The organism is Parviterribacter multiflagellatus (assembly GCF_056863265.1).
The window spans coordinates 552,486-605,248 of sequence record NZ_JBXPIZ010000002.1 but is presented as its reverse complement, the minus strand read 5'-3'; the positions used below and the strand labels follow the sequence as shown (position 1 = coordinate 605,248).

The window sequence follows — 52,763 nt, the reverse complement described above, 5'->3', positions numbered from 1 at the left end:
CCGCCGGCCAGGCGCAGGCCCGCGCGGTGGGGGAGCGCCTCGCGCACGAGCCGCTGACGAAGCTCTTCGTCACCCCGCTGCAGCGCACCCACGAGACCGCCGCGCCGCTGGCGTCGGCCACCGGCCTGCGGCCGAGCGTCGTCGACGACCTCATCGAGGTCTCACTGGGCGAGTGGGAGGGCGGCGAGTTCCGCATCCGCGCCGCGCAGGGCGACCCGATCGTCTGGGAGGCGCTCAAGGAGGAGCGCTGGGACGTCATCCCGGGCGCCGAGAAGCCGGACGCGATCGAGGCCCGCGTGCGCGCCGGCGTCGACCGCATCGTCCGCGAGGCCGGCCCGGACGCGTCGGTCGCGGCGGTGCTCCACGGCGGCATCATCGGCGAGATCTGCCGCATCGCCACGCAGAGCCGCCCGTTCGCGTTCATCCATGCCGACAACGGCTCTATCACGCGGCTGGTGGTGCTGGAGAGCGGCCACTGGCTGCTGCGCTCGTTCAACGACATCAGCCACCTGCCGGTCCCGACCGGCCCGGCCGGGTAGAACGCCTCGCGGGGGCCCGTCGCGGCCGCGTCCGCTCCTTGCAGTGACTGCGACTTTGCACCGAGTGCCTACAATCAGGTCATGACGGAGGGTCTTCGCGAGCGCAAGAAGCAGCGCACGCGAGAGGCGATCATCGACGCAGCGATGCGGCTGTTCGCCGACAGGGGCTTCGACCACACGACGATCGCGGACATCGCGGCCGAGGCCGACATCGCGCCGCGCACGTTCTTCGCCTACTTCCCGGCGAAGGAGGACGTCGTGTTCGCGGACATCACGGAGCGGTTCGAGGACTTCCGCACCGCGCTGCTCGCCGACCGGCCCGCGGGCGTGACGGCGATGGACGCGGTGCGCGGCTTCATCGCCGAGGTCGTCGCCAGCGGCGCGATGGACCAGAAGTGGAAGGAGTGCCGGCGGGATCTGATCGCGAACACGCCGACGATCGCGGCCCGCGACAGCCACCACCACGCGCAGTTCACCGCGGTGCTCGCGGAGGCCGTCGCCGCCGACCTCGGGTCGGCGCCGGACGACCTGCGCGCGCAGATGGTCGCGGCCGCCGCGGCCGCCGCGCTCCACACGATCGGCAACAACCACGCCGACACCGACGACCCGCTCACGATCCTCGACGAGGCGCTGGTCTTCCTCCGCGGCGGCGTCGAGGCGCTCCAGGCCGCCGACCAGGCCGCCGGCCGGGCGGCCGACGCGGCCTAGCCCGGCGCCCGCTCGCGCGTCTTCGCCAGGCCGGCGCGCCACGTGCCCTCGGTCTGGTGGAGCGGGCGCCCGTGGAACGCCGCGCGCAGCGCCTGGCTCGGCCGCTTCTCGTCGACCGCGGCGCGCCGGACGAGGTCGATCACGGCCTCGAACCCCTCTTCCCGTGCGAGAAGGTCGACGACCGTCCCGCCGAGCAGGAGCGCGTCGGCGGGCGCGGGCGGGAAGCTGGGCGGCTCGCCCTCGTGCAGCCGCCGGCCGATCGCCCCGCGCGCGTGGCGGGTGCGGCCGGCGAGCCACTCCGCGGTTCCTACCCCGAGCCAGGTCCAGCGGCGCCCGCGCCACCCGGCGATGCGCGGGTTGAGCGTCGTCACCACGATCCGCCCGTACAGCGCGGCGGGGACGAGCCGCAGCAGCTCGTGGGAGCCGTCCACGCCGGTCGCGCGCGTGCGCAGCAGGCGCGGCGTGAGCATGTGGATCGTGTCGCCGCCGACCGTCCGGCCGCCGACGTAGCGCCGCCCGGCCGGGGCCGTCCGGTGCACCGCGAGCGGCATCGTCGGCTGGGCGAAGTGCAGCTGCGCGGGGGAGCCGTGGAGGACGACCGACACCTCGTGCCCCGGCAGCGCGTCCGCCGGGAGGAAGTCCTCCAGCCGGGCGCGCATGTCCTCCAGCACGCCGAGCACCGCGCGCGCGTCGCGCAGGTCGTCCTCCGCGTGGCGGGCGGCGAAGTGGTCCGAGAGGGTCTCCTCCCAGCCCATCGCCGCTCAGCCTCGCGCCGCCTCCAGCTCATAGTCGAGCTCGCTGCGCACCCCGAGCCGGTGCAGGATCGCGTTGGCGTCGCGCAGGCTGGGCGCGTCGACCACCGCGTCCGCCAGATGCGCCGCCGTCGCCATCGCGACCAGAGGATCGAGGTAGAACGTCAGCGCCGCAACCGGCGACAGCTCGACGGCGCGGCGGCCGCGGCGGATCGTCGTCGTGCCGGTGTGGCCGCGCGCGCAGCGCAGCGCCATCGCGCTCGCCTCGGTCGGAACCTGCGCCACCGCCTCCTCGAGCTTGGTCACCGCGCGCGGCGTCAGCCCGTGCGTGCCGATCCAGCCGCCGCGGCCGGCGACCTCGGACAGCCGCTCCAGCACCTCGGCGACCGTCAGCTCCCCGTCGCACCCGGCGCCGAAGACGCCGAGCACCACGCGCAGGTTCGTGTCGCGCACCAGGTGCTTGGCGGCGGCGAGCAGGATCGCATCGGCCAGCGGGCTCGCCAGCCCCGGCTCGTCGCCGTGGGCGAGCACGTCGCCCCCGACGTCCACGAGCGCGATCGTGTCGCACTCGAGCTTCGCCGCCGCGTCCGCGAGGCCCGCGGCCACGACCCGCGGGCCGGGCGTGGGGTCGACGAGCACCGTCCGCTCGCCCAGATGCGCGGCCATGTGGGTCTCGGCGAACTGCAGCCCGCCAGGGCCGCGCGTGTCGCCGTCGGCCAGCGCGACCGCGTCGTTCAGCCGCTCCGCCCCGGTGATCTCGGCCAGCGTGCGCGGGCCGGGGAGGGGGTCGATCGGCCGGCGCTCCCATGAGAGCCCGCCGACGACCGCGTCGACGTCGAAGGTCCGGGCGTGCTCGGCCGTCGCGAGGGCGCCGACGACGTCACCGCCCCCGCCGATCCCGACGGAGAGCACGCGGCCGGCGCCCGCGAAGGGCAAGGTGTGCCGCGCTCCCTCTAGGCGAACGCGGGCTCGCGCACGAGCTCGCCGCCGCCGATGATCGCGAGGATCTCCTCGGAGGCGCGCTCGAACTCGTCGTCCGACAGCACCGGGGTGCCCTCGAACGGCAGGTCGCGCGTGATGTCGCACCACGACCGGCAGCCCAGGTACTCGTCCTTGACCTTGACGGTCACCGGACGCGGGATGCGGTACGTGCGGAGCAGGAGCACGTTCAGCGGATGACGGCGCTTCCAGGCGAGGCGCTTCTCCGCGTAGTCCGGCGTCCAGACGTAGTACGGGGAGAGCGCGTCGACGACCCGCGGATCCGTGATCGTGACGTGGGCGGTGACCTCCGCCCACGCGCGGATGCGGACCCGGTCGGGCTGGGCGATGCCGCCGTCGCGGGTGAGCGCCTCGACCGGCGGCTCCCCATCAGCCCATACGCCTTCCTCCAGGGCTCGACGCAGCTCCGGGCGGTGCGACTCGCGTACGAGGTCGTTCCGCTGGTGGTCGAACGTGGGGTAGAGGAAGAACCGGTCGTGATCGAGCTTGAACATCCGCTCGTTCTCACGGACTCCACCCTTGCGGAGCGTGACCAGCTGCTCACCTTCGGCGAGCGCGCGGACGGTGACCGCCCACTCCTTGAATGCGATTGGCATGAGAGTCAGGGCCTACTTGTTCCGTGCAACAAAGAATCCCGGCGTCCGGACGGGAACCAGGACGCGACGGGACTACCCCGACCCTTGCACACCTAGACGCTGATTCCAAACGAAAACCCTTAGATCCGAACGCCAGTGAGACCTTGTATGACCTCGATCACACTTGCGAAGTCGTCGTCGGCGTGTCCGCGGCCCACCGCGCCGCTCAGGATCTCGCGGGCGAACGCCGCCGCGGGGAAGGGCACGCCGGCCGCCTGACCCTCCTCGAGGACGTACCGGACGTCCTTCAGCATGTGCGCCGTCTTGAAGAGCGTCGCGTAGTCATGGGCGATCATGGGGCCCGCCTTCAGGTCGAGCATCTTCGACCCGCCGGAACCCGCGGCCATGACCTGGACGAGCGCGTCGAGGTCGACGCCGGTGCCCTTGGCGACGGTCAGCGCCTGCGCGAGCGTCACCGCGTTGATGGCCGCGACCGCGTTGTTCACCAACTTCAGCATCTGGCCCTGGCCCGTCGCGCCGACGTGGAGCCACAGCTGGCCCATCGCCTCGAACAGCGGCTCGGCGCGCGCGAACTCCTCGTGGGAGCCTCCTGCCATGATCGTCAGCGTCCCGGCCTCCGCCGCGGGGGAGGAGCCGGTGACCGGCGCGTCGAGGAAGCCGAAGCCGCCCTCCGCGAGCCGCGCGGCGATCGCGCGCGCCGTCTGGGGCGAGATCGTCGACATGTCGACGAACAGCGTCCCGGGCCGCGCGCCCGCTGCCGCGCCGGTGGCCTCGTCGAGCAGCACCTGCTCGACCTGCGGCCCGTCGACGACCATCGAGATGACGACCTCCGCGTCCCGCGCGGCCTCGCGCGGCGTGTCGGCGATCGGGACGCCGAGCGGCTCGGCCTTGGCACGCGTCCGGTTCCAGACCACGAGCTCGTGGCCGGCGTCTCGCAGGTTCGCGGCCATGCGGGACCCCATGATCCCCAGGCCGAGGAAGGCGACGTTCATCGCCCGCCACAGTACGGCGGGTGCGTCACGCGGCCAGGCCGAGCCGCAGCGCCACGGCCGCCGCCTCGGTCCGCGTGCGGACCTCGAGCTTGGCGAGGATGCGCGAGACGTGGACGGACGCGGTCTTCTCGGCCATGTAGAGCGTCTCGCCGATCTCGCGGTTCGTGCGGCCCTGCGCGAGCAGCTCGAGGACCTCGCGTTCGCGCGGGGTGAGGCCCAGCTCCTCCGCCGCGTCCTGCTCCGTGTCGGCCTCCGCCTCGGTGTCGGCCTCGACGCCCTCGGCGATCGGCAGCCGCGCGCGGCGGGCGAGCACGTCGAGCTCCTCGACCAGCCAGCGCGCGCCCACGCGCTCGGCCCCGGCACGTGCGGCGGCGCAGGCGGCGGCCGCGCCCTCGCGGTCGCCGGCGTCGGCGAGCGTCAGGGCCTGCCGGCGACGGGCGAGCGCCGCGGTGTACGGGCGCTCCAGCGCGTCCCACTGCGCGGCCGCCGCGGCGTAGGCCTCCGGGTCGGGCCGGCCCTCGGCGCGCAGCGCGTTCGCCTCGGCGTCGGCCAGGTGCGCGGCCGCGGCGGGGCGCGTCTCGGCGGTCGTCTCGCTCACCGCCTGGCGGCCGACCTGCAGCAGCTCGCGCGCGAGCGCGACCGCCTCCTCGGCCTCCACCGACCGGCCCAGGTCGCGCGAGTGCTCGGCCCGGTCGGCCTCGACGGCCACGCCCGCGGACGCGATCCGCGCGATGCGCAGCCGGTCCAGGTTGCGGCCGGGCGGCACCCGGCGCAGCCCCTCCTCGACCGCGGCGCGCGCGTCGTCGTAGCGGCGCTCGCGCCGGTAGGCCTGGGCGAGCAGCGCGGCGATCGGCCCGTGCCACTGCGGCTCGATCGACCGCTGCGCCAGCTCCTTCGCCTCTTCCAGCAGCGCGATCGCGGCGTGGTGGTCGCCGCGGCCGAGCACGATCGGCGCCTTGCCGAGCAGGTAGAGCACGCGGATCAGCCCGCCGCGCGAGGGCGCGTTGTCGTCCGCGAGCCGCTCCGCGACGTCCCAGTTGCCCAGGTGGAACTCCATGTCGACGAGCTGGAGCGCCAGCCAGCGGCACTCGGTCTTGTCGTCGACCGCCCGCAGGCCCTCGTACGACAGGTCGCGCGCCTTGCGGGCGTGGCCGGACAGGTAGAGGACGTCCGCGAGGTTCGTGTACGCGCGCACCACCGCCTCGCGCCGGCCGTTCTCCTTCGCGAGCGCCAGCGCCCCGCGCAGCGCCTCCTCGCCGCCGGTGACGTCGCCCATCGACGCCAGGCAGACGCCGAGCGTGTTGAGCGCGTGCGCCTCGGCGCCCCGCGCGCCCACCGCCCGGGCGACGACGATCGCCTCGCGGCACCGCTCCGCGCCCTCGTCGTAGCGCCCGGCGAGCATGAACGCGCCGCCGAGCGACGCGAGCACGGTCGCGCGCTCCTCGCACGGCTCGCTCTCGGGCAGCAGCGCGAGCGCCTTGCTGTAGGCGTCGAGCGCCTCGTCGCTCTTGCCCAGCTGCCACTGCGCCTTGCCCATGCGCTCCAGCAGGATCGCGGCGCGGCGCGGGTCGGCGTCCCGGTCGATCTCGTCCAGCGCGCGGCGCAGCAGCGTCCGCGCCCGGTTGTGGTCCTCCGCGCGCCCGTGCGCGACGGCGGTCCGGTGCAGCAGGTCGACGTGGTCGGCGCAGGCGATCGACTCGGGATCGGGCAGGCGCTCCCACAGCTCCAGCGCGCGCTCGAGCATCGAGGCGGCCTCGCCGTTCGCGTGCACCTGCTCGGCGGCCTTGGCCGCGCGGACGCACGCGCCCATCGCGCGCTCGCGGTCGCCCGCCGCGATCCAGTGGTGGGCGATCTCGGTCCGCGTCGCCACCGACGTGCTCTCGCCCGCGAGCCGCTCCAGCTCCTCGGCGAGGTCGGCGTGCAGCTCGGCGTGCTCGCCGGGGAGGAGGTCGTCGTGGACGGCCTCGCGCAGCAGGGCGTGGCGGAACGTGTAGCGCCCTTCCTCGTCGACCTCGAGCAGCTGCTGCCCGACCGCCTCGCGGAGCGCGTCGCGCAGCGGCCGGCCGTCGAGCCCGCTCACCGCGCGCAGCAGCCCGTGGTCGACGCGCTGGCCGGCGGCGACGACCTGCAGCAGCTCCTGCGCGTCCTGCGACAGCGCCTCGACGCGCAGCATCAGCGCGTCGCGCAGCGTCGGCGGGATCTCGCCGCGGCCCTCGCGCCCGGCGGCGACGAGCTCCTCGACGTACAGCGGGTTGCCCTGGCTGCGGGCGAGCAGCCGGTCGACCAGCGCGGGGTCCGGGGCGGCACCGACGATGTCCTCCAGCTGCGCGACGAGCTCCGCGCGCGTGAACGGCTCCAGCCGGATCGGGACCGCGCGCTCGGTGCGCTCCAGCTCGGCCATCACGGGCCGCATGGGGTGGCGGCGGTGCAGCTCGTCGCTGCGGTAGGTGACGACGACGAGGACGCGCTCGCGGCACAGCGCGCGGGAGAGGAAGACGAGGAAGTCGCGGGTGGAGCGGTCGGCCCAGTGCGCGTCCTCGAGGATCAGCACGACCGGCTGCTCGCTGCTGAGCCGGTCGAGGAGGGAGAGCAGCGCCTCGAAGAGCCGCGCCTGGGGGGAGGGCGTCCCCGCGCCGGACGCGGCCAGATCGGACATCGGGACGGCGGTGTCGCCCAGCTCGGGGACGAGCTGCGCCAGCTCAGCCCGGGCGGAGCCGAGCTGGTCGAGCACCGGGTCGCGCGAGCGCACGAGCGGGCGCAGCGCGCTGACGATCGGGGCGTACGGCAGCTCGCTCTCGCCGAGCTCGACGCACTCGCCGCTCATCACGCGCGCGCCCGCCTGGCGCGCGCGGACGGCGAGCTCGTCGACGAGCCGGGTCTTGCCGAGGCCCGACTCGCCGGTGACGAACGCGAGGTGCGATTTGCCCTCACGGGCGCTGTCGAGCAGCGAGAGGAGGTCGTTCAGCTCGCTCTCGCGGCCGACGAAACGGGTGCTGGTGACGCGCTGAGCCACGCCACCAGTATCCCGTCTCGTCACCGCCTGGGAAGGAGACGGCGGTGACGAAGGCGAGAGAAGCGCTGGCTGGCGAGGCGCAGCTCGTCCTGGCGGGCGAGCTCGGTCATGTGGGGGAGGAGCGGGTTCATGGCCAGCATGCTGCGCCTAAGGGGTGGGGTCGCACATCGGGCAGTCGGAGCGCGTAAGGGGTTCCGACCCCTTACTCTGGCCCGCGCGGCCCTCGTACCCTGACGTCATGAGCCTCTCGGAGACCGCGAAGAAGGCCGCACACGCCGTCGGCGCGCACCGCATCAGCGTCGCCCCGTCGTCGAGGACCGTCCGGGTGACGGGCCCCGACGGCACGCTCCTGGCGGAGTCCAGCCGCCCGCTGGCGCTGGAGGAGACAGGCCTGCCGACCCGCTACTACCTGCCCCGTGAGGACGTGCGGCTGGAGCTCCTGGAGCCCTCGCAGACCACGTCCTACTGCCCGTTCAAGGGGGACGCGACGTACTTCAGCGCCCCCGGGGCCGACGACGCGTTCTGGGTCTACGAGGCGCCGTCCGAGGAGGACGCGAAGCCCATCGCCGGGTACCTCGCACCCTGGCCGGGACGCGTGACGGTCGACGTCAGCGGCGAGTAAGGCCCCGCCCGCCGGTCGACCCCTTACCCCTTACGCGGCGGCGTGCCGTGGCCGCCGCCGCCCGGCGTCTCGATCCGCAGCCGCTGGCCGGGCCGCAGGTCGCCGGTGGCCTTGGGCGGCAGCTCGGCGCCGTCGAGGAGGTTGCGGCCGCGCGCGCCGTCGCCTCCGCCGTCCGCACCGGGCGGGGTGTGGCGGCGGCGCTCGGTGATGAGCGAGTAGGTCATCGGGGCGAGCGCCTCGAGCTCGCGCACGATCCCGTCGCCGCCGCGGAAGCGCCCGTCGCCGCCGCTCCCGCGCCGCAGCCCGTACTCGACGACGCGGACCGGGAACTCGAGCTCCAGCGCCTCGACCGGCGTGTTGAGCGTGTTGCTCATCGCCACGTGGACGCCGCTCGGGCCGTCGGCGTTCGGGCACGCGCCCTGGCCGCCGCCGAGCGTCTCGTAGTAGGTGAACGCGTCGGAGCCGAGCGTCAGGTTGTTCATCGTGCCCTGCCCGAGCGCGCGGCCGAACGCCTGCAGCACGAGGTCGGCGACCCGCGACGACGTCTCGACGTTGCCGCCGACGACCGCGGCGGGGGAGCGCGCGTTGAGGATCGAACCCTCCGGCGCGATCACCGTCAAGGGCCGCTCGGCGCCCGCGCTCGCCGGGATGTCGGGGTCGGTGAGGACGCGCAGGGCGAACAGGCAGGCGCTGCGCGTGACCGCGAGCGGCGCGTTGAGGTTGCCGCCGTGCTGGGCGGCGCTGCCGGTGAAGTCGAGGAGCAGCTCGTCGCCGCGGACCTCCGCGCGCAGCCGCAGCTGCAGGTCCCCCTCGCGCGCCTCCAGCGCGTCGACGGCCTCCCGCACGCCGTCGTCCATCGCCGCGAGCTGCGCGCGCGTGCGGCGCTCGGCGTAGTCGAGCACCTCGGCCGTCGCCGCCGCCAGCGCGTCCGGCCCCATGCGCGCCGCCAGCTCCTCCAGCCGGCGCGCGCCGATCCGGTTCGCGGCCAGCTGCGCCCGCAGGTCCGCCCGGCGCTGCGCGGGCTGGCGCATCTGCGCGACCAGCTCCTCGACCAGCTCGGGCGTCATCCGCGACGGCGCGATCACGACGCCCTCCTCCTCCAGCGTCGTCGAGTCCGCCGGCATCGAGCCCGGCACGCGCCCGCCGACGTCGGCGTGGTGCGCGCGCGACGCGGCGAAGCCGATCAGACGCTCCTCCACGAACACCGGCGTGACCACCGTGATGTCGGGGAGGTGCGTGCCGCCCGCGAACGGGTCGTTGAGGATCCAGGACACGCCGTCCTCGTGCGGGCCGTCGAGCACCGCCGCGACCGCCGCCGGCATCGCGCCGAGGTGGACCGGGATGTGCTCGGCCTGCATGACCATCTGCCCGGCCGGGTCGAACAGCGCGGTCGAGCAGTCGCGCCGCTCCTTGATGTTCGCCGAGTGCGCCGCCCGCACGAGCACGGCGCCCATCTCCTCGCACGCGGCGCGCAGCGCCCCGGTCGCGACCTGCAGCTCAACCGCGTCGATGGAGCACCACCGTCCCGTCGTCGTCGACCGCGCCCGCCCAGCCGCGCGGGACCGCCAGCGTCGCCTCGGGCAGCGCGCACACCGCGGGCCCCTCGACGCGCGCCCCCGGCGGCAGCTCGCCGCGCAGGATCGACGTCTCCTCGTCGAGCACCGTCGCGCGCGTCTCGCGCCGTGGGGCCGCCGTGTCCTCGGCCGCCAGGTCGACCGGGGGAGCGGGCACGCGTGCCGTCACGCGCACGGTCACGACCTCCACCTCGCCGTCCTCGGGCCGGAAGCCGTAGCGCTCCTCGTGCACGCGCGGGAAGTCCTCCGGCGCGTCGACCGTCAGCTCGAACGACTGGCCCCGGTAGCGGCAGTCGTACCGGACGCCGACCTCGACCTCGTCGCCACCCCCGAGCCGCTCACGCGCCTCGCGCTCCAGCCCCGCCGCGTCGAAGTCGTCCGTGCCGAGGACCGTCCGCTGCACGTCCACGCGCCGGTCGGCCGCCGCGAGCCCGAGCGCCGAGAGCACCCCGCTCGCCCGCGGGCAGACGATCGTCGTGATGCCCAGCTCCTCCGCGATCGCCGCCGCGTGCAGGCCGCCCGCGCCGCCGAACGCGAGCAGCGCGAAGTCGCGCGGGTCGAGGCCGCGCTCGACCGTCATCACCCGCAGCGCGCGCACCATCTCGGCGTTCGCGACCCGGATCACCCCGGCGGCCGCGTCCTCGCCGAGCCCGAGCCCGTCCAGCGCCCGCCGCGCCGCATCCGCGTCGAGCTCCACGCCGCTCAGCGCGCCGTCGAGCAGGCCGAGGACGAGGTTCGCGTCGGTCACCGTGGGCTCCGTCCCGCCGCGGCCGTAGCAGGCAGGGCCGGGGTCGGCGCCGGCGCTCCGCGGGCCCACGCGCAGCGCGCCGCCCGGGTCGCGCCAGGCGATCGAGCCGCCGCCCGCGCCGACCGTGTGGATGTCGACCATCGGCAGCGCGAGCGGGCGCCCGCCCACGCGCCGGCCGGCGGCCTCGCGCACCGTGCCGTCCTCCACGACGCACACGTCGCACGACGTGCCGCCCATGTCGAAGCACAGGAGGTTCGGCGTGCCCGTGCGCTCGGCGATCAGCGCCGCGGCCGCCGCGCCGCCCGCGGGCCCGCTCAACACGGTCAGCGCCGCGTGCGAGGCCGCCAGCTCGAGCTCCGCCAGCCCGCCGCTGGACTGCATGATCGCCGGCGCGGGCAGCCCGGCCTCCGCGCACCGCTCGCGCAGCCGCCGCAGGTAGCGCCGCAGGAGGGGGGAGAGCGCCGCGTCGACCTCGGTGGTGGCCGCGCGCTCGTACTCGCGGAACGTCCCGACGACGTCGTGCGAGAGCGAGACGTGCACGTCGGGCAGCTCCCGCGCCAGCGCCTCGCCGACGCGCCGCTCGTGCGCGGGGAACCGGTCGGCGTGCAGCAGGCAGACCGCGACGGCCTCGGGCTCCAGCGCGGCGACCTCCCGCGCGACCGCCGCGGCGGCCGCGTCCGTCAGCTCCCGCACGACGCCCTCCGGCCCCATCCGCTCGTCCACGCCGACCCGGCGCGAGGGCGGCGCGAGCGGCGCGGGATGCGCGGCGCACAGCCGGTAGAGGTCGCGCCGCGCCTGGCGGGCCAGCTCGACCACGTCGGTGAAGCCGGCGGTCGCGACGAACACCGTTCGTGCCGCGTCGCCCTCCAGCAGCGCGTTCGTCGCGACGGTCATCCCGTGCGCGAAGACGTCGACCTCGCCGGCGTCGCGGCCGGTACGCTCCAGCACGGCCCGCACCGCGTCGAGCACGCCGATCGACTGGTCGCGCGGGGTCGACGGCGCCTTGGCCGTGACGACGCGACCGTCCGCCACGAGCACGGCGTCGGTGAACGTTCCCCCGACGTCGACGCCGAGCAGCATGGCGTCAGGTTGTAGCGAAGCGGCGCGTCAGGCTCCCGGCGCGCCGCTTCGAACGACCCTGGGGTGTGGCTAGGCGGCGACCAGCTCAGCGACCTCGGCGACCGGGCCGATCTCGGCGTCCTCGGTCTCGGCGAGGTGCTGGTGCGACGGGCAGTACCCGTTGTGGGGGAGCGGGTCGCGCTGGCACGGCGTGCCCTTGCGCGTGGTCGCGCGGCACTGCAGCGGGTTCCCGTTCGCGTCGCAGCCGGCCTTCGGCAGGCTGTCGAGGTGCGCCTCTGCTGCGGCGACGTAGCGGCTGACGGTCTGCCAGACCTTCAGCTGCGCCGACATCGGGAAGCAGAAGCGGATGTCGTTGAAGAGCGTGCGCGCAGGGCGCGCGAAGTAGTGGCGGTCCGTGGCGAGACGCTCCATCGTCTGCTCACAGGCGCTCAGGACGTGCTCATGAGAACTGCGACCCGGCAGGCATGCCTCAGGCAAGATGTCGGTTGAGAGCTCTCGGTAGATCGCCCGGCTGAACTGGAACATGTGACCCTAGGTCCCTCCTGTAGGTCGTCAGGCGACAGTCCCCTTTCCCGCTGTCGCTTGACTTTGGAACGCCGGGTTTGTTGAGTTCGCGTTAAGACACGAACGGCGGCGTTCAGTCCCAGTTCTCCAGCACCACGGTTCCGTCCGGCCGGATGACGGAGTGATGCCCGTCCAGCGATGCACTCATTCCTGGAAAATCGCTGCGGCGATGGGCTCCACGCGACTCCTCGCGGGTGAGCGCCGCCGTCGCGATCAGCCGCGCGAGCGGGTGCGGATCGGCGGCCAGCGCCTCCAGACCGGCGCGTGTCCGCTCGAGGCCCGCGTGCCGCCAGAGCGCTTCGCGGGTGGATTCGGCGGGCGCGGGCGCGGGGTTCGCGGCGGGCGGAACGGTCGCGCCCACCGCCGGCTCGTCGAGGCCGGCGCGGGCGGCGCGGGCGCCGAACACGAAGCACTCGCTCAGCGAGTTCGAGGCCAGCCGGTTCGCCCCGTGCAGGCCCGTGCATGCCGACTCGCCGACGGCGTAGAGGCCCGGCAGCGTCGACCGCCCGTGCAGGTCGGTGACGATGCCGCCCATCATGTAGTGGGCGGCGGGGGACACCGGGATGAGCTCCGTCGCCGGGTCGAGGCCCGACTTGCGCAGCGTCTCGACGACGTTGGGGAACAGGTCGGGGTCGACGTGGCGCATGTCGAGCCCGACGCTCTTCGCGCCGGTCTCCTGGAGCTTGCGGAAGATCGCCAGCGCCACCTCGTCGCGCGGCGCCAGCTCCTCCACGAACCGCTCGCCGTCGGGCCCGTGCAGCGTCGCGCCCTCGCCGCGGATCGCCTCGGTGACCAGGAAGCCCTCGCGGCGGTGGACGCCGGTGACGGCGGTCGGGTGGAACTGGAGGAACTCGAGGTCCGCCAGCTGCGCGCCCGCGCGGTGCGCGAGGAGCATCCCGGCGCCGATCGATCCCGGCGGGTTGGTCGTGCGCGACCACAGGGCCGCGGCGCCGCCGGCGGTGATGATCGTCGCCTTGGCCCGGATCGCCCGCCCGTCCTCGAGCAGGACGCCGACGCACCGCTGCTCGTCGCGGTCGATCCACAGGTCCGCGGCGCGGGCGCCCTCCAGCACGGTGATGTTCGCGTGCTCGACGACCAGGGCGGACAGGTCGCGCACGACGCGGCGGCCGGTCGCGCTCCCACCCGCGTGGACGACGCGGCGCTTGGTGTGCCCGCCTTCGAGGCCGAGCGCGAGGTTGCCGCGGCGGTCCGCGTCGAAGCGGACGCCGAGCTCGACGAGGCGGCGCACGGCCTGCGGCGCCTCGTCGACCAGCACCTGCGCGGCGCTGCGGCGCGTCAGGCCGCGGCCGGCGTTCTCGGTGTCGGTCAGGTGCTCGGCGGGGGTGTCGTCGGCGGCGAGCGCGGCGGCGATGCCGCCCTGCGCCCAGTAGCTCGCGGTCTGCGCGAGGGGCGTCGCGGAGACCAGCGCGACCCGGCCGCCGAGCTCGGCGGCGGTCAGCGCGGTGAGGAGGCCGGCGCCGCCGGCGCCGACCACGGTGACGTCGGCGTCGACGTCGAAGTGGGTCATGGCGGGGTACCGTAGCCCTCGTGCCACCGGGCGTCCTGCTGTCCCACCCCTCATCGCTGGAGCACGACACGGGCGTGCACCCCGAGCGCGCCATGCGCCTGGTCGCCATCGAACGGGCGCTGGAGGAGCGCGGATGGCTCGGGTGGGAGCGCGAGTCGTCGCCCGCGGCCGACCGCTCGCTGCTCGAGTCCGTGCATCCCGCCGCCCACGTCACGGAGCTCGAGCGGTTCATGTGGGCTGGCGGCGGCGCGCTCGATCCCGACACGATCGCGTCGGAGGGCACCTGGCGCGCGGCCTGCCACGCGGCGGGCGGCGCGGCGCGGATGGTCGACCGGCTGTTCGGGGCCGCGGGTCTCTCCGATGGCACGTGGCCCGGCGGCGTCGTCACGCCGGCGCCGCGCGTGGCCGCCTCGCTCCACCGGCCACCGGGCCACCACGCCGAGGCGGGGCGGGCGATGGGCTTCTGCTTCTTCAACAACGTCGCGATCGCCGCGCAGCGGGCGCTGCGGGAGCACGGGTTGTCGCGGGTCCTGATCCTGGACTGGGACGTCCACCACGGCAACGGGACGAACGACATCTTCCACGCGCGCGACGACGTCCTGTTCGTCTCGATCCATGAGTCACCGCTGTACCCGGGGACCGGGCCGGCGTCGGACGTCGGGATCGGGCCGGGGACGGGCTACACGGTCAACGTCCCGGTGCCCGGGCGGTCGGGCGACGAGACGTGGTGCTCGCTGGTGGAGCACGTGGTCGTCTCGCTCGCGCGCGCGTACGCGCCGCAGCTCGTGCTGGTGAGCGCCGGCTTCGACGGGCATCTCGACGACCCGCTCGCGACCTGCCGCGTAACCGACGACGGCTTCGCGGCGATGGCGGGGTCGATGCGGCGGTTGGCGGAGTCGCTCGACGTGCCGTTGGGGCTGGTGCTGGAGGGCGGCTACGACGTGGACGCGCTGGCGCGGTCGGTCGTGCGGGTGCTGGAGGTGCTCGGCGCGGACGAGGCGCCGGAGGCGGATCCCCGGCTGGAGGTCCACCCGCTGGCGGTGCAGGCGGCGCAGCGGCTCGCGGACCGCTGGCCGACCGTCGCGTCGCTCTCCTAGCGCCCTACGGCGTCGTGGTGCCCGCGCCAGGCGTCGTGGCGCCGGCGCCCGGCGTGCTGCCCGGCGTCGTCGTGCCGCCCGCGCCCGGAGTCGTCGCCGCGCCCGGCGTCGTCGCTGCGCCATCCGCGGGAGCCTCCGCGCCGCCCGGCGTGGTCGCCGCGCCCGCGCCCGGAGTTGCCGCGCCCCCAGGCGTGGTCGCTGCGCCATCCGCGGGAGCCTCCGCGCCGGCCGGCGGCGTGGTCGTCTGCGGCGTCGGGCCGGACAGGCCGGGCGCGGCGTTCGACGGGTTCGGGGGAACGGTCGGCGTGGTCTGCGTGGGCGGCGGCTTCGGGTCGTCCTTCGTCAGGTCGACGAACGCGACCGCGAGCGCCGCGAGGGCCAGCACGGCGACGATCGCGGCCCCGTAGAGCGGGACCTTCCACCGCGGCGTGGGGGCGACCCGCGTGCGCGCCGCGAGGCCGCACTCCAGGCACCAGTCGCGGTCGGGCGGCACGTCCGCGCCGCAGCGGGCGCAGCGGATCGTGCCCTCCGGCGGGGCCGGCGGCGGCTGCTCGGGCGGGGCGGTCCCGCTCACGTCGTCGGAGGCTCGCTCGTGGTCGTCGTGCTCGTGCCCGGCGTGTCCGGCGTCGCAGCGGTGGGCGTCGCGCCCGGCTTCGCGGCCTCGGCGGGGGTGACGCTCGCCTCGTCGGCGGCGATCACGGTGACCGGGCTCGCATCCCGCACGATCGCGCTGCGCAGGCTCGTGCCGCAGCCGGGGCAGAAGTTCGCGTCCGTGTCGTGGAGCGTTCCGCAGCGCGGGCAGGCGGCGATGCCGGCCTCGCGGACGTCGGTGAAGTCGGTGCGCTCGCGCAGCGCGGTCTCGAGCGTGCGCAGCTCGTGGTCGATCCCGGCCAGCGCCTGGAGCTTGCCGGCCACGAGGTCGGGCCGCTGACGTCCGAACTTGTGGAGGTCGAACACGAGGCCGCCGAGGTCGCGGAACGCGAGCTCGCGCAGGCGCTTGAGGTAGCGCAGGCGGCGCCGCATGCGCGTGCGGTCGCGGAACCCGGGCCGCGCGTCCTCTGGTGCCTGCTCCTGCGCGGCGGCCTCCTGCGCCTCGGCCTCCGCCTCCGGCGTGGGAGCCGAGCCCGCGGCGGGAGGAGCGACCGCCCCGGCCACCGCCGCGCCCGTCGCCCCCTCGACCACCGGCTGCGGCGCCTGACCCTCGGCACCCGGCTGCACGACCGTCGGCGCCTCGCCGCCGACCGCGATCTGCTGCACCGGCCCGGGCGCCTCCTGCGGCACGATCGGCATCGGCGCGGTCGCCTGGTCGCCGCCCGCGCCCGGCGTCGTCGTGTCGCCGCCTGCGCTGGTCGCGCTGGCGTCGCCGGCCGCGCCCGTCGGGTCGCCGCCCACGGTCGGCGCGTCTCCCTCGCGCGCGCGGCTCTCCGCCGCGGCGACGGGGTCGGTCTGCACGGTGTCGTCGCCGGCTGCCGGCGCATCTCCGCCAGGGGCGGCCGCGGCGAGCGGGTCGCCGGTCGAGAGCTGCGTGGTCGTCTGGTCCGCGGAACCGGGCTGCGGCAGGGCAGCCGAGTCGGCCTGCTCCGCAGCCGGCGGCTCCTCCCAGACCTGCTTCCGCCGTCGGGGGATGCGTGGCATCGCGACGAGTCTAGTCGTGCCAGCGGACCACCCTCTCGGTCCCGCCACCGCGCGAATTCCGCCGCAAAGCCGCGCATCTTCCGTCACGTTCGCGTGTCGATCCGGCACACCCTCCCGCGCAGCATCCCTCCCGCAACGTCACCTGCTGGAGGTTCCTCCCATGCCGTACCGCCTCTTCGGTCACATCCACGCGACCACCTACGCCGCCCTCGCGCGCCTCCGCTCGGAGCGCGGGCAGGGGACGGTGGAGTACGTCGCGCTCGTCCTGATGGTCGCCGCGCTGTTCGCGGCCGTGATCAGCGCCGCCGGCGACTTCGACCTCGGCACGACGATCTTCAACAAGATCAAGAACACCATCAACAACGTCAAGGCCAGCTAGCGGCGCGGCGCCCGCCGCCGCCACCGACCACCGCCCGCGCCGCGCACCCGCGCGCCGCGGGCGGTCGTCGTTCCGTGTCGCTAACGCGCGATCTCGTACAGGATCGCGTCAACCAAGAGCTTCCGGCTCGCGTCCCCGTTGATGTCGCGATCGTCGTCCTCACAGGCAGCGAGGATCTCTCGCCTAGCCTTGTCCCGCTCTTCTCGGGAGAGGTGCGGCAGGGTCTCGTGCACCGCAGCCAGGGCTTGGTACTGCTCGAACGCGGACTTTGACCTCGTGATTGCGTCGAGGAGCAGATCGAGCAGACGGCCGTCCGGCCGGTCCTGGATGATCGCGAGCGCGACGACGCGTTCTCCCACGCTTCCGTTGACGAGCATGTTGCGAAGGTCGGCGTTCGAGGGCGGTGTGAGCCGCGCAGCGGCTCGGGCCTCGGCGGTGAGCGTCGTCATCATCCGGGTTCGGCGGTCGCCCGGCGGCTCAGTCGCGCGCATCTGCTCGTAACGGCGAGCATGTTCAGCGAGGGTCTCGCGAATGCCGACATGCCGCGGCGTTACTGTGGCGAGACGCAGCTCGAGCTCGCGCTTCCATTGCCGCGACTGCTCGCGGACCTTGCGGTCGACCAGCACCTGCGGTGCCGACAACGCGCTGATGAGGGGCTGGATCGTCTCCCGTTGCTGGTCCGGCGGAAGGGGGTCCAGGAGCGTGCTGAGGCCGGTGATCGTGGCCTCGCCCGCCGGCGTCTTCACGACGCCACCGGCCAGAGCGAGGATGCGGAGCAGGGCGGGCAGCCACACGAGCGCCGCGAACACCGCGCTCAGCGACGAGAGGCCGAAGCTCGCTGACACGTCCCCCTCGGCGCTGAGCTTCACGTTGAAGGCGCTTAGCAGGGTCGCGCCGAGCATCAGCCCCGTCCACGGCCGGGAGATCCGCATCCCGAGACGCGCGAGTTGCTCCAGCCGTGCCAGCTGCATCTCGTCGAACAGGCCCTCGCGCCACGGAGCGTCCGCGTGTCGGTCTTCCTCCTTTCTGTCCCTCCACCGCATCCGCACGCTGGGACCCTCTTCGATACGCATGCGCGTTTGCAAGTTCGACCGACCGTCGCCGGGCCCGCGTCGCGCGGTGCGATCCGCACTACGGAGACTGAGCAAGCGCCCTGCTGGTGGCGGTCAGCCGGGCGCTCTGGCGCGCGGGTGCGAACATGGCTCGCCATGGCCCGCTCCTACGACCGGTCCCCCGCGGACCTGCGCCCGACGACCATCCAGACCGGCTTCGTTCCCACCGCCACGGGGAGCGCGCTCATCAGCCAGGGGGAGACGCGCGTGATCTGCACCGCGACGATCGAGGACAGCGTCCCGCGGTGGATGGAGGGGCGCGGCACGGGGTGGGTGACCGCCGAGTACGGGATGCTCCCCGCGTCCACCAACACGCGCAAGCAGCGCGACGCGACGCGCGGCAAGCAGGACGGCCGGACGGTCGAGATCCAGCGGCTGATCGGGCGCTCGCTCAGGCAGGCCGTCGACTTCAAGGCGCTCGGGGAGCGGACGGTGTGGATCGACTGCGACGTCCTCACCGCCGACGGCGGCACGCGGTGCGCGTCCATCACCGGTGGGTACGTCGCGCTCGCGACGGCGCTGCACGCGAAAGGCCTGCAAACGGCGCTCACCGGGCAGATCGCGGCGGTCTCGACCGGGATGGTCGACGGCACCGCGCTGCTCGACCTCGACTACCGCGAGGACTCGAGCGCCGAGGTCGACGCGAACGTCGTCATGACCGGCGACGGCGGCCTCGTCGAGGTGCAGGCGACGGGGGAGCGCACGCCGCTCCAGCGCGCGTCCCTCGACGACCTCCTCGAGCTCGCGGCCCACGGCATCGACGAGCTGCGCGCGCTGCAGGACGCGGCGGTGGCGGAGAGCAAGGCGCGATGAGCCTCGTCCTCGCCACCCGCAACGCCCACAAGGCGCGCGAGTTCGACCAGCTCCTCGCGCCGCACACCGTCATCGCGCTCCCGGACGACGTCACGCTCCCGCCCGAGACCGGCACGACGTTCGCCGAGAACGCCCTGGGCAAGGCGCGCGCCGCCGCGCAGCAGACCGGCACCCCCGCGATCGGCGACGACAGCGGCATCGCCGCCGAGGCGCTGAACGGCGCGCCGGGCGTCAGGAGCGCCCGCTTCGCAGGGGAGGACGCGACGGACGAGGAGAACCTCCAGAAGCTCCTCCGCGAGGCGCCGGAGGGCTCTCGCGTCGCGTACGTCTGCGCCATCGCGTACGCGACGCCGGAGGGCGAGAGCTGGGTCGTGGAGGGCCGCTGCGAGGGCACGCTCACGCACTCCCCCCGCGGCACGAACGGCTTCGGCTACGACCCCGCGTTCGTCCCCGACGAGTTCCCCACGCGGACCATGGCGGAGATCGAGCCGCGCCAGAAGGACGCGATCAGCCACCGCGGCAAGGCCGCCCGAGCCCTCCTGGAGCGCCTCGGGGGATGAGCGCCGGCGCGCACGAGAAGCCCGGCGCGGCCCAGCGCCGCATCGCGCTGATCAGCGTCGGCGCGGCGATCTTCCTCGTCGCGCTGAAGCTCGGCGCCGGCCTCGCCAGCGGCTCCCTCGCGCTCGTCGCCGAGGCCGCGCACAGCGGCACCGACCTCGTCGCCGCGCTCCTCACGCTGTTCGCCGTCCGCATCGCCGCGCGCCCCGCGGACGACACCCACAACTACGGCCACGGCAAGGCCGAGCACCTCGCCGCGCTGGGCGAGTCGACGTTCCTGATGCTCGTCTCGGGCTTCCTCGGCTACCAGGCCATCGACCGCCTCGCAACGGACGCCCATCACGAGGTCAGCGCCGAATGGTGGACGTTCGCCATCCTGGGGCTCGTGATCGTGGTCGACGCCGCCCGCACGATCGCCAGCTACCGCGGCGCCAAGCGCCACAACAGCCCTGCGCTCACCTCGAACGCCCTGCATTTCGGGTCAGATCTGCTCGGCAGCAGCGCCGTCGTCATCGGCCTGGTCTTCGTCGCGCTGGGGGAGCCGAAGGCCGACGCGATCGCCGCCATCGTCGTCGCGCTCGTCGTCCTCGTCGCGGCCACGCGGCTCGCCAGCCAGTCGGTCGACGTCCTCATGGACCGCAGCTCCGGCGAGGCCACCGAGGCGATCACGAAGGCGCTCGCCCACCAGCCCGTCGACGTCCGCCGCATCCGGCTCAGACACGCCGCTGGCCGCGACTTCGTCGACCTCGTCGTGCAGGTCGAGGCGGACGCCCAGCTCGCCCAGGCCCACACGACCGCCGACAACATCGAGGAGGCCGTCCGCCAGGAGCTGCCGAACGCCGACGTGCTCGTCCACGTCGAGCCGCGCCCGGCCCACGAGGCCGGCGACCTGCGCGAGCGCGCGACCATCGCCGCGCTGAGCGTCCCCGACGTCCGCGAGGTCCACAACGTCCGCGTCATGCAGGTCGAGGGCGAGCCCGAGCTCTCGCTCCACGTCAAGCTGCCCCGCGACCGCAGCCTCGGCGACGCCCACGCGGTGGTCGAGCAGCTGGAGGAGACGATCCGCCGCGACGTGCCGGAGCTGCGCACGATCCACACCCACATCGAGCCGCTGTCGCGCACGGACTGGGCGTCGAGCCCGTCCCACGACGACACCCGCGTCGAGGCGCAGGCGATCGAGGAGGTCGTCCGCCGCTACACCGGCCGCGACGCCCTGCAGGTGAGCTTCCGCGACGCCGAACGGGGCCGCGTGGCCCTCATCACGGTGCTCCTGCCGGCCGAGCAGCCGCTCCCAAGCGCCCACCGGAGGGCAGGGGAGATCGAGCACGCGGTGCGCGAGCGCTGCCCGGATCTGAGCGACGTGATCGTCCACACGGAGCCGGAATCCGCCGGTGGACGCGCCGAATCCGGCGGCCTCAACGGAGGTTGATCGCGGCCGAGCAGCCGATCGCCGCGGCGAGCGCGGCGTAGCCGTGGTAGTCCGACAGGAGCAGGAGGATCGCGGTCAGGACGCACACGGCGACGGTGACCGACCAGGCGATGCGAGAGAGCGGCACGGCCAGTATTCAAGCGGGCTTCGCGGCGTTCCGCCGCCTGAACGGGCTAAGGTGCCCTCCGTTTCCAAGAAGGGGAGGACCTCGTTATGAACAAGACCGAACTCGCCCAGCAGGTCGCCTCTCGTGCAGGGGTCGACAACTCGGCGGCCAAGAACGCCGTCGAGGCCGTCTTCGAGACGATCGCGGATGAGCTCGCCAACGGTGGCGAGGTGTCCGTCTCGGGCTTCGGCAAGTTCAGCGTCTCCGACCGGGCGGCCCGTCAGGGTGTGAACCCGGCGACCGGCGAGAAGATCCAGATCGCCGCGTCGAAGGCCGCGAAGTTCTCCGCCGCGAGCGCGCTCAAGGGCAAGCTCAACGGCTGAGCCGGCGACCGAGGCTTTGACCGGCGGCGCCGGGTCATCCGGCGCCGCTGGTAGCTTCGCCCGCCGCTTTCACCCGTCCCCTCTAAGGAAGGACCCCCAGTGACCAAGAACGAGTTCATCGACCAGGTGGCCCAGCGCTCCGGCCTCAGCCGCAAGGACGCCGCCGCCGCCGTCGACGCGTCGCTCGAGACCATCACCGACACGCTGTCGCGTGGTTCCGACGTCACCTTCTCCGGCTTCGGCAAGTTCTCGGTGTCCGAGCGCTCCGCCCGCCAGGGCGTCAACCCGGCGACGGGCGAGAAGATCCAGATCGCCGCCTCGAAGGTCCCGAAGTTCTCCGCCGGCGCGCAGCTGAAGTCGGCCGTCAAGGGCTGAGCCGCCCATGACCGAGGCGCGGCCGGCCCGCTTCGCGGATCGCCTGGCCGCGCTGGTCGCCCAGCGCGAGTCGCAGGTCGTCCTCGGGCTCGATCCCGATCCCAATCGGGTCTGGCCCGAGGTGCTCGCCGCGGCGCCGTCCCACGGGACGCCCGCGGAGAAGGCGGCGGCGGTCGTCGCCGCCCAGTGCCTCGCGCTGATCGAAGCCGCCGGTCCGGCGTGCGTCGCGATCAAGCCGCAGGTCGCCTGCTTCGAGCGGCTCGGCCCTCCCGGCTGGGCCGCCCTCGAGCGGGTGGCGCGCGCGGCGCGCCACGCCGGGCTGCTGGTGATCGCCGACGGCAAGCGCGGCGACATCGACGTCACCGCCGCCGCGTACGCCCAGGCGTTCCTGGGCTCAGCGCCGACGCCGTTCGGCGACGTCACCTCGGTGGACGCCGACGCGCTCACCGTCAACCCGTACATGGGCGGCGACGCGCTCGCCCCGTTCGTGGCCACCGGCCGCGGGCTGTTCGTCCTCGTCCGCACGTCGAACCCCGGCGCGGTGGACGTGGAGGACGTGGAGCTGGCGGACGGCGGCGCGCTGTGGGAGCACGTCGCGCGGCTCGTGGACCGCACGGGCGCCGGCGACGGCGACCTGAGCGACGTCGGGGCGGTCGTCGGCGCGACCGAGCCCGCGCATCTCGCGCGCGCACGCGAGCTGATGCCCCGCTCGGTGTTCCTCCTGCCGGGCATCGGCGCGCAGGGCGGCCGGGTCGAGGACCTCGCGCCCGCGTTCGCTCCCGGACGTGCGGCCGGCCTCGTCACCGCTTCCCGGTCCATCGCCCGCGCGCACGAGCAGCACGGCGGCGCGCCGGGCGCCGCGGCACGTGCCGAAGCGGAGCGTCTGCGCGAGCAGACCTGGACGCTCGGGTGAACGCCGCTCCCCAGCCCGTATCCTCTCGCCGCGATGAGACACCGGTCCCCCGGGCGCTTCCTGGCGCCCCTCGCGCTTCTCGCCGCCGTCCTGGCGGTCCTGCTCGTGGTGCAGGGCGCGACGGGCGGGGACGACGAGAGCGGCTCCAAGCAGCCGGCGGGCAGCACCTCGACCGCCGAGCGCAGCGCGTCGTCGAACACGTCCGGCTCGGAGGGCGGGTCGGAGACCGGCGCGACGACGAGCGGCGGCTCCGGACGCAAGACCTACCGCGTCAAGTCGGGCGACACGCTCGGCTCGATCGCGGAGGCGAACGGGCTGTCGATCGAGGAGCTGCAGGAGCTCAACCCGGACGTCGACCCGCAGAGCCTCACCGTCGGACAGCGCCTGCGCCTGCGGCGATGACGCGGCTGCTCGCACCCCTGCTGGCCGTCCTCGCGCTGACGGTCGCGGCCACGCCCGCGTCCGCGCAGACGCAGACGCGCCCGGACATCGCGGCGCCGTCGGCGATCCTGATCGAGGCGAGCACGGGCGACGTCGCGTTCTCCAAGAACCCGTCGGCGCAGCGCTCGGTCGCGTCGACCACGAAGCTGATGACGGCCCTGATCACGCTCGAGTCGGTCGCGCTCGACGACGTGCTCACCGTCGCCGATTACCACCCGGGCCCGGCGGAGTCGCTCGGCGGCCTGCGCGCGGGGGAGCGGATGACCGTCCGCGACCTGCTGCGCGCGCTGCTGCTCGCCTCGGCCAACGACGCCGCCTTCACGCTCGCGCAGCGCATCAGCGGCTCGGTCCCCGCGTTCGTGCGCGAGATGAACGCGCGAGCGGAGGAGCTGGGGCTCGAGGACACGCGCTACACGAACCCGATCGGGCTCGACGTCGGCACGCCGCGCTCGTCCGCGCGCGACCTCGTCACGCTCACCCGGGAGCTGCGCAAGAACGCGTTCTTCCGCAAGACGGTCGACATGCCGCGCGCGACGACGACGTCCGGCTCGCGCAAGCGGACGTACCTCAACCGCAACCTGCTCGTGCGCCGCGTCGACGAGGTCGACGGCGTCAAGACGGGGCGCACGAACCGCGCGGGCTACGTGCTCGTCGGCTCGGCCACGCGCAACGGCGTGACGGTGATCAGCGCGGTGCTCGGGACGCCGAGCGAGGCGGCGCGCGACGAGGAGTCGCTGGAGCTGCTGCGCTACGGCCTGTCGCGGTACCGCAAGACGACGCTGCTGAAGACCGGCCAGACGCTGGCGCGGGCCGACCTGAAGTACCGCGACGAGCAGGTGCGGCTGGTCGCCGGGCGCGGCGTCACCCGCGTGCTCAAGCGCGGCAAGAAGGCGCGGCTGCGGGTGATCGGCGCCCCGACCGAGGTCGACGGCCCGCTCACCGCGGGCACGCGCATGGGCCGCGTGCAGGTTGTCGTGGACGGCAAGGTCGTCGCGACGTCGCCGCTCGTGACCGCCGACGCGGTCGAGGAGGCGGGCCTGGCGACGCGCCTGAAGCACGTCGCTGGCCAGGGCCAGACGGTCCTGCTCGTGGTGGTGCTCGTTGTCTGTACTGTCCTGCTCGTGCTGCTGCGACGGCGGGTCGTGCGGAGAACGGGGTCGCGAGCATGATCATCACGGTCACGCTCAACGCGGCGATCGACAAGACGCTCTCGGTGCCGAACTTCCGGCTCGGGCGGCGCCACCGCACCGTCGAGCAGACGACGATGGCCGGCGGCAAGGGCGTCAACATCGCCCGCACGCTCAAGTCGCTCGACCAGCCCGTGATCGCCACCGGGTTCGCGGGCGGGCCGACGGGCACGCGCATCGTCGAGGCGCTCACCGACGAGTCGATCCTCAACGACTTCGTGCGCATCCGCGAGGAGTCGCGCACGAACACCGCGGTGCTCGACCCGACGTCGGGGGAGCAGACCGAGATCAACGAGCGCGGGCCGGAGGTCGGGCCCCGCGAGCTCGAGCTGTTCATGGACAAGCTCGTCTACCTGGCGCGCGGGGCGGAGATCGTCGTGTTCGCGGGGTCGCTGCCGCGCGGCGTCGAGCCGGACTACTACGCGACGCTCGTGCGCGAGGTCCGCAAGCTCGGCGTGACGACGATCGTGGACACCGACGGCGAGCCGCTGCGCCAGGCCGTGCGCGCGGAGCCGACGATCATCTCGCCGAACGTCAACGAGGCGGAGGAGCTCGTCGGGCACGAGTTCAACGACGAGGAGGACTCGATCTTCGCCATCAAGGAGCTGGGGCGCCTCGGGCCGCGCGAGTCGATCATGACGACGCCGGACGGGTGCTACGCGTGCCTGCAGACCGAGAGCGGGCCCCAGCTGATGCGCGCCAAGATCGAGCCGCGCGAGCCGGTGGCGACCGTCGGCAGCGGCGACGCGTTCCTCGCCGGCTACATCGCGGCGCGGTACGGCGGGCAGGCGCCCGACGAGTGCCTGCGCTTCGGCGTGGCCTGCGGGGCGGAGTCGACGCAGCGCCTCGGCGCGGGCCTGATCGACCCCCGGGAAGTGGAGCGGCTCGTACCGGAAGTGGACGTCGCGCGGCTGGTGGAGACCTCGCCCGCCTGACTGTGCGCAACGCCCGAAACTGCGAGTTTCGCCGTTGCTACGCTCGATCCTCCGTCCGCCCCGAAACTTAGGATCGCGCCATGGAAGTTGAGATCGGTCGCGGGAAGAAGGCCCGCCGCGCTTACGGATTCGACGACATCGCGATCGTGCCCTCACGACGCACGCGCGATCCCGACGACGTCGACATCAGCTGGAAGCTCGGCGATTACCGCTTCGAGCTGCCGCTCATGGCTTCCGCGATGGACGGCGTCGTGTCGCCCGAGACCGCGGGCGTCATCGGCAAGCTGGGCGGCCTCGCCGTCCTGAACCTCGAGGGCATCTGGTCCCGCTACGAGGACGCCGACGAGATGCTGCAGCGGATCGCCAAGCTCCCCAAGGAGCAGGCGACGCGCGAGATGCAGGAGATCTACAAGGCGCCGCTCGTGCCCGAGCTGATGGCGCAGCGCATTCGTGAGATCAAGGAGCACGGCGTCGTCGTCTGCGCCTCGCTCACGCCGCAGCGCGTCTCCGAGCACTACGAGATGGCGCTCGAGGCCGGCCTCGACATCCTCGTCATCCAGGGCACCGTCGTGTCCGCGGAGCACGTCTCCAAGACCACCGAGCCGCTCAACCTCAAGGAGTTCATCCGCGAGGTCGACGTGCCGGTCGTCGTCGGCGGCTGCGCCTCGTACCACACGGGCCTGCACCTGATGCGCACCGGCGCGGCCGGCGTGCTCGTCGGCGTCGGCCCGGGCGCGGCCTGCACGACGCGCGGCGTGCTCGGCATCGGCGTCCCGCAGGCGACGGCGATCGCGGACGTCGCGGCCGCCCGCTCGCAGCACATGCTGGAGACCGGCGAGTACTCGCAGGTCATCGCTGACGGCGGCATGCGCAACGGCGGCGACGTCGCGAAGGCGATCGCCTGCGGCGCGGACGCCGTGATGATCGGCTCCCCGCTCGCGCGGGCGTACGAGGCGCCGGGCCACGGCTTCCACTGGGGCATGGCGACGTTCCACCCGACGCTCCCCCGCGGCGCGCGCGTGGCGACGACGCAGAACGGCTCGCTCGAGGAGATCCTCGTCGGCCCCGCCCGCGAGAACGACGGCACGTTCAACCTGTTCGGCGGCCTGCGGACCTCGATGGCGACCTGCGGCTACGCCGACATCGCCGAGTTCAACCGGGCCGAGCTGATGGTCGCCCCGGCGCTCCAGACCGAGGGCAAGCAGCTCCAGTCGGCGCAGGGCGTCGGCATGGGTGCGCGCGGCTCGTCCGCCCCGGCCCCGGCCCCGAACGGCAACGCCATCGATCCGGCCCAGCCGGCGATGGTGAGCTCGAACAACTGATCGCTGGATGACCGACATCGTCACCGCCGCGACGGCGGCCACCGAGGTCGTCGACGAGAGCGTCCTCGAGGTCGAGCCGCCGCGCGCGGTCGACGAGGTCGTCGTCCTGGACTACGGCGGGCAGTACTCGCAGCTCATCGCGCGCCGCGTACGCGAGTGCGGGGTGTTCAGCGAGCTGCTCCCGTACCACGTGGGGGCCGAGGAGGTCCGCAAGCGCAACCCGAAGGGGCTCATCCTGTCGGGCGGGCCCGCGTCCGTGTACGCCGACGGCGCCCCGAAGCTCGATCCCGAGCTGCTCGAGCTCGGCATCCCCGTGCTCGGCATCTGCTACGGCATGCAGCTCCTGGCCCTGTCGCTCGGCGGCAAGGTCCAGGGCGCCGAGGTGGGGGAGTTCGGGCGCTCGGAGCTGACCGTGCGCGAGGAGGGCGTCCTCTTCAAGGGGCTCCCGCACGAGCAGTCGTGCTGGATGTCGCACCGCGACACCGTGTTCGCGCCGCCGCCAGGGTTCACCGCGCTGGCGTCGTCGACGCAGTCGCCGGTCGCGGCGTTCGAGTCGACCGAGAAGCAGATGTACGGCATCCAGTTCCACCCCGAGGTGGTCCACACGCCGTACGGGCAGGACGTGCTCAAGCACTTCCTGCGCGACGTCTGCCACGCCGACCTGGAGTGGTCGGCCGCGTCGATCGTCGAGGAGCAGATCCAGCGCATCCGCGACCAGGTCGGCGACGGGCACGTGATCTGCGGCCTGTCGGGCGGCGTCGACTCGTCGGTGGCGGCGGTGCTCGTGCACCGCGCGGTCGGCGACCAGCTGACGTGCGTCTTCGTCGACCACGGCCTCATGCGCAAGAACGAGGGCGAGCAGGTCGTCAAGACGTTCCGCGACCAGTTCCACATCCCGCTCGTGCACGTGGACGCCGAGGAGCGGTTCCTCGCCAAGCTGAAGGGCGTCACCGACCCCGAGACCAAGCGCAAGCTGATCGGGGCCGAGTTCATCCGCGTCTTCGAGGAGGAGGCGGCCAAGCTCTCGGACGCCAAGTACCTCGTCCAGGGCACGCTCTACTCGGACGTCATCGAATCGGGCGGCGGCACCGGCGCGGCGACGATCAAGTCGCACCACAACGTCGGCGGCCTGCCCGAGGACCTGCAGTTCGAGCTGGTCGAGCCGCTGCGGACCCTCTTCAAGGACGAGGTGCGCGCGGTCGGCGCGGAGCTGGACATGCCCGAGCGGCTCGTCTGGCGCCAGCCGTTCCCCGGCCCGGGCCTGGCGATCCGCATCGTCGGCGGGGAGGCCACGAAGGAGCGCCTGGACCTCCTGCGCGACGCGGACTACGTCCTCCAGGACGAGATCCGCAAGGCCGGCCTGTACCGCGAGCTGTGGCAGTCGTTCTGCGTGCTGCCCGACATCCGCACGGTGGGCGTCCAGGGCGACGAGCGCACCTACGGCTCCGTCGTCGTCATCCGCGCCGTCACCTCCGACGACGCCATGACGGCCGACTGGGCCCGCCTGCCGTACGACCTCCTCGAGCAGATCGCCTCGCGGATGATCAACGAGCTGCGCGACGTCAACCGCGTCGTCCTCGACATCACGAGCAAGCCCCCAGGCACGATCGAATGGGAGTAGGGCCCCAGGCCCGCTGACCGAGCCTCACCGCGACCGCCCTCCGGGGCGGTCGCGTCGTTTCGGCGGGTGTGCGTGGGCGGCATGCGAGGTGGGCAGGACCGCGTTGACATGGTCTTGACACGGCCTTCACCTACACTCGCACGCCGTGGTTCGCCTTTCCCAGGTCTTCGCCCCGAAGGACCGTGAGTTCTTCGACCTCTTCGAGGAAGCCGCCGCCAACCTCGTGAGAGGCGCGGAGCTCCTCCACGAGATGTTCCGCGGGTTTCCGGACACCGCTGCCCTCGGCCGGGAGATCCTCCTGGCCGAGCAGGAAGGTGACCGGATCACCCACGACATCCTCCACCGGCTCAACCAGACGTTCGTCACGCCCATCGACCGCGAGGACATCATCGCCCTCGCGTCCGCGATGGACGACGTGGTCGATCTCGCCGAGGAGGTCGCCGACTTCCTCGTGCTCTACAAGGTCGAGGCGCCCATGGACCCCGCCGAGCGGCTCACGCAGATCCTGCGTGACGCGTGCGTGCAGGTCGCCAAGGCGATGCCGCGGATGCGGGCCTTCGAGGACATCTCGCACTACGTGGTCGAGATCCACCGCCTCGAGAACGACGGGGACCGCCTGATGCGCGAGGGCATGGCCTCGCTCTTCGACAAGGGCGTCGACCCGATGGTCGTGATCCGCTGGAAGGACATCTTCGAGCGGCTCGAGGAGGCGATCGACGCGACCGAGCACGTCGCCGACGTCCTCGAATCGATCGTCATCAAGAACTCGTAGGTCCGGTGGACGCCGACATCATCCTGGTCATCGTCGTCGCGACGGCGCTGGCCTTCGACTTCACGAACGGGTTCCACGACACCGCCAACGCGGTGGCGACGTCGATCTCCACCCGCGCGATGTCGCCCAAGTCGGCGGTCGCCATGGCGGCGATCCTCAACTTCGCCGGGGCGTTCATCTCGCTGGAGGTCGCCGCGACGGTCGCGAAGGGCATCGTCGAGGCCGACGTGGTGACGACGACGATCGTGTTCGCCGGGCTGATCGGCGCGATCGCCTGGAACCTCGCCACCTGGTACTTCGGACTGCCGTCGTCCTCGTCGCACGCGCTCATCGGCGGCGTCGCGGGCGCGGCGTTCGTCGCGGCGGGCCCCGACGCCGTCCTGGGCGACGGCCTGCTCCACAAGGTGGTGATCCCGGCCCTCGTGGCGCCGATCATCGCCTTCATCGCGGCGGGCCTGGCGATCCTCATCGCCTACCGCATCATCGGTCGCCTCCAACCGGGGCCGGTGAACCGCGGCTTCCGCGACGGCCAGATCATCACCGGCGCGATGTTCTCGCTCGCGCACGGGACGAACGACGCGCAGAAGACGATGGGCATCATCACGCTCGCGCTGATCGCCAGCGGCCACCTGGACTCCTCCGGCGGCGACTTCGACGTGCCGCTGTGGGTCGTGGTCTCGTCCGCGGCCGCGATCGCGCTCGGGACGTACTCGGGCGGCTGGCGGATCATCCGCACGATGGGCTCGCGCATCATCAAGATGGACCCGGCCCAGGGCTTCAGCGCCCAGGGCGCCGGCGCGGCGGTCGTCCTCGCGGCGTCGCACCTCGGCTACCCGCTCTCCACGACGCACGTCATCTCCGGCTCCGTGATGGGCGCCGGCGCGGCGCGCAGGCTCTCCGCCGTCCGGTGGGGCGTCGCGGGCAACATGGCGGTCGCCTGGGTCCTCACGCTGCCCGCGGCGGGCGCCATCGGCGCTCTGGCCTACGGCATCAGCGCGATCTTCGGCGACGGCGCCCTCGGCCCGATCGTCGTGTCGCTCGCCGTCCTCGGCCTCATCGCCGCGATGTTCGGCCGGCGCCTCGCGCGCGGGCCCGCCCTGACCGCCCCGGCCCCGCAGTCGTCGTGAACCTCGTCGAGCTGGCGGTGATCGCCCCGGTCGCGGCCGTGCTGGTGACCGCGAGCTTCTCGTTCTGCGTGCTCGGCGCGACCCGCTACGGCGAGGCGCGCCGGGCGGGGGAGGGCGCGCGGGCGCCGTGGCTCGCGCTCGCGCTCCTCGCCGGGGCGATCGTCGCGGTGCTCATCGTGAGCGGCATCGCGATCATCGTCGCGTAGCGCCTTCCCACGCGCGGAGGGTGGGGAGCGGGTCGAACGGCGCCCCACCCTCGTACCAGCCGGGCCCGGACCACAGCTCCAGGTGCAGGTGGCAGCCGCTCGAGCGGCCCGACGTGCCGACCGCGCCGACGGTCTGGCCGACGCCGACGGCGGCGCCCCGCGCGACGGATGCGGGCGCCGTCAGGTGCATGTAGACGTAGTCGATGTCCGTGCCCTCGGCGTCGACCACGAGGTAGTGCCCGGCGTCCTCCTCGAACGCGCTGAACCGCACGACGCCCGCCAACGCAGCGCGCAGGGGCGTCCCGCAGGGCGCCAGCACGTCCTGGCCCTGGTGCGTGTGCCCGGCGCGGCCCGCGCCGAACGCGGCCTCCGCCGCGCCGTACGTGTACGCGCCCGCGACGGGGAACGCGTGGGGGAGGGCGGCGAGGTCGGTCACGGGCTCGGCCGCGCCGGTCGCGGGCGCGGCGATGCGCACCGGTCGGCGTGAGGCGCGGCCGCCGGCCGGGCGGACCGGCCCGGAGACCGCCCGCGGCGGGACCTGGACGACGAGCGACCGCGGCGACGTCTCCAGCGCCCGCGCGACGACGTCGTCGCGACCGCCACGCCCTCCCAGGAACGTGACGGTCGCGACGCCGCGCAGCGCGGCTCCCCGCAGACGCAGGAGGCCGCCGACACGCGCGGCATGAGCGTCGACGCAGACGGTCCGGCAGGCCCAGGAGGTGACCGACGGCGCGGCCACGCCGTACTGCGCCCCGCCGGGGCCCGCGGCGCCGGCCGCGCCCGGGAGGGCGCAAAGCCCCACGAGCACTGCCATTGCCACGAGCCGCCGCATCGACGATGATGGGTTTCAACGGGAGTCGTCCCGGCCCTCTGCGTGCAAGCGGCTATGCTGCCTGGTCGCGTCGCGCTCCACGCGCGGCCCTTTGCACGCCCATGAAGACCTACGTCGCCAAGCCCACCGACCGCGAGCGCAACTGGCTCGTCGTGGACGCGACCGGGCTGACGCTCGGTCGACTCGCCACCCAGATCGCCGATGCCCTGCGCGGTAAGCGCAAGCCGGAGTACACGCCCCACATCGACACCGGGGACTTCGTCGTCGTCGTCAACGCGGAGAAGATCACCGTCACCGGTGACAAGCGTTCCGACAAGAAGTACTACCGCCACTCCGGCTACCCCGGCGGTCTGAAGGTCCGGACCTTCGACGAGATGATGGAGCGCCGGCCCGAGGAGATCATCCGCCTGGCGGTCAAGGGGATGCTCCCCCGCAACCGCCTCGCCCGCAAGCAGCTGACCAAGCTCAAGGTCTACGCGGGCCCGGATCATCCGCATCAGGCGCAGCAGCCGACCCCGATGGAGATCGAGAAGTAGTGAGCGGAGACACGCAGGAGCCCGAGGAGACCACGCCGGAGACTCCGTCGGAGGCCCCCGAGGCCGCTGAGACCTCCGCGGCCGCGCAGGCGTCCGAGGGCGCCGAGGCCGCCGCCAACACCGATGCGCCCGGCGAGGACACCGTCGACGCCGAGACGCCACGCAGCCAGGCCGACGAGGCCGCGAGCGCCGGCGCCGAGGCCGACGAGGCCGACGTCGAGGAGGACGAGGACGACGAGCCCGTCGCGCCGCGCGAGAAGCCGGCCATCCCGGGCATGGACCTCGAGGTCGACATCGTCACCGAGGACTCCGACGCCTCCCGCTACGGCTACAGCGAGGACGACGAGCTCGACGCCGAGGCTTCCGCCGAGGAAGAGGACGAGGCCGACGATCAGCCGATCGCCCAGGTCGAGATCAACCTCACCGCCGGCGCCCGCTACACCGCCACCGGCAAGCGCAAGACCGCGATCGCGCGCGTCATCCTCGTCCCGGGGACCGGCGCCTACACGATCAACGGCAAGACGCTCGACGAGTTCTTCCCGCGCCCGACGCTCCAGCGCAACATCCGCCAGCCCCTCGAGGTCGTCGGGTACGAGGAGCGCATGGACGTCATCGCCCGCATGGAGGGCGGCGGCGTGTCCGCGCAGGCCGACGCGCTGCGTCACGGCATCTCGCGCGCGCTGCTCGAGGCCGATCCGAACCTCCGTGGCGAGCTGAAGCGCCGTGGCTTCCTGACGCGCGACGCGCGCGCCAAGGAGCGCAAGAAGGCCGGCCTCAAGAAGGCCCGTAAGCGCCCGCAGTTCTCCAAGCGCTAGCGGGTGGCGCGCAAGCTCTTCGGCACCGACGGCGTCCGCGGTGTCGCGGGCGAGGTTCTCACCGCAGATCTGGCCCTCGCGCTCGGCCGTGCCGCCACGGCCGAGATCGCGGGGGAGCATCCCCGGCCGCGCGTGCTCGTCATCCGCGACACGCGCGAGTCGGGCGAGATGCTCGAAGCCGCCCTGGCCGCGGGCATCGCGGCCGCGGGCGGTGAGGTGCTGCTGGGCGGGGTCCTGCCCACGCCCGCGGCGCCGCTGCTGATCGACCGGTACGGGTTCGACCTGGCCGCGGTGATCTCCGCGTCCCACAACCCGTACCGCGACAACGGCATCAAGTTCTTCGGCGGGGACGGCTTCAAGCTCTCCGACGCCACCGAGCTGGCGATCGAGCAGCGGCTCGACCCGGCCGCGCCGCCGGCCGGCACTGCGCGCATCGGCCGCATCCGCGCGCTGCACGGCACGCAGGAGGACTACCTGCGCGAGCTGCAGACGCGGTTCGCCGGCCTGGACCTCACGGGCGTGAAGGTCCTGCTCGACTGCGCCAACGGCTCGACGTACAAGGTCGGTCCGGAGATCTTCCGCCGCCTTGGCGCGGACGTCACCGTCGTCGCCGAGCAGCCTGACGGCCGCAACATCAACGACGGCTGCGGCTCGACGCACGTCGAGGCGCTCGCCGCGCGGATGGAGGGCCACGACATCGGCTTCGCCTTCGACGGCGACGGCGACCGCGTGCTCGCCGTCGACCGCAACGGCGTCGTCGTGGACGGCGACGAGCTGCTCGCGCTGGCCGTGCTCCACCGCAAGGCGGCCGGCGTCGTCGTCACCGTGATGACGAACTACGGCTTCCACAACGCGATGCGCGAGGCGGGCGTCGAGACGGCGATCACCAAGGTGGGCGACCGCTACGTGCTCGAGGAGCTGCGCGCGCGCGGCGAGGCGTGGGCGCTGGGCGGCGAGCAGTCGGGCCACATCATCGACATGGGCTTCGTGCCGTCTGGCGACGGCATCGCCGCCGCGCTGCTGACGCTCGAGTCGCTGGAGGGCGGCGACCTGGCCGACCGCACGGCGATGCGCAAGCTCCCGCAGCGGCTGGTGAACGTGAAGGTCGCCGACCGCGATGCGGCCATGGGCTCCGAGGAGCTGGCGAGCGCGATCGAGGCCGCCACGCAGGCCCTCGAGGGCCGCGGGCGCGTGCTCGTCCGCCCGTCGGGCACCGAGCAGCTCGTGCGCGTGATGACCGAGGCGCCGACGGCCGAGGAGGCCGACGAGGTGTGCGCCCGGCTCGTCGCGGTCGTCGAGGCGACCGCGACCGGTGTGACCTGACGCACGCGCGGGTCGCAGGACCCGCGCCGCTACCCTCGAAACCTCCCCGGAAGGCCCCAAGCGAAAGGACAGCGCCATGTGCGGGATCGTCGGCTACGTCGGCAACCGCCCCGTGCAGGATCTGCTCCTGCAGGGGCTCAAGCGCCTCGAGTACCGCGGGTACGACTCGGCAGGCGTCTCCGTCCTCCACGACGGGGACATCGACTCGGTCCGCGCGGTCGGCAACCTCGCCAACCTGGAGACCGCGCTCGCGCAGGTCCCGGCCGGCGACGGCGGCGTCGCGACCGCCCAGGAGGCCGGCACGATCGGCATCGGCCACACCCGCTGGGCCACGCACGGCCGGGTGACGCAGGAGAACGCGCACCCGCACACCGACACGCAGGACGCCGTCCACGTCGTCGTCAACGGCATCGTCGAGAACTACGTCCCGCTGCGCCAGCGCCTGCGCGACATGGGCGCGACGTTCACGAGCGAGACGGACGCCGAGGTCATCGCCCACCTGATCGCCCACCACCTCGCCGCCGGCGACCTCCCCGAGGCCGTCCGCCGGACGTACAACGAGCTGGAGGGCCACTTCTCCTTCGTCGCGATGCACAAGGACGACCCGGAGACGCTCGTCGGCGCGCGCCGCGAGTGCCCGCTGGTCGTCGGCGTCGGCGACGGCGAGCGGTTCCTGGCCTCCGACGTCTCCGCCTTCCTCTCCGACACGCGCCGCGTGCAGTGGATCGAGAACGGCGAGCTGGTGGTCATCCGCCGCGACGAGACGATCGTCATGACGCCCGAGGGCGAGCCGCTGGAGCGCGACGTCGCCGAGCTGGACTGGGACCAGACGACGGCCGAGAAGCAGGGCTACGACACGTTCATGCTCAAGGAGATCCACGAGCAGGCGGAGGCCGTCGCCGAGACGATCGGCGACCGCACCCTGAGCGGCACCGGCGTCGACTTCTCCGCCGAGCTGGACGAGGACCTCCTGCGCGACGCCAAGCGGGTCGTGATCCTCGCCTGCGGCACGAGCTACCACGCGGGCCTCATCGGCAAGTACGCGATGACCGAGTGGGCGCGCATCCCGGTGCAGGTCGAGATCGGCTCCGAGTACCGCTACGCGAACCCGGTCGTCGGCGAGGGGGACCTCGTCATCGGCATCTCCCAGTCGGGCGAGACGGCCGACACGCTGGCGGCGATGCGGCTGGCGCGCGAGCGCGGCGCGAAGGTCCTCACGGTCACGAACGTGATGGGCTCGCAGGCCACGCGCGACGCGGACGCGGTCGCCTACACGCGCGCCGGGCAGGAGATCGGCGTCGCGGCGACCAAGACGTTCGTCTGCCAGGTCGCCGTGATGTACCTGCTGGCCCTGCGCCTGGCCGAGCTGCGCGGGACGCTGCCGCCCGGCCGGATCGCGCAGATCGTCCACGACATCAAGGAGCTGCCGCAGCAGATCGAGGGGCTCGTCGAGCGCCTGGACGGCAGCGGTCAGATCCGCGAGATCGCCGAGCGCCACGGCCACTGCGGCTTCTTCCTGTACCTCGGCCGCCACGCCGGCCTGCCGGTCGCCCTCGAGGGCGCGCTGAAGCTCAAGGAGATCTCGTACATCCCGACCGACGCGTACGCGGCCGGCGAGATGAAGCACGGCCCGATCGCGCTGCTCGACGAGTCGACGCCGGTCGTGGTGAGCGCGACCGACTCGCCGGTGCTCGAGAAGGTCGTGTCGAACATGCAGGAGGTCCGCGCGCGCGGCGCCCACGTGATCGCGGTCGCGACCGAGGGCAACGTCGGGATCGGCGAGCACGCCGAGGAGGTCGTCCGGGTGCCGGACACCGACTGGATGCTCCAGCCGCTGCTCGCGATCATCCCGCTGCAGCTGATCGCCTACGCGATCGCGCGGTCCCGCGGCCTCAACGTGGACCAGCCGCGCAACCTCGCGAAGACGGTCACCGTCGAGTAGCGCGGCGGCGTCGTCGGGTCAGCCGCCGCCTGCGGGCGGCGGCAGCTCGCCGCTGTCGATCATGCCCTGCAGGACCTCCGCGGCGACCGGGCGCAGCTCGCTGGCCGGCGCGGGCTTGCCGCCGCGCTCGAGGAGCTGGCGCTTCTCGAGCTCCCGGCACGCCCGGGTCCAGTAGAGCTTGACGTCGTCGCGCGTCTGGTCCTCGAGGTAGGGGTCCGTGTCGCTGTCGTCGTACTGCTCCAGGCCCGACTCGATGCACGCCTCGACGCGGTCGGCGGCGCGGTCGGAGGCGGACGGCAGCTCGGGCTGCGAGCGCTCGTCCAGCGCGTACACGACCACGAGCGCGCAGATGCAGAAGACGACGAGGTACAGCGGCTTGCGCTTGATCGGCATCTTCACCGCAGCACCTCGCGCGCCTCGGCGCTGGTGAGCTCGGCGCCGTAGAGGGGCGAGCCGGGCTGCTGGAGCCGGCCGCCGGCGGCGAGCGAGCCGGTGTCGACCGGGTCGAACCCGATCTCGTCGATGAGGTCGCGGACGGTGCGCTTGGCGTCGCGGTCGTCGCCGGCGAGGAGCAGGACGAGGCGCTGCGGGTCGCCGGCGGGGCGGCCCTCCTCCTCGAGCGAGCCGGCCTCCATCGTGTTGAACGCCTTGACGACGTGCGAGCCCTCCAGGTGCTGGGCGACCAGCTCGCTGCTCGTCAGGACGTCGTCGTCGAGGTCCTTGATGTGCCCGTCGCGGCCGGGGTAGTAGTTCATCGCGTCGATGACGATCGTGTCGTCGAGCGCGTCGGCCGGCAGCTCCTTGTAGGCGCGCAGCGGGATCGCCACGAGGACGACCTCGCCGTGCTCGCACGCCTCCTCGACCGTGCCGGCGCGCACGCCGTCGCCCTCCTCGTCCGCGAGCGTCTGCGGCCCGCGCGAGTTGGCGATGACCACGTCGTGGCCGGCGTCGGCGAAGAGCCGCGCGGCGGTCCCGCCGATGTTGCCTGCCCCGATCACGCCGATGCGCACGCTCGGGAAGGTAGCGTTGCGGGCCGTATGGGCGTCGGCATCGACCTGCTGGAGATCGAGCGGCTGGAGCGCGCGCTCGAGCGGCGGCCGCGGCTCGCGGAGCGGCTGTTCACCGACCGCGAGCGCGCGTACGCGGAGGGGAAGGCGCGGCCCGCGCAGCATCTGGCGGCGCGGTTCTGCGCGAAGGAGGCCGTGGCGAAGGCGCTGGGGCTGGAGGCGTGGTCGTGGCAGGACATCGAGGTCCTCGGAGGCGGGCCGCCTGAGCTGGTGCTCCACGGGCCGCTCGCGGGGAAGGACGTCGAGGTGTCGCTGACGCACTCGAAGGGGATGGCCGGCGCGGTCGCCATGGTGCGCGGGTGAGCGCGCTGCCGCCCGGGCTGAGCCCGCTCCCCGACGCGGAGCAGATGCGCGCCACCGACGCCTGGGCGATCGAGGAGCGCGGCATCCCGTCGCTCGACCTCATGGAGCGCGCGGGCGCCGGGCTGGCCGACCTCGTCACCGAGGTGGCCCCGAGTGGGGTGGTGGCGATCCTGTGCGGCGGCGGCAACAACGGCGGCGACGGGTTCGTGGCCGCGCGGCTCCTGCGCGAGGCGGGACGGGAGGTGCGCGTGGTCGTCACGACGGCGCTGGAGAAGTTCGGCGGCGACGCGCGGGCGAACCTCGAGCGGCTGGACGAGGCGCCCGGCCCGTGGGACCCGGCCGTGCTCGACGGGGCCGCGGTGGCGGTCGACGCGCTGCTCGGCACGGGGTTCGCCGGCGCGGTGCGCGAGCCTGTGCGCTCCGCGATCGCAGAGCTGAACGCGCGCGAGGGGCTGAAGGTCGTGGCGTGCGACGTGCCGTCCGGCGTCGACGCGTCCACCGGCGAGATCGCCGACATCGCCGTCGAGGCCGACGCCACCGCCACGTTCCACCGCGCCAAGCCCGGCCTGTGGGTCGCGCCCGGCAAGGGGCACGCGGGGACGGTGCGCGTGATCGACATCGGCATCCCGGACGGCGCGCCGCCGCGGCCGCGGCTCGGGCTGATCACGCCGCGTGCGACCGCGGACGTCCCGGGACGCGACGCCGCGTCGACGAAGTTCTCGTCCGGGCACGTGCTCGTCGTGGGCGGCTCGACCGGCCTGACGGGCGCGCCGTGCATGAGCGCCGAGGCCGCGATGCGGGCGGGCGCCGGCTACGTGACGTGCTGCGTCCCCGCCTCGCTCAACTTCGTCTTCGAGCAGCGGCTGCTGGAGGTCATGACGATCCCGCTCGACGACCGCGACGGCCACCTCGTCGAGGCCGGCGCCGAGCGGGTCCTCGCCGAGAGCGAGCGGCGTGGCGGCGCGCTCGTCGTCGGCCCGGGCTTCGGTCGCAGCGACGGCGCGGTGGCGCTCGCGCGGACGCTGGCGGCGCGCGCGGACGTCCCGCTCGTCCTCGACGCCGACGGCCTCAACGCGCACGCCGGACGCCTCGGCGCGCTCGCGGCCCGCACCGCCCCGACCGTCCTCACGCCGCACGCCGGCGAGCTGGGGCGCCTGCTGGAGGTCGAGTCGCGGGCGGTGGGGGAGCGGCGCCTGCACCACGCCCGCGCCGCGGCCGAGCAGGCGGGCGCGATCGTCGTGCTCAAGGGCGACGACACGCTCGTCGCCGCCCCCGACGGCCGCGTCGGCGTCAGCCCCGGCAACGCGCCCGCGCTCGCCACCGCCGGCACCGGCGACGTCCTCTCCGGCGTCGTCGCCGCGCTCCTCGGCAAGGGCCTCGACCCGTTCGCCGCCGCCTGCGCCGCCGTACGCCTCCACCTCGAGGCCGGCCGCCGGGCCGCGACGCACCGCCGCGCTGAGAGCGTGATCGCGTCCGACGTGATCGATGCGCTGGGGCGATGACGGGAACGCCCACATAGACTTCCCGCCGTGCCGACCGTACGCGAGATCATGGACACCGACGCCCCGACCGTCACGCCGCAGGACACGGTGGAGACCGTCGTGCACCGGCTCAAGGAGCACGACCTGACGGGCATCGCCGTCGTCAACGAGGGCGGGCGCTGCGTCGGCATCGTCACCGAGAACGACCTGGTCATCGGCGACGAGGAGGGCGACCTCCGGCTCCCGCACATGATCAGCCTGTTCGGCGGGGTGGTCTTCCTGGAGCCGCTCAAGCGCTTCGAGGACCGCCTGAAGAAGGCCGCGGCCGACGACGTCGAGGACATGATGACCGCGGACCCGATCACGGTCGACGCGGACGCCGACGTGCGCGAGGCCGCGCGGCTCATCGTCCAGCACAAGCACAACCGCATCCCGGTCGTCGAGCACGGCCGGTACGTCGGCATGGTCACGCGGCTCGACGTGCTCGAGGCGATCGCCGACCTGTAGTGCTGCGGGCCGTCGCCCAGATCGACACGGACGCCATCGCGTCGAACTGCGCGGTGCTGCGGCAGGCCGCGCCCGGCGCGGCGCTGTGCGCGGTCGTGAAGGGCAACGGCTACGGCCACGGCGCCGTGATCGCCGCGCGCGCGGCGCTGCGGGGCGGAGCGACGTGGCTCGCGGTCGCCGCGTCGCAGGAGGCGGCGGAGCTGCGCGCGGCGGGGCTCGACGACGTTCCGATCCTCATCCTCGGCGCGCTGTCGAGCGAGGAGCTCGACCAGGCGCTGGCCGCCCGCGCCGACGTCGTCGCGTGGACGACCGAGTTCGCCGACACGGTCGCCGCGCGCGGGGGCGGGCGCGTGCACGTCAAGCTCGACACCGGCATGGGCCGCCTCGGCACGCGCAGCGCGGAGGTCGCGAGCGCGGTCGTCGAGCGCGTCGGCCGGCCGGTCGGCCTCATGACCCACTTCGCGACCGCCGACGAGCCCGAGGACCCGTTCATGGGGGAGCAGCTCGACGCGTTCCTCGCCTGGGCCGCGCCGTACAAGCGCGACGATCCTGGGTTGATCCTCCACACCGCCAACAGCCCCGGCACGCTGCGCGATCCGCGCGCGCAGCTCGACCTCGTGCGCTGCGGCATCGCGATCTACGGCCTCGACCCGTACCAGGGCGACCCGCTCGCGCGGGGCCTGACGCCGGCCATGCGGCTGACGTCCTACGTCGCGGCGGTGAAGCGGATCGAGCCCGGCCAGACCGCCGGCTACGGCCGCCGCTGGTCGCCCGCGGAGCCGACGTACACCGGCACGATCCCCGTGGGCTACGCCGACGGCTACCGCCGCGCCCACACGAACAACGGCGAGGCGCTCGTCGGCGGCCGCCGCGTCCCGGTCGTCGGCACGGTCTCGATGGACAACATCACCGTCGACCTCGGCCCGGAGCCCGACGTGCAGGTGGGCGACGAGGCCGTGCTGATCGGCGCGCAGGGCAGCGAGCGCATCCTGGCGGAGGAGCTCGCGCGGCGGCTCGGGACGATCAACTACGAGATCACCGCCGGCCTGACCGCGCGCGTGACGCGGGTCGCGGTGGGGGAGGCCCCCGCCGGCGCGGGCGGCGCGGCGTGACGGCCTCCGCCCCCGATCCCCTCGCCGTCGCGCGCGAGGCCCTGCGCGGCGCGGACGCGTGGCTCGTCGGCGGCGCGGTGCGCGACCGCATCCTGGGGCGGCTCGGCGCGGCCCCCGACCTGGACCTCGTCATCGACGGCGACGTCAAGGCCGCGGCGCGCGCGCTGGGCAAGGCGGTCGGCGGGCCGTCGTTCGAGCTCTCCGACGCATTCGGCGCGTGGCGCGTGATGAGCCGCGACCGCGCCTGGCAGGCCGACCTGACGCCGATGCGGGGCGGCTCCCTCGACGCCGACCTCGCGCTGCGCGACTTCACGATCAACGCGATGGCCGAGCCGCTGGAGGGCGGCCCGCCGGTCGACCCGTTCGACGGCGCGCGCGACCTCGACGCCCGGCTCCTCCGCGCCGTCGGCCCGCGCTCGTTCGCCGACGACCCGCTGCGCGTGCTCCGCCTCGCGCGCCAGGCGTGCGAGCTGGGCCTGCAGGTCGACACCGACACCGAGCACGCGGCCGAGGCCGAGGCCGCCCGGCTGGTGGGCGTCGCGCAGGAGCGGGTGTTCGCCGAGCTCAAGCGGATCGTCACCGCCGACGCCGCGCTGTCCGGCCTCCACCTCGCCGACCGCACCGGCGCGCTGGAGGCGGTGCTCCCCGAGCTGGGCGCGCTGAAGGGCGTCGAGCAGACGATCTACCACCACCGCGACGCGCACGGGCACACGCTGGAGGTGCTGGAGCGCGCGGTCGACCTCGACCGGGACCCCGCGGCCGCGTTCGCCGCCGCCGGCTGGCCGGAGGGGGAGGAGCACGCCCCCGGGCTGCGCGCGGTGCTCGACGCGCCGCTCGCCGACGACCTCACGCGCGGCGGCGCGCTGCGGTTCGGCGCGCTCCTGCACGACATCGCCAAGTCGCGCACCGCGATGCCGAACCCCAAGGGCGGTTACGGCTTCCCCGGCCACGACGAGCTCGGCGCCGAGATGGCCCGCGACATCCTCACGCGGCTGCGTGCGTCCGAGCAGCTCAAGCGGTTCGTCGAGGGGCTCACGCGCCACCACCTGCGCGCCGGGTTCCTCGTCCGGCACCGCCCGCTCGACGCGCGCCGCATCCACGAGTACCTCAAGCGCACGACGCCCGTCACCGTCGACGTGACGCTGCTCTCGATCGCCGACCGCCTCGCGACGCGCGGGCGCAAGCACGAGGAGGCGATCGCCAAGCACCTGGACGTCGTCGCGCAGCTGCTCGGCCCGGCGCTCGCCTGGCAGGAGCACGGCCCGCCTGCGCCGCTCGTCCGCGGCGACGAGCTCGTGCGCGAGCTGGGCCTGACGCCCGGGCCTGACCTCGGCCGCGTCCTCGACGAGCTCGCCGCCGCCCAGTACGCCGGCGAGATCGCGACCCGTGAGGACGCGCTGGCCTACGCCGCGTCCGCGGCGGCGTCGACGCCGGGCCCGTAGTCCGCGTCGCCGCGGGAGATGCGCCGCGCGGTCGCCTCCGCCACCTTCACCGCGTCCTCGACGGTCCCGTAGTCGATCCGGTCGGCCGTGTCGGTCGGCTGGTGGTAGTTGGAGGGGAGCTTGTGCTCGTCGAACGACGCCAGCAGCGCGCCGCGGTAGCCCTTGCGCAGCGTGATCAGGGTGTCGGAGCCGAACGAGAGCCAGTGCTCGCGGATGAGCTCGACGCCGGCCTCCTCGGCCGCCGCGGCGACCGTGTCCTTCAGCGGCCCGGAGTAGGGGCGCTTGGTGAGCATCCCCTCGCCCTCCATCATGATCAGCCGCGGCGAGCCGACGGTGTCGAGCACGAGGATGTCGGTGTGCTCGCGCGGCAGCTCGTGCTCGTGCCGCTCGATGAAGGCGGTCATGCCCTCCTCGAACGACTCCTCCGAGCCCGTGGACACGAAGAGCACGCGCAGGCCGCCGTCCAGCGGCTCGTCGCGCAGGCGCTTGGCCACCTCCAGCACCGCGGCCACCGCGGACAGGTTGTCGTTCGCGCCCGGCACGACCTGCGACGCGCCGATGTTCGCCATGTTCGCCGCGCTGCCCAGCGAGAGGAACGTCCCGAGCGCGCGGAGCCGCTTGAGCCGCAGCAGCGAGCCGAGCGCCACCAGCACCGGCCCGTAGAAGACGAGGTTCATCGTCCCCGGCCACGCGCGGCCGTTCTCGACCCGCTCGGGGAACCGCTCCGCGTACGCGCGCACCGCGGTGAAGTCGAACGCCAGGCCCGTGTGCGCGGCGTCGTGGTGGGCGACGAGCACGAGCGTGCGCTGCGCGTCCGGGTCGCCGCCGCGGCCCACGACGTTCCACGTGGAGCGCTTGGGGAGGAACCGGCGCGTCCAGTAGCCGCGCCACAGCCCGCACTCGTCCCACACGGCCAGCGCGCTCACGGCGGCGACGGCGGCGGAGACCAGGCGCCCGCGCAGCCCGCGCGGGCGGGCGAGGCCGGCGAGGCCCGCAGCGGCGGTCGCCAGGCCGATCGGCCACCAGTACGTGCCGTGCGCCGACTCCTCCTCGACGTCCGCGGTGTAGCCCAGCTCGCGCAGCTCGGCCGCGATCCACTCCGCGGCGCGGCGCTCGCCCTCCGAGGCGGAGGGGCGCTCCCAGGTGGTCAGGTGCTCGATCGTGTGTCGCAGGTCCGTCGCCATCAGGCGGTCGACACTACACCGCGCCCCGCGCCCAACTAGGGTGCGCGGGCATGGCCCGGGATCCCGACTGCATCTTCTGCAAGATCGTCGCCGGCGAGCTCCCCGCGACGAAGGTCGACGAGGACGAGCGCACGATCGCCTTCATGGACATCAGCCCCGCGACGCGCGGCCACGCGCTCGTCATCCCGCGCGAGCACACGCGCGACCTGCTCGAGATCGATCCGGAGGACCTCGCCGCGGTCGCCCGCATGGCGCAGCGCGTCGCCAAGCGCGCCAAGGACAAGCTGGGCGCCGACGGGATCAACCTCCTCAACTCCTGCGGCGAGCAGGCCTGGCAGACCGTCTTCCACTTCCACGTCCACGTCATCCCGCGCTACGCGGACGACCCGCTCGAGCTTCCGTGGATCCCTTCGGCCGGGGACGCGGACGACATCAAGGCCGCCGGAGAGGAGCTGCGCGCGTGAACCACCTGGGTCCCTGGACGCTCGAGACGGAGGGGCCGCTCGCGGTCCTGACGATCGACAAGCCCCCGCTCAACCTCTTCGACCAGCCGGTGTTCGACGGCCTGATCGCGGCGGTCGAGCAGGTCCGCACCGACCGGCCCCGCGGCCTGCTGATCCGCGCCGAGGGCCGCGCGTGGACGGGCGGCGTCGACGTCCACATGTTCCAGGGCCTGACGCCCGAGACCGGCGGCGACGTGTGGCGCAAGGGCCTGGAGCTGATCCAGGCCGTCGAGGACCTGCCGCTCCCCGTCGTCTTCGCGGCGCACGCGCTCACGCTCACGTGGGGCTTCGAGCTGGCGCTCGCCTGCGACCTCATCGTCGCGAGCGACAAGGCGAAGTTCGGCCTCGTCGAGATCGTCGTCGGCCTGACGCCGTCCATGGGGGGCCCGCAGCGCCTGGCGGAGAAGGCCGGCGCCAACCGCGCGCGCGAGCTCGTCTTCACCGGCGAGCTCTACGACGCCGAGACGCTGAAGGACTGGGGCGTCGTCAACAAGGTCTGGCCGGCGGACGAGTTCGACGCCAAGGCGCGCGAGCTGGCGACCCGCCTGGCCAACGGCCCGACGCTCGCCCACGCGGCCACGAAGGAGCTCGTGAAGGCGCAGAAGGAGGGCGGCGCGCGGGCAGCCGACCAGCTCGTCCCCGAGATCGGCGGCGGCCTGTTCGCGACCGAGGACCTCAAGGGCGCGGTCGAGTCGTTCCTCACCGTCGGCCCCGGGAAGGCGACCTACCAGGGCAAGTAGCCTGGGCGGATGCCCGTGGTCGAACATGCCGGCGCGCGCCTGCACTGGCGCGCGTCGGGCGCCGGGGAGCCGGTGCTGATGATCATGGGCCTCAACGCGAGCGCGCTGGGGTGGCAGCGGCTGCTGCCGTACGTCGCCGACGACCACGAGGCGATCGTGTTCGACAACCGCGGCACCGGTCGCTCGTCGCCCGTCAGCGGCCTCCTGTCGATGAAGGACCTCGTCGGGGACGCGCTCGCCGTCCTCGACGCCGCCGGCCACGAGCGCGCCCACGTCATCGGCGCGTCGATGGGCGGCATGGTCGCGCAGCACCTGGCCCTGGAGCACCGCGACCGCGTCCTCAGCCTCTGCCTGTGCTGCACGACGCCGGTCGGCCGGGGCGGCCCCGCGCCGCCGTGGCGCCTGCTCACCGCCGCCGCGCTGCGTCCGTTCGTCGACCCCGACCGCTCGTCCTGGGTCCTCGCGCCGATGCTCTACGCCGAGCACACGCGCGAGCAGGCGCCGCACCGGATGGACGAGGACCTCCAGCTGCGCAACGTCCAGCCGACCCCGGCGCGGACGACGTGGGCGCAGCTGGCGGCGATCTCGCGCCACGACACGCGCAGGCGGCTGCACGAGCTGGCCGGGCTGCCGACGACCGTCGTCCACGGCGACAGCGACCTGCTGGTCCCGACCGACCGCGGGCGCGAGCTGGCGGCGGCGATCCCGGGCGCGCGGCTCGTCCTGGTGCCGGACGCGGGCCACCTGATGTCGACCGACAACGAGCGCGACAGCGCGATCGCGGTGCTCGACCACCTCGCGGACGCGACCGCGGGCGCTAGCGCCCGACGCGCCGCATCATCCGGATCGCGCCGCCGCCGAGCACGAGGAGGAGCAGCGTGAGCGCCAGCACGGCGTGCCACGTCCGCTCCCAGCCCAGCCCGTAGACGAACGGCTGCCGGACGCCCTCCAGGACGTAGTTGACGGGGTTGACCGTCGCGACCGCGCTCAGCCAGCCGGCGAGCAGGTCCTTCGGGGCGTAGGCGGTGGTGAAGAGGATCGACGCGAACGCGACGATCTGCATCAGCGGCGCCGCCTGCTGGGTGCCGAACCGCAGCGCGATCACCGTGCTCCAGCACGCCATCGAGGCCGCGAAGGCCATGACGAGCAGGAACGCGAGCACGAGGCCGCCCACCGACTCGACGTCGACCCCGAGCGCCAGCGCGAGCAGCACGAGGAACGTCGCGGGCAGCAGCGAGCGCAGCGAGGCGCTCGACACGATCCCCGCCAGCAGCACGATGCGCGGCGACGGTCCCACGAGCAGCCGGTCGAACCAGCCCCGCTCGATGTCGCGCGCGAGGTTGACGCCGGTCGCCGCGCCGGTGAAGCCCGCGCCCTGCAGCATCCCGACCGGGACGATGAACGTGCGGAAGTCGGTCGCGTCGAAGCCCGGCAGCTGCGCGGCCGCGCCGAACACGCCCGACAGGCCGACCATGAAGATCGCGGGGGCGAGGATGCCGGGGATCGCGCCGCCGGGGACGCGGAGGATCTCGTTCAGCGCCCGGCGCGAGAGCGCGAGGATCACGCGGAGGTTCTGCGCGGCGGTCACTACGCCTCCCTCAGCCGCCCGCGCAGCGCCACCAGCGCCGCGCCGCCCGCCACGACGATCACCAGCAGCGCCGCCGCGAAGCCCTCCAGCACCGGCCCGGCGTGGACACCGTGGACGATGGGCTCACGGAGGCCGTCCGCGATGTAGCTGAGCGGGTTGTAGTCGGCGATCCAGCTCGCGGGCGACTGCAGCAGGTCGCGGGGGAAGAACGCGCTCGAGACGAACAGGACCACGAAGACGAGCGGGAAGATGCCCTGGACGGTCGACGCGTTGCGGGCGCGGAACGCCAGCAGCATCCCGATCGCGCCGAACCCGATCCCGCTGCAGATGCCGAGCAGGATCACGAGCAGCGCGCCCGGCACCCCGCCCTCGATGTGCGCGCCGAACAGCAGGCCGACGGCCAGGAACCACAGCACCTGGAAGATCGCGATCGTCCCCGTCGCGATCAGCCGCCCGACCAGCAGCGCGGACCGGGGGATGGGGGAGGCGACGAGCCGGTCGAAGAACCCGCCCTCGATCTCCAGCGCGGTCGCGATGCCCGCCGTCACGCCGCCGAGCAGCATCGACTGCGTCATCGCGGCGGCGAGCTGGAAGTCGAGGAAGCCGTGCACGTCCTCGAAGCCCGGCAGCTCGGTCGTCCGCTGCAGCCCGCCGGTGTTGACGGCCAGGAACAGGCTGGGGAAGAGGATGAGCGGGGCGAGGAACTGCGGGCGGCGCAGGCTCGTGCGCAGCGCCCGCGCGGCGAGCGCCAGCGAGGCCCGGATCAACTGCCGCCACCCGCGCCCGCACCGGCACCCTCCAGGTGCCGGCCGGTCTTCTCCGCGAACACGTCGTCGAGCGTCGGGGACTGCAGGTCGAGCGACGCGACGGTGAAGCCCGCGTCGTCGAGGGCGCGCACGATCGGCGCGACGCCCGCCGCGCCGTCGGGCAGCGCGACCGACAGGTGGCAGCCGATCGCGTCGCGCTGGTCGCCGAACCGCGCCAGCACCTCGCGGGCGCGGGCGAGGTCGTGCTCGTCCTCGCCATCCTCGGATGCGAGCGTGATGTCGAGGTGCGGCACACCGACCTCGGCCTTCAGCCGCGCCGGCGTGTCCTCGGCGACGATCTTGCCGGCGGAGATGATCCCGACCCGGTCGGCGAGCTGGTCGGCCTCCTCGAGGTACTGCGTCGTGAGGAAGACCGTGGTGCCTTCGTCGCGCAGCCGCCGCACCTCGTCCCACAGCGTCGAGCGCGACGTGGGGTCCAGGCCGGTCGTGGGCTCGTCGAGGAACAGCACCTCGGGGCTGTGGATGAGCGCCATCGCGAGGTCCAGCCGGCGCCGCATCCCGCCCGAGTACGTGCCGACACGGCGCTCGGCGGCCTGCTCGAGCCCGACGCGGCGGATCAGCTCGTCGGCGCGCTCGGCGACGTCGCGCGGGGCGATCCCGTGCAACGTGGCTTGCAGCTCCATGAGCTCCCGCCCGCTCATCAGCAGGTCCAGCGCGGCCTCCTGGAGCGCCACCCCGATCCGCTTGCGAACCTCCTGGGGCTCGGTGGAAACGTCGAATCCGGCCACCTTCGCCTGACCGCCGGTCGGCCGCAGGAGCGTCACCAGCATCCGCACCGTGGTGGTCTTCCCTGCCCCGTTGGGACCGAGGAAACCGTAGACTTCGCCCGGCTCGACGCGCAGGTCGATGCCGTCGACCGCCTTGAGGCCGCCCTTGTACTGGCGCTGCAGGTTGACGGCTTCGATGGCGGGCACGACGCCTGAGCCTACTTCCGTCGAGCAACTCCTATCGGCCAGAGGTGTTGGAACCCACTGTGATGAAGAAGACCCTGAACGCTGTCGTGGCTGCTCTGCTGCTCCTGGTGGTGGCGCCTGCGGCAGCGCCCGCGAAGGTCGTCGAGATCGGGCGGGCGAACGAGGCCGAGGAGCTGCCGGCGCCGAGCTGCCCGACCAGCCCCTGCTTCGCGATCAGCCGCACCACCGGCTACCAGGCCAAGGTCGGGACGAACCGCGCCCTCATGAAGGTCCCCGAGGACGGCCGCATCGTCGCGTGGACGATCCGGCTCTCGACGCCCGGCCCGAGCCAGATCAAGTTCTTCAACGAGCGGCTCGGCGGCACCGCGTCCGCCGGCATCGCCGTGCTGCGGACGGGCAAGCGGCTGTTCGGCCGCGTCGTCGCGCAGAGCCCGATCGTCGAGCTCGACCAGTACTTCGGGCAGACCGTGCAGTTCCCGCTCGAGACGTCGATCGCGGTCAAGAAGGGCTCGACGATCGCCCTGACGGTCCCGACCTGGGCGCCGGCGCTGGCCACCGGCCTCGGCGGCGACACGTCGTGGCGCGCCTCGCGCCCGGCCGGCGACTGCGACGACACCTCGACGCAGACCGCGCAGACCGACATCCGGGATCTCGCGCAGTACCGCTGCCTCTACCAGCGTGTGCGCCTCTCGTACGCGGTGACGCTCGTGACGAACCCGGTCCCGAACAAGCCGACCGAGGGCACCTCGACGACCGGCACCGGCACGACGACGACGCCGGCCACCACGCCGACGACGCCGACGACGACCACCACCACGCCGACGACGCCCACGACGCCGTAGATCGGGGGGAGAACGGCGCGAGGCCGCGCTCAGAGCGCGGCCTCGCACCTGCCGGCGCGCCTTCCCCAAGGCGCGCCACCCGTCCTTCGTTGCCGCGACGCGTGCCGCGTGCGGCGTCCCCAACGCGGCGCTCCGGGCGCCGCGAAGTCTGTGTGGCTAGGCCGCTTCGGGCAGCGTGCGCACCCGGGCCCGGCCGCTCATCGACGGCGCCCAGCCGTCCTCCTCGCCGTCGTGCTCGGCGCGGTGCCACACCGCGAGCCGCTTCTGCGCGAGCGAGCGCAGGATCACGACGACCGAGCCCAGCCGGAGCTCGGCGTGGTCGGCGACCCGCCGCGCGCCGGTGTCCCCGCCCGACTCCGGGCTGAGGTCGACGAGCGCGGCGAGGACGCGCTGCTGCGGTCCGGTGAGCGGTGGTCCGTGCCAGTCCCGGCGGCGTACCGCCCGGGAGGACGACCAGGTCGAATGAGCAAAGTCCCCTGCGGCCATGTTCCGGAGATCGGCCGCCCGTGTGTCTGACTTGAACCGGGTGTCGGCGCGCCGACAGAACCGGTCAGGGAACGTACAACCGGTTCAGCAGGCGCCGGGGTTGTTCGTGCAGAAGCTGTCGTCGCCGCCCGCGGACGCGCCGCCGGCCTGGGCGCCGCCGGTCTCCTCGGCGGGGGCTTCCGGCTGCGGGGTCTGCTGCTGCGTGTCGGGCGCGGCCTGGCCGCCGGCGTCCGCCGGGGTCTCGGCGGCGGGCGCCTCCTGCTGCGGGGCGGCCGTGCCGCCGCCGCTCGCCGTGCCGTCGTCGGCCGCGGCGCCACCGGTCGCGCCGGTGTCGCCGGTGTCGGTCTCGGTGGTGGAGGTCGTCGACGTGGTCGACGTGCCCTCGTCGTCGCCCGCGTCCTCGTCGGACGCGCGCTCGTCGGCCGACGTGGTGGGGATCGTCAGGTCTGGCGACGTCTTGGGCGCCTCGTAGGCGACCTCGCTGCCGCCGCACGCGGCCACGAAGAGCGCCAGGACAACGACGAGAACGGCGGCGGTGACCTGGCGCACGACGGGAAGGGGGACTACGGCGCGATCGGCGCCATGCGGCGCCCGCACGTCGGGCAGTCGTTCAGGTCGCGCTGCGCGAGCTGATCGCACCAAGAGCAGAAACGGAGGTTCTCCACGGCCCACGGCAGGGTGGACTTCGACGGCGGCAGCGGGGTCACCTTCCCGAGCACCTCGAGCTCCTCACCGGTCTCGCGGTCGAGGTAGGTCTGGCCGTGCTCGGCCTCCATGATGATCTCGCGGCCCGTCGAGGGCGTCCGGAATCGATAGCGCGGTGGCATGTCGCCTCACAGCCTACCGGCGATGGCGGATCAGAGGACCGCCGAGGAGATCCGGCGGCGCGCGGGCTGCGCGACGTCCAGCTCGCCGGCCTCCTCCAGGTCGATCGTCCCGCGCTGCACGCCCGCCGTCAGCGCGCCCACGACCTCGGGGTCGAACTGGTGGCCGGCCTCCAGCCGCACGCGCTCGTAGGCGACGCTCATGGGGAGCGCGCGGCGGTACGGGCGGTTGGCGGTCATCGCCTCCAGGGCGTCGCAGACGCTGAAGACGCGGGCCGCAAGCGGGATCTCGTCGCCCGCCAGCCGCTCCGGGTAGCCGCCGCCGTCCCACCGCTCGTGGTGGTGCAGGACGACGTCGGTGACCATCGGGTCAAGGCCGAGCGGGCGCACCACGCGCGCGCCGGTCTGCGGGTGGCGGCGCATGACCTCCCACTCGTCTGCCGTCAGCGCGCCGGGCTTGGTCAGGATGCGCTCCGGCACGCCGATCTTGCCGACGTCGTGGAGCAGGCACCCGTAGAGGAAGTCGTCGGTCGCCGTGAGCGCAGGCTCCACCTCGTGCGCGAGCTGCGTCGCCAGGCGGCTGACCGCGCGCAGGTGCTGGCTCGTGACGGTGTCCTTCGCCTCGACCGCGGCCGCGAGCGACTCGATCACCGCGCGGTTGCGGCGGCGCGTCTCGGCGTGGAGGTTGGCGTAGAGGTCGATGACCGGGCGGACGACCGCGACGTCGATCAGCCCGTGGCCGTCGGTCGCCGCGGCGACGGTCGCGGTGAGCTGGCGGTCGCTCGTCGTGGAGGCGACGATCGAGAGCGCGCCCGCGTCGAGGATCGAGCGGACCGTGGCCGGGTCGGTGTCGTCGTGGAGGACCACGGTGCCGGCGGACGGCCAGGACGCGTCGAGGAGCGCGACGCCGGCGATCGCCTGCTCGGCGCTCTGCCCGACGGTGTCCAGGAGCACGACGTCCGGGACCTCCGCGGCGCGCGTCATCGCCTCGCCCGGTGTGGCGAGCTCGACGGTGACGGCCATCCCGCTCGCGCCGAGCACGCGCTGCGCGCGCTCGCGCCGGGCAGGGTCCGTCCCCACGAAGCCCAGGTCCTTCCCGCTCAAGAGATCCCCCTTGCGTCCTCGGGCAACCCTACAGGCATCCGGGAGGGGCGTGTTCGACGCATGCTCGTGCTCGCGTCCGTGCGACACCGTCATCGGGTGGGGGTCTTTCGCCTCGTGGCGCGAGTTCCTCCTGTCCGCACGGCGGGTTGCGCGGCACCCGCTTGTGCAACATCTGGCACAACCGGTAGGGTGCCCGCTCGTGGGTCTGAGGAGGCCGATCGCCGTCCTGCTGAGCGGGTGCGCCATCGCTGTGGCTGCGTCCGGCTGCGGGCTGAAGGAGGACGAGCCCGATCTCGTCGCGGGCAAGCAGCAGTTCGCCGAGAAGTGCGGCTCGTGCCACACGCTCGCGCGTGCCGGGACCAAGGGCATCCAGGGCCCGGACCTCGACGAGGCGTTCCGCCAGGCGCTCGAGGACGGGATGGATCGCGCGGGGGTGCGCGGCGCCGTGTTCGAGCAGATCGAGAACCCGGCGCGGCTGCCGAAGGACTCGAAGGTCTACATGCCCGCCGACCTCGTCACCGGCGACGCCGCGCACGACGTCGCGGCGTACGTCGCCGAGTCGGTCGCCAAGGGCGGCAAGGACACCGGGCTGCTGGCCGAGGCGGTCAAGGCGCCGGGCGGCGGCGAGCCGGCGGTGGCGGAGAACGGCGAGCTGACGATCGAGGCGACCGGGCAGCTGGCCTACGTGACCGACAAGGCCGAGGCCGAGGCGGGCCCGCTGACGATCAAGTCGCCGAACCCGTCCGGCACGCCGCACGACATCGCGATCGAGGGCAACGGCGTCGAGGGCAAGGGCGAGGTCGTCTCCAACGGCGGCGTCTCGCAGTTCGAGGTCGACGTCAAGCCGGGCGAGTACACGTTCTTCTGCACCGTCGAGGGCCACCGCGCCGGCGGCATGGAAGGGAAGCTGACGGTCAAGTAGCGCGGCGGCGCTCGGCGGCGCGCGCGAGTGCGGCGAGGCGGTCGTCCCACTTGCCGCCGACGTCGACCATCCACCCGATCGCGTCGGTGAGCGGCTGCGGGGTGGGGCGGTAGCGCGTCTCGCGGCCCTCGCGGGTCCCCTCGACCAGGCCGGCGCCGGCGAGGACGCCGAGGTGCTTCGCCACCGCCTGCCGCGTCACGGGCAGGTCGGCGGCGAGCTCGGTCGACGTCGCCGCGCCGCGCGCGGCGATCGTCGCGAAGAGGTCACGGCGGGTGCCGTCCGCGAGCGCGCCGAAGACGGCGTCGACGCTCACGCCGCGGCGAGCGCGCCGAACCGCGCGAGGGCGGGGCCGGCCAGGAGCGTGGGGCCGGCGGTGAAGCCGCTCTCGACCACCACGACGCGCGTGCCGCTGACGGCGGGCACGAGGCGCAGCTCGACGTGCGTGGCGGGCTCGTCGCCGGTCCACCACCAGAAGGCGATCCGCTCGCCGGGCTCGACCTCCTCGACCACCGCGCGGCGCTCCTCGCCGTCCGGCAGCGTCAGCGTGCCCTCTTCGCCCGCCTCGAGCAGCAGGTCGGCGTCGTCGACGAGCCACTCCTCCAGCTCGGTCACGGTCTCCCACGCCTCGTCGGCGTCGAGCGGCAGCAGCACCTCACGCGTCACGCAACTCATCGGTTGCGACTATAGGCCATCGCGTCCCACGCGGCCATCGCGCTGCCGATGATCGCGTCGAGCTCCTCGGCGCTCGCGCCGTCGCGGGCGGCGTACGAGAGGCCGTTGAGCAGGGCGGCGTAGTGCCCGGCGAGCGCTCCGGTGTCGGTGTCCTCGGGCAGCTCGCCGTCCAGCACGGCGCGGTCGAAGCGGGCGCGCATCCCGGCCACGGATTCGCGGCGCAGCCCGGCGAGGTGGTCGCGCACGGCCTGGGTCTTCGCGCTGCCCGCCGCGGCCGAGAGCACGATCATGCAGCCCGGCGGCTTGTCCGGATCCACGTACGCCCGCGCCTTCTCGCGCAACATCTCCTCGACGCCCTCGCGCGCGGTCGCGGCGCCCTCCAGCGTGTCCTGCCCGTCGCCCTCGGTCGCGGCGTAGAGGGAGATCGCCTCGCGGAACAGCTCCTCCTTGGATCCGAACGCGGCGTAGAGGCTGGGGGAGCTGATCCCCATCGCGTCGTTGAGGTCGCTGATCGAGGTGCCCTCGTAGCCCTGGCGCCAGAAGACGAGCATCGCCTGGCGCAGTGCCTCGTCGCGATCGAACGCGCGTGGCCGGCCGCGGGACGGGGTGGGGGGAGACGCCATCGGTCTCATTGTAGATCGACCGATACAGAAGTGCTACCGTCCTCGCCG

The 52,763-nt window shown here is 73.8% G+C and carries 60 protein-coding genes (1 of these 60 only partly in view); 33 read left to right on the top strand and 27 right to left on the bottom strand.

Annotated elements, in window-relative coordinates; all coding sequences use genetic code 11:
- Positions 1–539, top strand: partial view of a histidine phosphatase family protein gene (locus AC1UE5_RS06540; protein ID WP_482921343.1) — the 3' portion only. The gene continues 178 nt to the left of window position 1, outside the view; only the last 539 of its 717 coding nucleotides appear in the window; its start codon lies beyond the left edge, outside the window; the stop codon is at positions 537–539.
- An 81-nt stretch (positions 540–620) separates the two neighbouring features.
- Positions 621–1,247 carry a TetR family transcriptional regulator gene (locus tag AC1UE5_RS06535; RefSeq protein ID WP_482921341.1) on the top strand — a complete coding sequence of 209 codons (627 nt, stop codon included), beginning with the start codon at positions 621–623 and terminating at the stop codon, positions 1,245–1,247.
- On the opposite strand, the gene AC1UE5_RS06530 is transcribed toward AC1UE5_RS06535, so the two are convergent.
- From AC1UE5_RS06530 to AC1UE5_RS06510, 5 genes are all read right to left on the bottom strand, one after another.
- Positions 1,244–2,002, bottom strand: a complete 759-nt coding sequence (locus tag AC1UE5_RS06530) for a hypothetical protein (RefSeq protein WP_482921339.1) — start codon at positions 2,000–2,002, stop codon at positions 1,244–1,246. The genes AC1UE5_RS06535 and AC1UE5_RS06530 overlap by 4 nt on opposite strands.
- A gap of 6 nt (positions 2,003–2,008) precedes the next feature.
- A complete protein-coding gene (locus AC1UE5_RS06525) occupies positions 2,009–2,935 on the bottom strand; it encodes a DUF1152 domain-containing protein (protein WP_482921337.1) in 927 nt (308 codons plus the stop codon).
- A 17-nt stretch (positions 2,936–2,952) separates the two neighbouring features.
- On the bottom strand, positions 2,953–3,594 hold the full coding sequence (locus AC1UE5_RS06520; RefSeq protein ID WP_482921335.1) for a DUF1802 family protein: 642 nt from the start codon (positions 3,592–3,594) through the stop codon (positions 2,953–2,955).
- Between the two features lie 119 nt (positions 3,595–3,713).
- Positions 3,714–4,586: an NAD(P)-dependent oxidoreductase gene (locus AC1UE5_RS06515; RefSeq protein ID WP_482921334.1), complete on the bottom strand. Its 873-nt coding sequence runs from the start codon at positions 4,584–4,586 to the stop codon at positions 3,714–3,716.
- 25 nt (positions 4,587–4,611) lie between these two features.
- The gene (locus tag AC1UE5_RS06510) at positions 4,612–7,599 is read right to left on the bottom strand and encodes a helix-turn-helix transcriptional regulator (RefSeq protein ID WP_482921332.1); all 2,988 of its coding nucleotides are present in this window, start codon (positions 7,597–7,599) and stop codon (positions 4,612–4,614) included.
- Between the two features lie 238 nt (positions 7,600–7,837).
- Here AC1UE5_RS06510 and AC1UE5_RS06505 point away from each other — a divergent pair, with 238 nt between their 5' ends.
- Positions 7,838–8,221, top strand: a complete 384-nt coding sequence (locus AC1UE5_RS06505; protein ID WP_482921330.1) for a DUF427 domain-containing protein — start codon at positions 7,838–7,840, stop codon at positions 8,219–8,221.
- Positions 8,222–8,244: 23 nt separating this feature from the next.
- Here AC1UE5_RS06505 and AC1UE5_RS06500 read toward each other — a convergent pair whose 3' ends face one another.
- The 4 genes from AC1UE5_RS06500 to AC1UE5_RS06485 all read right to left on the bottom strand — a co-directional run bounded on the left by AC1UE5_RS06500 (position 8,245) and on the right by AC1UE5_RS06485 (position 13,715).
- The gene (locus AC1UE5_RS06500; protein ID WP_482921328.1) at positions 8,245–9,675 is read right to left on the bottom strand and encodes a hydantoinase B/oxoprolinase family protein; all 1,431 of its coding nucleotides are present in this window, start codon (positions 9,673–9,675) and stop codon (positions 8,245–8,247) included.
- A 43-nt stretch (positions 9,676–9,718) separates the two neighbouring features.
- Positions 9,719–11,623, bottom strand: a complete 1,905-nt coding sequence (locus AC1UE5_RS06495) for a hydantoinase/oxoprolinase family protein (protein WP_482921326.1) — start codon at positions 11,621–11,623, stop codon at positions 9,719–9,721.
- A 69-nt stretch (positions 11,624–11,692) separates the two neighbouring features.
- Complete coding sequence (locus tag AC1UE5_RS06490) at positions 11,693–12,034, bottom strand: DUF5763 domain-containing protein (RefSeq protein ID WP_482921325.1); 342 nt, start codon at positions 12,032–12,034, stop codon at positions 11,693–11,695.
- 226 nt (positions 12,035–12,260) lie between these two features.
- Entirely contained in the window at positions 12,261–13,715 is a 1,455-nt protein-coding gene (locus AC1UE5_RS06485; RefSeq protein WP_482921323.1) for an L-aspartate oxidase, read from the bottom strand.
- A gap of 20 nt (positions 13,716–13,735) precedes the next feature.
- Here AC1UE5_RS06485 and AC1UE5_RS06480 point away from each other — a divergent pair, with 20 nt between their 5' ends.
- Positions 13,736–14,812: a histone deacetylase family protein gene (locus AC1UE5_RS06480; RefSeq protein ID WP_482921321.1), complete on the top strand. Its 1,077-nt coding sequence runs from the start codon at positions 13,736–13,738 to the stop codon at positions 14,810–14,812.
- Positions 14,813–14,816: 4 nt separating this feature from the next.
- Here AC1UE5_RS06480 and AC1UE5_RS06475 read toward each other — a convergent pair whose 3' ends face one another.
- Together AC1UE5_RS06475 and AC1UE5_RS06470 are read right to left on the bottom strand one after the other, a co-directional pair.
- Complete coding sequence (locus AC1UE5_RS06475; RefSeq protein WP_482921319.1) at positions 14,817–15,386, bottom strand: hypothetical protein; 570 nt, start codon at positions 15,384–15,386, stop codon at positions 14,817–14,819.
- Positions 15,383–16,447 carry a zinc ribbon domain-containing protein gene (locus AC1UE5_RS06470; RefSeq protein ID WP_482921317.1) on the bottom strand — a complete coding sequence of 355 codons (1,065 nt, stop codon included), beginning with the start codon at positions 16,445–16,447 and terminating at the stop codon, positions 15,383–15,385. Before AC1UE5_RS06470 ends, AC1UE5_RS06475 begins: the two co-directional genes overlap by 4 nt.
- 160 nt (positions 16,448–16,607) lie before the next feature.
- Here AC1UE5_RS06470 and AC1UE5_RS06465 point away from each other — a divergent pair, with 160 nt between their 5' ends.
- Positions 16,608–16,826 carry a hypothetical protein gene (locus AC1UE5_RS06465; RefSeq protein ID WP_482921315.1) on the top strand — a complete coding sequence of 73 codons (219 nt, stop codon included), beginning with the start codon at positions 16,608–16,610 and terminating at the stop codon, positions 16,824–16,826.
- A gap of 80 nt (positions 16,827–16,906) precedes the next feature.
- On the opposite strand, the gene AC1UE5_RS06460 is transcribed toward AC1UE5_RS06465, so the two are convergent.
- Positions 16,907–17,899: a hypothetical protein gene (locus tag AC1UE5_RS06460; protein ID WP_482921313.1), complete on the bottom strand. Its 993-nt coding sequence runs from the start codon at positions 17,897–17,899 to the stop codon at positions 16,907–16,909.
- 135 nt (positions 17,900–18,034) lie between these two features.
- Between AC1UE5_RS06460 and rph the strand changes: the two genes are divergently transcribed.
- From rph to AC1UE5_RS06445, 3 genes are read left to right on the top strand one after another with little or no spacing between them, the layout of a single operon-like run.
- Positions 18,035–18,751 carry a ribonuclease PH gene (rph, locus tag AC1UE5_RS06455; RefSeq protein WP_482921311.1) on the top strand — a complete coding sequence of 239 codons (717 nt, stop codon included), beginning with the start codon at positions 18,035–18,037 and terminating at the stop codon, positions 18,749–18,751.
- Positions 18,748–19,311: an RdgB/HAM1 family non-canonical purine NTP pyrophosphatase gene (rdgB, locus tag AC1UE5_RS06450; RefSeq protein ID WP_482921309.1), complete on the top strand. Its 564-nt coding sequence runs from the start codon at positions 18,748–18,750 to the stop codon at positions 19,309–19,311. Before rph ends, rdgB begins: the two co-directional genes overlap by 4 nt.
- Positions 19,308–20,738, top strand: a complete 1,431-nt coding sequence (locus tag AC1UE5_RS06445) for a cation diffusion facilitator family transporter (protein WP_482921307.1) — start codon at positions 19,308–19,310, stop codon at positions 20,736–20,738. The genes rdgB and AC1UE5_RS06445 overlap by 4 nt, the downstream gene beginning before the upstream one ends.
- Here the strand turns inward: AC1UE5_RS06445 and AC1UE5_RS06440 are convergent.
- Positions 20,725–20,865 (bottom strand): hypothetical protein, encoded by a 141-nt coding sequence (locus AC1UE5_RS06440; protein ID WP_482921305.1) that lies wholly within the window; start codon positions 20,863–20,865, stop codon positions 20,725–20,727. The genes AC1UE5_RS06445 and AC1UE5_RS06440 overlap by 14 nt on opposite strands.
- An 86-nt stretch (positions 20,866–20,951) precedes the next feature.
- On the opposite strand from AC1UE5_RS06440, the gene AC1UE5_RS06435 reads away from it, so the two are divergent.
- The 11 genes from AC1UE5_RS06435 to AC1UE5_RS06385 all read left to right on the top strand — a co-directional run bounded on the left by AC1UE5_RS06435 (position 20,952) and on the right by AC1UE5_RS06385 (position 30,126).
- Positions 20,952–21,227, top strand: a complete 276-nt coding sequence (locus AC1UE5_RS06435; RefSeq protein ID WP_482921303.1) for an HU family DNA-binding protein — start codon at positions 20,952–20,954, stop codon at positions 21,225–21,227.
- 99 nt (positions 21,228–21,326) lie between these two features.
- Entirely contained in the window at positions 21,327–21,602 is a 276-nt protein-coding gene (locus tag AC1UE5_RS06430; protein WP_482921301.1) for an HU family DNA-binding protein, read from the top strand.
- A gap of 7 nt (positions 21,603–21,609) precedes the next feature.
- The gene (gene pyrF, locus AC1UE5_RS06425) at positions 21,610–22,515 is read left to right on the top strand and encodes an orotidine-5'-phosphate decarboxylase (RefSeq protein WP_482921299.1); all 906 of its coding nucleotides are present in this window, start codon (positions 21,610–21,612) and stop codon (positions 22,513–22,515) included.
- A 33-nt stretch (positions 22,516–22,548) separates the two neighbouring features.
- A complete protein-coding gene (locus AC1UE5_RS06420) occupies positions 22,549–22,917 on the top strand; it encodes a LysM peptidoglycan-binding domain-containing protein (protein ID WP_482921297.1) in 369 nt (122 codons plus the stop codon).
- A complete protein-coding gene (locus AC1UE5_RS06415) occupies positions 22,914–24,125 on the top strand; it encodes a D-alanyl-D-alanine carboxypeptidase family protein (protein ID WP_482921295.1) in 1,212 nt (403 codons plus the stop codon). The genes AC1UE5_RS06420 and AC1UE5_RS06415 overlap by 4 nt, the downstream gene beginning before the upstream one ends.
- Positions 24,122–25,078, top strand: a complete 957-nt coding sequence (locus tag AC1UE5_RS06410) for a 1-phosphofructokinase family hexose kinase (protein ID WP_482921293.1) — start codon at positions 24,122–24,124, stop codon at positions 25,076–25,078. The genes AC1UE5_RS06415 and AC1UE5_RS06410 overlap by 4 nt, the downstream gene beginning before the upstream one ends.
- An 80-nt stretch (positions 25,079–25,158) precedes the next feature.
- Positions 25,159–26,400 carry a GuaB3 family IMP dehydrogenase-related protein gene (locus tag AC1UE5_RS06405; protein WP_482921291.1) on the top strand — a complete coding sequence of 414 codons (1,242 nt, stop codon included), beginning with the start codon at positions 25,159–25,161 and terminating at the stop codon, positions 26,398–26,400.
- Between the two features lie 7 nt (positions 26,401–26,407).
- Positions 26,408–28,021, top strand: coding sequence for a glutamine-hydrolyzing GMP synthase (guaA, locus tag AC1UE5_RS06400; RefSeq protein ID WP_482921289.1), 1,614 nt, complete (start codon positions 26,408–26,410; stop codon positions 28,019–28,021).
- A 145-nt stretch (positions 28,022–28,166) separates the two neighbouring features.
- Positions 28,167–28,793: a DUF47 domain-containing protein gene (locus AC1UE5_RS06395; protein ID WP_482921287.1), complete on the top strand. Its 627-nt coding sequence runs from the start codon at positions 28,167–28,169 to the stop codon at positions 28,791–28,793.
- 5 nt (positions 28,794–28,798) lie between these two features.
- The gene (locus AC1UE5_RS06390; RefSeq protein WP_482921285.1) at positions 28,799–29,920 is read left to right on the top strand and encodes an inorganic phosphate transporter; all 1,122 of its coding nucleotides are present in this window, start codon (positions 28,799–28,801) and stop codon (positions 29,918–29,920) included.
- A complete protein-coding gene (locus tag AC1UE5_RS06385; RefSeq protein WP_482921283.1) occupies positions 29,917–30,126 on the top strand; it encodes a hypothetical protein in 210 nt (69 codons plus the stop codon). Before AC1UE5_RS06390 ends, AC1UE5_RS06385 begins: the two co-directional genes overlap by 4 nt.
- Here the strand turns inward: AC1UE5_RS06385 and AC1UE5_RS06380 are convergent.
- A complete protein-coding gene (locus tag AC1UE5_RS06380) occupies positions 30,113–30,928 on the bottom strand; it encodes a M23 family metallopeptidase (RefSeq protein ID WP_482921281.1) in 816 nt (271 codons plus the stop codon). The two genes, AC1UE5_RS06385 and AC1UE5_RS06380, sit on opposite strands and share 14 nt — an antisense overlap.
- A 131-nt stretch (positions 30,929–31,059) precedes the next feature.
- On the opposite strand from AC1UE5_RS06380, the gene rplM reads away from it, so the two are divergent.
- The 4 genes from rplM (at position 31,060) to glmS (ending at position 35,574) form a co-directional block, all read left to right on the top strand.
- On the top strand, positions 31,060–31,494 hold the full coding sequence (gene rplM / locus AC1UE5_RS06375; protein WP_482921279.1) for a 50S ribosomal protein L13: 435 nt from the start codon (positions 31,060–31,062) through the stop codon (positions 31,492–31,494).
- A gap of 275 nt (positions 31,495–31,769) precedes the next feature.
- On the top strand, positions 31,770–32,309 hold the full coding sequence (gene rpsI / locus AC1UE5_RS06370) for a 30S ribosomal protein S9 (RefSeq protein WP_482921506.1): 540 nt from the start codon (positions 31,770–31,772) through the stop codon (positions 32,307–32,309).
- A gap of 3 nt (positions 32,310–32,312) precedes the next feature.
- Complete coding sequence (gene glmM, locus AC1UE5_RS06365; protein WP_482921277.1) at positions 32,313–33,632, top strand: phosphoglucosamine mutase; 1,320 nt, start codon at positions 32,313–32,315, stop codon at positions 33,630–33,632.
- 76 nt (positions 33,633–33,708) lie between these two features.
- The gene (gene glmS / locus AC1UE5_RS06360; protein ID WP_482921275.1) at positions 33,709–35,574 is read left to right on the top strand and encodes a glutamine--fructose-6-phosphate transaminase (isomerizing); all 1,866 of its coding nucleotides are present in this window, start codon (positions 33,709–33,711) and stop codon (positions 35,572–35,574) included.
- An 18-nt stretch (positions 35,575–35,592) separates the two neighbouring features.
- Here the strand turns inward: glmS and AC1UE5_RS06355 are convergent, their stop codons facing one another.
- Both AC1UE5_RS06355 and AC1UE5_RS06350 read right to left on the bottom strand, forming a co-directional pair.
- A complete protein-coding gene (locus AC1UE5_RS06355; RefSeq protein ID WP_482921273.1) occupies positions 35,593–35,973 on the bottom strand; it encodes a hypothetical protein in 381 nt (126 codons plus the stop codon).
- Positions 35,970–36,584 (bottom strand): NADPH-dependent F420 reductase, encoded by a 615-nt coding sequence (locus tag AC1UE5_RS06350; RefSeq protein WP_482921271.1) that lies wholly within the window; start codon positions 36,582–36,584, stop codon positions 35,970–35,972. Before AC1UE5_RS06350 ends, AC1UE5_RS06355 begins: the two co-directional genes overlap by 4 nt.
- A gap of 27 nt (positions 36,585–36,611) precedes the next feature.
- On the opposite strand from AC1UE5_RS06350, the gene AC1UE5_RS06345 reads away from it, so the two are divergent.
- Genes AC1UE5_RS06345 through AC1UE5_RS06325 form a run of 5 tightly spaced genes read left to right on the top strand, consistent with a single transcriptional unit; the run spans position 36,612 to position 41,486 of the window.
- Positions 36,612–36,944 carry a holo-ACP synthase gene (locus AC1UE5_RS06345; protein WP_482921269.1) on the top strand — a complete coding sequence of 111 codons (333 nt, stop codon included), beginning with the start codon at positions 36,612–36,614 and terminating at the stop codon, positions 36,942–36,944.
- On the top strand, positions 36,941–38,446 hold the full coding sequence (locus tag AC1UE5_RS06340) for an NAD(P)H-hydrate dehydratase (protein WP_482921267.1): 1,506 nt from the start codon (positions 36,941–36,943) through the stop codon (positions 38,444–38,446). The genes AC1UE5_RS06345 and AC1UE5_RS06340 overlap by 4 nt, the downstream gene beginning before the upstream one ends.
- 27 nt (positions 38,447–38,473) lie before the next feature.
- Positions 38,474–38,932, top strand: coding sequence for a CBS domain-containing protein (locus AC1UE5_RS06335; RefSeq protein WP_482921265.1), 459 nt, complete (start codon positions 38,474–38,476; stop codon positions 38,930–38,932).
- On the top strand, positions 38,932–40,044 hold the full coding sequence (gene alr / locus AC1UE5_RS06330) for an alanine racemase (RefSeq protein WP_482921263.1): 1,113 nt from the start codon (positions 38,932–38,934) through the stop codon (positions 40,042–40,044). Before AC1UE5_RS06335 ends, alr begins: the two co-directional genes overlap by 1 nt.
- Positions 40,041–41,486 (top strand): tRNA nucleotidyltransferase/poly(A) polymerase-related protein, encoded by a 1,446-nt coding sequence (locus AC1UE5_RS06325; RefSeq protein ID WP_482921261.1) that lies wholly within the window; start codon positions 40,041–40,043, stop codon positions 41,484–41,486. Before alr ends, AC1UE5_RS06325 begins: the two co-directional genes overlap by 4 nt.
- Here the strand turns inward: AC1UE5_RS06325 and AC1UE5_RS06320 are convergent.
- The gene (locus AC1UE5_RS06320; protein ID WP_482921259.1) at positions 41,447–42,670 is read right to left on the bottom strand and encodes a M28 family peptidase; all 1,224 of its coding nucleotides are present in this window, start codon (positions 42,668–42,670) and stop codon (positions 41,447–41,449) included. The genes AC1UE5_RS06325 and AC1UE5_RS06320 overlap by 40 nt on opposite strands.
- 50 nt (positions 42,671–42,720) lie before the next feature.
- Here AC1UE5_RS06320 and AC1UE5_RS06315 point away from each other — a divergent pair, with 50 nt between their 5' ends.
- Genes AC1UE5_RS06315 through AC1UE5_RS06305 form a run of 3 tightly spaced genes read left to right on the top strand, consistent with a single transcriptional unit; the run spans position 42,721 to position 44,795 of the window.
- The gene (locus AC1UE5_RS06315; RefSeq protein WP_482921257.1) at positions 42,721–43,134 is read left to right on the top strand and encodes an HIT family protein; all 414 of its coding nucleotides are present in this window, start codon (positions 42,721–42,723) and stop codon (positions 43,132–43,134) included.
- Positions 43,131–43,913, top strand: coding sequence for an enoyl-CoA hydratase/isomerase family protein (locus AC1UE5_RS06310; protein ID WP_482921255.1), 783 nt, complete (start codon positions 43,131–43,133; stop codon positions 43,911–43,913). Before AC1UE5_RS06315 ends, AC1UE5_RS06310 begins: the two co-directional genes overlap by 4 nt.
- 9 nt (positions 43,914–43,922) lie before the next feature.
- Complete coding sequence (locus tag AC1UE5_RS06305; protein WP_482921253.1) at positions 43,923–44,795, top strand: alpha/beta fold hydrolase; 873 nt, start codon at positions 43,923–43,925, stop codon at positions 44,793–44,795.
- Here the strand turns inward: AC1UE5_RS06305 and AC1UE5_RS06300 are convergent.
- Genes AC1UE5_RS06300 through AC1UE5_RS06290 form a run of 3 tightly spaced genes read right to left on the bottom strand, consistent with a single transcriptional unit; the run spans position 44,731 to position 47,242 of the window.
- Positions 44,731–45,501: an ABC transporter permease gene (locus AC1UE5_RS06300; protein WP_482921251.1), complete on the bottom strand. Its 771-nt coding sequence runs from the start codon at positions 45,499–45,501 to the stop codon at positions 44,731–44,733. The genes AC1UE5_RS06305 and AC1UE5_RS06300 overlap by 65 nt on opposite strands.
- Positions 45,501–46,268: an ABC transporter permease gene (locus AC1UE5_RS06295; RefSeq protein ID WP_482921249.1), complete on the bottom strand. Its 768-nt coding sequence runs from the start codon at positions 46,266–46,268 to the stop codon at positions 45,501–45,503. The genes AC1UE5_RS06300 and AC1UE5_RS06295 overlap by 1 nt, the downstream gene beginning before the upstream one ends.
- Positions 46,265–47,242 carry an ATP-binding cassette domain-containing protein gene (locus AC1UE5_RS06290; protein ID WP_482921247.1) on the bottom strand — a complete coding sequence of 326 codons (978 nt, stop codon included), beginning with the start codon at positions 47,240–47,242 and terminating at the stop codon, positions 46,265–46,267. Before AC1UE5_RS06290 ends, AC1UE5_RS06295 begins: the two co-directional genes overlap by 4 nt.
- Positions 47,243–47,328: 86 nt before the next feature.
- On the opposite strand from AC1UE5_RS06290, the gene AC1UE5_RS06285 reads away from it, so the two are divergent.
- Complete coding sequence (locus AC1UE5_RS06285) at positions 47,329–48,084, top strand: hypothetical protein (protein WP_482921245.1); 756 nt, start codon at positions 47,329–47,331, stop codon at positions 48,082–48,084.
- 156 nt (positions 48,085–48,240) lie between these two features.
- Here the strand turns inward: AC1UE5_RS06285 and AC1UE5_RS06280 are convergent, their stop codons facing one another.
- The 4 genes from AC1UE5_RS06280 to AC1UE5_RS06265 form a co-directional block, all read right to left on the bottom strand.
- Positions 48,241–48,570: a hypothetical protein gene (locus tag AC1UE5_RS06280; RefSeq protein ID WP_482921243.1), complete on the bottom strand. Its 330-nt coding sequence runs from the start codon at positions 48,568–48,570 to the stop codon at positions 48,241–48,243.
- Between the two features lie 84 nt (positions 48,571–48,654).
- Positions 48,655–49,119, bottom strand: coding sequence for a hypothetical protein (locus AC1UE5_RS06275; RefSeq protein WP_482921241.1), 465 nt, complete (start codon positions 49,117–49,119; stop codon positions 48,655–48,657).
- Positions 49,120–49,133: 14 nt separating this feature from the next.
- A complete protein-coding gene (locus AC1UE5_RS06270; RefSeq protein WP_482921239.1) occupies positions 49,134–49,397 on the bottom strand; it encodes a hypothetical protein in 264 nt (87 codons plus the stop codon).
- 30 nt (positions 49,398–49,427) lie between these two features.
- Positions 49,428–50,498 carry an HD-GYP domain-containing protein gene (locus tag AC1UE5_RS06265; RefSeq protein ID WP_482921237.1) on the bottom strand — a complete coding sequence of 357 codons (1,071 nt, stop codon included), beginning with the start codon at positions 50,496–50,498 and terminating at the stop codon, positions 49,428–49,430.
- Positions 50,499–50,697: 199 nt separating this feature from the next.
- Here AC1UE5_RS06265 and AC1UE5_RS06260 point away from each other — a divergent pair, with 199 nt between their 5' ends.
- The gene (locus tag AC1UE5_RS06260) at positions 50,698–51,420 is read left to right on the top strand and encodes a c-type cytochrome (RefSeq protein ID WP_482921235.1); all 723 of its coding nucleotides are present in this window, start codon (positions 50,698–50,700) and stop codon (positions 51,418–51,420) included.
- Here the strand turns inward: AC1UE5_RS06260 and AC1UE5_RS06255 are convergent.
- Genes AC1UE5_RS06255 through AC1UE5_RS06245 form a run of 3 tightly spaced genes read right to left on the bottom strand, consistent with a single transcriptional unit; the run spans position 51,413 to position 52,715 of the window.
- Positions 51,413–51,733, bottom strand: a complete 321-nt coding sequence (locus AC1UE5_RS06255; protein ID WP_482921233.1) for an ArsR/SmtB family transcription factor — start codon at positions 51,731–51,733, stop codon at positions 51,413–51,415. The two genes, AC1UE5_RS06260 and AC1UE5_RS06255, sit on opposite strands and share 8 nt — an antisense overlap.
- Positions 51,730–52,092: an SRPBCC domain-containing protein gene (locus AC1UE5_RS06250; protein WP_482921231.1), complete on the bottom strand. Its 363-nt coding sequence runs from the start codon at positions 52,090–52,092 to the stop codon at positions 51,730–51,732. The genes AC1UE5_RS06255 and AC1UE5_RS06250 overlap by 4 nt, the downstream gene beginning before the upstream one ends.
- Complete coding sequence (locus tag AC1UE5_RS06245) at positions 52,089–52,715, bottom strand: TetR/AcrR family transcriptional regulator (RefSeq protein ID WP_482921229.1); 627 nt, start codon at positions 52,713–52,715, stop codon at positions 52,089–52,091. Before AC1UE5_RS06245 ends, AC1UE5_RS06250 begins: the two co-directional genes overlap by 4 nt.
- Positions 52,716–52,763 lie beyond the last annotated feature (48 nt).

What these genes read in the sequence shown, in the direction of transcription:
- AC1UE5_RS06250 (WP_482921231.1), bottom strand. Translation starts at nt 52,092, where the DNA reads ATGAGTTGCGTGACGCGTGAGGTGCTGCTGCCGCTCGACGCCGACGAG.
- AC1UE5_RS06470 (WP_482921317.1), bottom strand. Translation starts at nt 16,447, where the DNA reads ATGCCACGCATCCCCCGACGGCGGAAGCAGGTCTGGGAGGAGCCGCCG.
- AC1UE5_RS06520 (WP_482921335.1), bottom strand. Translation starts at nt 3,594, where the DNA reads ATGCCAATCGCATTCAAGGAGTGGGCGGTCACCGTCCGCGCGCTCGCC.
- AC1UE5_RS06405 (WP_482921291.1), top strand. Translation starts at nt 25,159, where the DNA reads ATGGAAGTTGAGATCGGTCGCGGGAAGAAGGCCCGCCGCGCTTACGGA.
- AC1UE5_RS06505 (WP_482921330.1), top strand. Translation starts at nt 7,838, where the DNA reads ATGAGCCTCTCGGAGACCGCGAAGAAGGCCGCACACGCCGTCGGCGCG.
- AC1UE5_RS06415 (WP_482921295.1), top strand. Translation starts at nt 22,914, where the DNA reads ATGACGCGGCTGCTCGCACCCCTGCTGGCCGTCCTCGCGCTGACGGTC.
- AC1UE5_RS06315 (WP_482921257.1), top strand. Translation starts at nt 42,721, where the DNA reads ATGGCCCGGGATCCCGACTGCATCTTCTGCAAGATCGTCGCCGGCGAG.
- AC1UE5_RS06485 (WP_482921323.1), bottom strand. Translation starts at nt 13,715, where the DNA reads ATGACCCACTTCGACGTCGACGCCGACGTCACCGTGGTCGGCGCCGGC.
- AC1UE5_RS06410 (WP_482921293.1), top strand. Translation starts at nt 24,122, where the DNA reads ATGATCATCACGGTCACGCTCAACGCGGCGATCGACAAGACGCTCTCG.
- AC1UE5_RS06445 (WP_482921307.1), top strand. Translation starts at nt 19,308, where the DNA reads ATGAGCGCCGGCGCGCACGAGAAGCCCGGCGCGGCCCAGCGCCGCATC.
- rph (WP_482921311.1), top strand. Translation starts at nt 18,035, where the DNA reads ATGGCCCGCTCCTACGACCGGTCCCCCGCGGACCTGCGCCCGACGACC.
- AC1UE5_RS06490 (WP_482921325.1), bottom strand. Translation starts at nt 12,034, where the DNA reads ATGGAGCGTCTCGCCACGGACCGCCACTACTTCGCGCGCCCTGCGCGC.
- AC1UE5_RS06515 (WP_482921334.1), bottom strand. Translation starts at nt 4,586, where the DNA reads ATGAACGTCGCCTTCCTCGGCCTGGGGATCATGGGGTCCCGCATGGCC.
- AC1UE5_RS06500 (WP_482921328.1), bottom strand. Translation starts at nt 9,675, where the DNA reads ATGGGCGCCGTGCTCGTGCGGGCGGCGCACTCGGCGAACATCAAGGAG.
- AC1UE5_RS06420 (WP_482921297.1), top strand. Translation starts at nt 22,549, where the DNA reads ATGAGACACCGGTCCCCCGGGCGCTTCCTGGCGCCCCTCGCGCTTCTC.
- AC1UE5_RS06320 (WP_482921259.1), bottom strand. Translation starts at nt 42,670, where the DNA reads ATGGCGACGGACCTGCGACACACGATCGAGCACCTGACCACCTGGGAG.
- AC1UE5_RS06280 (WP_482921243.1), bottom strand. Translation starts at nt 48,570, where the DNA reads ATGGCCGCAGGGGACTTTGCTCATTCGACCTGGTCGTCCTCCCGGGCG.
- glmS (WP_482921275.1), top strand. Translation starts at nt 33,709, where the DNA reads ATGTGCGGGATCGTCGGCTACGTCGGCAACCGCCCCGTGCAGGATCTG.
- pyrF (WP_482921299.1), top strand. Translation starts at nt 21,610, where the DNA reads ATGACCGAGGCGCGGCCGGCCCGCTTCGCGGATCGCCTGGCCGCGCTG.
- AC1UE5_RS06535 (WP_482921341.1), top strand. Translation starts at nt 621, where the DNA reads ATGACGGAGGGTCTTCGCGAGCGCAAGAAGCAGCGCACGCGAGAGGCG.
- rpsI (WP_482921506.1), top strand. Translation starts at nt 31,770, where the DNA reads ATGGACCTCGAGGTCGACATCGTCACCGAGGACTCCGACGCCTCCCGC.
- rdgB (WP_482921309.1), top strand. Translation starts at nt 18,748, where the DNA reads ATGAGCCTCGTCCTCGCCACCCGCAACGCCCACAAGGCGCGCGAGTTC.
- AC1UE5_RS06270 (WP_482921239.1), bottom strand. Translation starts at nt 49,397, where the DNA reads ATGCCACCGCGCTATCGATTCCGGACGCCCTCGACGGGCCGCGAGATC.
- AC1UE5_RS06495 (WP_482921326.1), bottom strand. Translation starts at nt 11,623, where the DNA reads ATGCTGCTCGGCGTCGACGTCGGGGGAACGTTCACCGACGCCGTGCTC.
- AC1UE5_RS06435 (WP_482921303.1), top strand. Translation starts at nt 20,952, where the DNA reads ATGAACAAGACCGAACTCGCCCAGCAGGTCGCCTCTCGTGCAGGGGTC.
- AC1UE5_RS06530 (WP_482921339.1), bottom strand. Translation starts at nt 2,002, where the DNA reads ATGGGCTGGGAGGAGACCCTCTCGGACCACTTCGCCGCCCGCCACGCG.
- rplM (WP_482921279.1), top strand. Translation starts at nt 31,060, where the DNA reads ATGAAGACCTACGTCGCCAAGCCCACCGACCGCGAGCGCAACTGGCTC.
- guaA (WP_482921289.1), top strand. Translation starts at nt 26,408, where the DNA reads ATGACCGACATCGTCACCGCCGCGACGGCGGCCACCGAGGTCGTCGAC.
- AC1UE5_RS06345 (WP_482921269.1), top strand. Translation starts at nt 36,612, where the DNA reads ATGGGCGTCGGCATCGACCTGCTGGAGATCGAGCGGCTGGAGCGCGCG.
- AC1UE5_RS06460 (WP_482921313.1), bottom strand. Translation starts at nt 17,899, where the DNA reads ATGCGTATCGAAGAGGGTCCCAGCGTGCGGATGCGGTGGAGGGACAGA.
- AC1UE5_RS06305 (WP_482921253.1), top strand. Translation starts at nt 43,923, where the DNA reads ATGCCCGTGGTCGAACATGCCGGCGCGCGCCTGCACTGGCGCGCGTCG.
- AC1UE5_RS06245 (WP_482921229.1), bottom strand. Translation starts at nt 52,715, where the DNA reads ATGGCGTCTCCCCCCACCCCGTCCCGCGGCCGGCCACGCGCGTTCGAT.
- AC1UE5_RS06465 (WP_482921315.1), top strand. Translation starts at nt 16,608, where the DNA reads ATGCCGTACCGCCTCTTCGGTCACATCCACGCGACCACCTACGCCGCC.